The sequence below is a fragment of the Roseobacter sp. AzwK-3b genome, assembly GCF_000170875.1.
Classification (GTDB): domain Bacteria; phylum Pseudomonadota; class Alphaproteobacteria; order Rhodobacterales; family Rhodobacteraceae; genus Roseovarius; species Roseovarius litoreus.
In genome coordinates this window covers 230,687-286,585 of sequence record NZ_ABCR01000001.1, presented here as the reverse complement: position 1 = coordinate 286,585, position 55,899 = coordinate 230,687, and the positions used below count along the sequence as shown (strand labels likewise).

Sequence of the window (55,899 nt, the reverse complement as noted above, 5' to 3'; positions counted from 1 at the left end):
CCGAAGATCATGTCCTGACCCGCACCTTCTATCTCCTGCAGGATTTCCCTGGCCGCCATGCCGGTCGCCCCGTCTGGGTCGAGGCCGCTCCAGCCGATGCCGAACGGATCGAAGGCATGCCGTTCCGCAATCTCAATGACAACGTGACCCCGGTGGTGATCGGCGGCAATGACTGGGCGGCGGCCTGGGCGATGGACAATCGCGGCGCGCCGCTCTTTCCCGTCGGGCGCGGCTATGCCGGGGAGCGGCAGCGCGAACTGGCCTACCGCTTCGGTGTCAACCTCATCATGCATGTGCTGACCGGCAACTACAAATCCGATCAGGTGCATGTCCCCGCACTTCTGGACAGGCTGGGCCAATGACCTCGAGCATCGTTTTCGAACCGCTTTTGCCCGTCTGGCTGATTGCTGCGCTTGGCGCGATCATGGCCGCCGGCATTGCGCTGGCGCTCTGGAGGGGGCTGTCGGGCTGGCCCTTGCGGGCGCTGGCGGGGCTGGTGATCCTCGCCGCGCTCATGGGGCCGGTCTATCAACAGGAAGACCGCCAGCCCTTGAACGATATCGTGCTGATCGTCGAAGACCAAAGCGCCAGCCAGCGTCTTGCCGACCGCGCGGCGATGACCAGCTCGGCCGCCGATGATCTGGCAGCCCGGCTCGAGGCGCGCGACAACACCGAGGTGCGCCGCATCACCGTGCCCGACGGCGCCGACAACAGCGGCACCCAGGCCATGACCGCCCTTGCCGAAGCGCTGGCCGAAGAACCCCGAGGCCGCATCGCCGGGGCAATCCTGCTGTCCGATGGCCAATTGCATGACATCGACCGCGCCCCCGATCTGCCTGCGCCGCTGCACCTTCTGCATACGGGCCGCGCCGCCGATTGGGACCGCCGCCTCGAGATCCGCAACGCCCCGGCCTTCGCCATTCTGGGCGAGGAAGTGATCCTAACGCTGACGATCACCGATGACGGCGCCGCCCCCGAAGATGTCCGCAACGTGCCGCTCGACATTTCGGTCGATGGCGCCGAACCGCGGCGCTTCGAAGTTCCCCTTGGCCGCGAAGTCGACCTGCCGCTGACCCTGCCACATGGCGGGCGGAACGTTTTGCAATTCACCACCCCCTTCGTCGAGGGCGAGTTGACCGACCGCAACAATACCGCGCTGGTGCAGATCAACGGCGTGCGCGACCGTCTGTCGGTTCTTCTGGTCTCGGGCGAGCCTCATGCGGGCGGGCGCACCTGGCGCAATCTTCTGAAATCCGACAGCTCGGTCGATCTGGTGCATTTCACCATCCTGCGCCCCCCAGAGAAACAGGATGGCGTGCCGGTCCGCGAACTCTCGCTGATCGCCTTTCCCACCCGCGAGCTGTTCCTCGAAAAGATCGAGGATTTCGACCTCATCATCTTCGACCGCTACAAGCGGCGTGGCATCCTGCCGTCGATCTATCTGGACAATGTGCGCAACTATGTCGAACGGGGCGGCGCGGTGCTGATTGCGGCTGGCCCCGATTTCGCCTCGGCCGACAGCTTGTATCGCACGCCGCTTGAATCGATCGTCCCGGCCCGCCCGACGGCCCGTGTTCTGGAAGAACGCTATCGCCCTAAAGTGTCCGAACTGGGTCAGCGTCACCCTGTGACCGCCGGGCTGGAGCAGGAATATGACGGCGAATGGGGGCGCTGGATGCGTCAGATCGAGGTGGAGCAAGCCACCGGCGATGTGGTCATGACCGGCAAGGATGATCGCCCGCTTCTGGTGCTCGACCGCGTCGGCGAAGGGCGTGTGGCACTTCTGGCCTCGGACCATGCATGGCTGTGGAACCGGGGCTATGAGGGCGGCGGCCCACAACTGGAATTGCTGCGCCGCCTTGCCCATTGGATGATGAAGGAACCCGAGCTCGAGGAAGAGGCGCTGTGGGCCGAGGCAACGGGCCAGCAGATGCGTGTGATCCGACGCTCGCTCACCGATGATGTCGGCCCTGTCACGATCACCACACCGTCGGGTGACACGATTGAAAGGGACCTCGAAGAAGTCAGCCCCGGCCGCTTCGAGACGCTGTATGACGGCCCCGAGATTGGTCTCTACCGGCTGGAAAATGGCGAACAATCCGCCGTGATCGGGCTTGGCCCGGCAGCACCCGTGGAATTCGAACAGACCATCGCAAGCGCCTCGGCCCTGCAACCGGTGCTGGAGCGTACGGGCGGCGGCGCAAAGGCGTTGGAGGACGGGCTGCCGCGCATCCGCGAGGTCCGCGAGGGACGCCCGGCATCGGGTCGTGGCTGGATCGGCATCACACCGCGCGGCGCATTCGAAACCGCCTCGGTCACACAGACACCGCTTTTGCCCGCCTGGGCGGTGTTGCTGCTTATCTCCGGCCTCATTCTCGGAGGCTGGTTGCGCGAAGGCCGACGCTAAGCGATTCATTTCATGCTAAAACACCGGGTCCATGTGCCGTTCTCTTCGGTGAGACATGCACACAAAGGACCTCAACGTGACACTCGATATTTCATCCGCTGGACCCCTGAGCGAGGCCGACTCAGCACTGCTGGATATGGTCAATCGCACCCAGGCGGTCATTCATTTCACCGTCGATGGCACGATTATCGAGGCGAACAAGAATTTTCTCGCAGCGGTCGAATACCGCGCAGAAGATGTGACCGGAAACCATCACCGGATTTTCGTCGATCCCGAATACGCCCGCAGCAGCGATTATACCCGGTTTTGGGAACGTCTGCGCGAAGGGCACAGTTTTTCGGATCAATTTCCGCGTCGCACCCGCACGGGCCGCAGGCTCTGGATTCAGGCGACATACGCGCCCGTCTTCGACGAGTTTCGCAAGGTCGTCCGGGTCGTCAAGATCGCCACTGACATCACCGAACGCCGCGAGGCGATCGAGGATGTGGCCAAAGCCCTTGACCGTCTGCGCGATGGCGATCTGACCCATCGCGTTCAGGTCAGCAAACTTCCCGACATCGCGATTCTCGGCGACGCGTTCAACAACACGGTCGAAGGCTGGAATGCCCTTCTTGGTCGCGTCTCGTCCGTGACAGGCTCGGTTCGGACAATCAGCGATCAGGTGCAGCTGTCATCCGAAAACCTGTCCGAGCGCACATCGACACAATCCGCCGCGCTGAGCCAGACAGCCGCGGCCGTCGAGCAGCTCACCGAAACCATGCGCGTCGCCTCCGAAGAGGCGCAGCGCGCCAACGTGATCGCCAGCACCTCCAGCTCCAAGACCGAAGGCAGCAGCCGGCTTGTCGAAGATGTGATGGAGGCGATGACTCTCATTCAGAAATCCTCTGGCCGCATCTCGAACATCGTGACGGCGATCGATGCGATCTCGGTGCAAACCAACCTTCTGGCGCTCAACGCCGCGATCGAAGCCGCCCGTGCCGGTCCTGCCGGGCGTGGGTTCGCCGTTGTCGCCTCCGAGGTGCGCCAGCTTGCGCAGCGCAGTTCCGACTCAGCTCGCGAAATCGCCGAGCTGATTGCCGAAAGCGCGCGCCATGTCTCGGACGGGGTGGATCTGGTGAATCGCGCCGGGCAGGATCTGGGTGAAATCTTCGATGGTGTCGGCGGGCTTTCCGAAATCGTCGGACGTATCGCGCATGGCTTCAGTGACCAGTCCGCGACCCTGTCGCAGATCAACAGCGCCATCTGTCAGCTTGACCGCGTGACGCAGGAAAATGCCGAAATGGTGGTGCAAAGCACGTCAGCCTCGCGGCTGTTGTCGCAAGCATCGGCCAGCCTTGCCGGCGAGATCGATAGCTTCCATACCGACGCCACGGCCAAGGCCGGCGGTCCGCAGCCGCTCCGTTCGCAGAATGACACGCAGCGCAATGGCGCAGCCGCGTATCCGGGGTTCAACGGCAACGGGCTTGCGCATTGACGCAAGTCCAGCGCGCACCCTTCATAGAGGGTGGGCAGCGATAGGATTCGGGGCGGCGCGGTGATCCGTGCCGCCCCGTTCCGTCAGTCGGTTCCGCCGGAGTTTTCGGGTTCCATCAGAACGGTGCGCGAATGCGACGCGAATTCCCGGCGCAGCAGCACGAGGCAGGTCAGGCCCGCCGCTACGATCAGCGCCTCCGCCCCCAACAGCCAGACCGTCGCCGCCAGCGCGAAATACACCGACCGCAGCCCACGATTGAAGCTTTTGGCCGCGGTGATGTTGATCTCTCCTGCCTTTGCGGCGCGCTTCGCCGCCAGCGGATTGTCGGCCTCGTTCGGCACCGCCGCCATCAGCACGGCGCAATAGCCGAACAGCCGGTTTGACCAGACGAACTTGAGAAACCCGTTGGCGAGGAAAAGGATCAGCACCAGAACCTTGACCTCCCAGACGATCCTCGGGTCCGCGCCCAGTGTCAGGTCTTTGGCGACCCCGATGAATCTCTCCATGTTTCCGAAAAGCGCGAAGCACCCGCCGATCGCGATCATCGTGGCCGAGGCGAAAAAAGAGGTGCCCTGTCTGAGCGTCGCAAGGATCTGCGCATCGAATATGCGTGGATCCCGCGTGATCATCTGCACCAGCCATTCCCGCCGGTATTGCGCCATCAGAACCGACACTGAGGGATATTTTCGTGGTGGATTTTCAATTACATAACCGATAATGATCCACCCGCCGAACAGCACGGTGGCGGCGACATAATCCAATGTCGAAAACAAGCTCAGGCGATCCATCCAATTCATGCGGGCACGATACAGCCGACAAGAACAACTTGCCAGCCGCTGAAATTGGTTATATTTTATTACCAATAGGGAGGATCGCCGATGGAAATGCCACGTCCCAACCCGGACATCATTGCGCGCAAGGCCGAGCTGGTCTCGCGCCTGCTGGAGGTATTGCCCGTTGATGCGGTGATCTCCGATCCGTCCGAAACGCGGGCTTACGAATGCGACGCGCTGACGGCCTACAAGTGTCCGCCGCTGGCCGCGATCCTGCCCTCCTCCACGCAGCAGGTCTCGGATGCCCTGCGCATCTGCCACGCGATGGGCGTGCCGGTGGTGCCGCGCGGCTCGGGCACATCTCTGGCCGGTGGCGCGCTGCCCACCGCCGACAGCGTGATCCTCGGCGTGGCGCGTCTCAATGACGTGCTCGACACGGACTATGACAACCGGTTCATCAAGGTACAGACCGGCCGCACCAATCTATCCGTGACCGGCGCCGTCGAGGAGCATGGGTTCTTCTATGCCCCAGACCCCTCCAGCCAGCTGGCCTGCGCCATCGCCGGCAACATCGCCATGAATTCAGGCGGCGCACATTGCCTGAAATACGGCGTGACCACGAACAACCTCATGGGCGTCACCATGGTGTTGATGGATGGCACCATCATGGAACTTGGCGGCGCGCATCTCGATGCGCCGGGCTATGATCTCCTGGGCCTGATTTGCGGCTCCGAGGGGCAGCTTGGCGTCGTCACCGAAGCTACCCTTCGCATTCTTCACAAGCCCGAAGGCGCGCGCCCGGTCCTTATGGGCTTTGACAGCAACGAGGTGGCGGGCCAATGCGTCTCGGACATCATCAAGGCTGGTGTCCTGCCGGTCGCGATCGAATTCATGGACCGCCCCTGCATCCGCGCCTGCGAGGCGTTCGCCAAGGCCGGCTACCCCGATTGCGAGGCGCTTCTGATCGTCGAGGTCGAAGGCTCGGACGCCGAAATCGACGAGCAGCTTGAAACCATCATGGGCATCGCGCGCACCCACAATCCAGTGGAATTGCGTCAAAGCACCTCCGCCGAGGAAAGCGCCCGCATCTGGCTGGGCCGCAAATCCGCCTTCGGCGCCATGGGCCAGATCAACGATTACATGTGCCTCGACGGCACCATCCCGGTCAGTCAGCTGCCTTTCGTCCTCAAGCGGATCGGCGAGATGTCCAAGGAGTTCGGCCTCGATGTGGCCAATGTGTTCCATGCCGGTGACGGGAACATGCACCCGCTGATCCTGTTCGACGCCAACAAGCCCGGCGATCTGGAACTCTGCGAGGCGTTCGGCGCCGAGATCCTCAAGCTTTGTGTCGAGGTGGGCGGCTGCCTGACCGGCGAACACGGTGTCGGCATCGAAAAGCGCGATCTGATGGTCGATCAATACGCGCCTCAGGATCTGGAAATGCAGATGGCGGTCAAGGACGTGTTCGATCCGAAATGGTTGTTGAACCCGGCCAAGGTCTTCCCGCTACAATCCAGCGAATCCCACCGTATTGCTGCCGAATGACGGCGCCTTGCCGTCCATCCGCCTGCGACGCCTGCCTCGGAGTATCACCGCAATGACCATCCTCACCCCCGAGAGCGAGGCCGATCTTGCCGCCATCGTCGCCAGTGCCGACACGCCCTTTCACGTGCAGGGCGGCGGCACCCGTCCGATCGGCGGTCCAACCAACGGCATCCCGCTCAGCACGGCGGGATTGTCCGGCATCGAACTCTATGAGCCGGGGTCTCTGACCCTCGTGGTGCGTGCAGGCACCCCTGTGGCCGAAGTCGAAGCCGCCCTTGCCGCTGAAAATCAGCGCCTCGCCTTCGAGCCGATGGATCATCGTGGCCTTCTTGGTACCACGGGAGAGCCGACGATCGGCGGTGTGATCGGCGCGAATGTCTCCGGCCCGCGCCGTATTCAGGCAGGTGCCGCGCGCGATTTCCTTTTGGGCGTGCGCTTCGTCGATGGGTCAGGACAGGTGATCCGCAATGGCGGCCGCGTGATGAAGAACGTGACCGGCTATGATCTGGTCAAGCTGCTGGCCGGAAGCTACGGCACCCTTGGCATCCTGACCGAAGTGGCCCTCAAGGTGCTGCCCGATACCGTCACCACCGCCACCTTGTCGATCCTCGGGCTGGATGATGTGTCGGCGGTTGCGGCGCTGTCGCGCGCACTTGGCTCGCCCTTCGAGGTGACAGGCGCCGTGCATCTGCCACAGGCGCAGGGGGCCGCCCGCACCCTGATCCGGATCGAAGGCTCCGAAGCATCCGTCGCCTACCGCGCGGCTGAATTGCAAAAGCTGCTGGCCGGCTTCGGCGAGGTGCTTTTTGACCACGATACCGCCGCCAACCGCGCCCTCTGGCAAGAGCTGCGTGACGTGACGGTGTTTCACGACCGCCCGGGCGATGTCTGGCGGCTGTCGGTCAAACCCTCCGATGCGCCGGGGATCGTGGCGTCGGTGCCGGGTGCCGAGGCATTTTACGACTGGGGCGGGGGGCTGATCTGGCTTCTGGTCCCCCAAGGCACAGGCCCCGCCGTGATCCGCCAGCCCGTGGACGATGCGGGCGGCCATGCCACTCTGATCCGGGGCAATCGCAACGCGGGCGTGTTTCATCCGCTGCCCGCGCCGGTGGCCGCGCTGCAGGACGGGCTGCGCCGAAAATTCGATCCGAACGGGCTGTTCAATCCCGGGCTGATGGGACAGACCGCATGACACTGGCGCTGACCTTTCTTCTGATATTCGGCGTTGGTCCGGCGCTGTTCATTGGCTTGTGCCGCCTATCGCCCGATATGCGCGCCGTCGCATCCTTGTGGGTGCTCGCGGGGGGCTGTACCGGCTTGGCCTTCGCGGTGAAATCGGGTGCGGTCACGACCGGTCTTGGCGCAACCGCGCAAGCCCTTGTGCCGCTGGCGGCACTTTGGCTGGCGTGGATCGCTGTGCTGGCGCTGTGCATGTTGGCGATCCGCGCTCGGGTGCAGGACGCCGCCACCCTTCGGTGGGCGCATGCCATCGGCGCAATGGCCACGACACTGCCCTGGTTCGGGCTCTATACGGCACAAATGGTGAGCGAACGATGAAAACCGAATTCACGGCTGAACAACTGCAAGACCCCGCCATCGCGCGCTCCAATCAGATCCTGCGCGCCTGTGTGCATTGCGGCTTCTGCACCGCCACATGCCCGACCTATCAGGTGCTCGGCGACGAGCTCGACAGCCCCCGTGGCCGCATCTATCTCATCAAGGACATGCTGGAAAACGAGCGTGTGCCAGATGAAAAGACCGTCAAGCATATCGACCGCTGCCTGAGTTGCCTTGCCTGCATGACGACCTGTCCATCGGGCGTGCATTATATGCATCTCGTGGATCACGCCCGCGACTATATCGAAAAGCGCTACAAGCGCCCCTTCGGGGATCGCGCCCTGCGCTGGATCCTCGCGCGGATCCTGCCCTATCCGATGCGCTTCCGCGTGGCACTTCTGGGCGCCAAGATCGGCAGGCCCTTCGCGGCGCTGATGCCCGATGCCCGGCTCCGGGCGATGCTCGAAATGGCGCCCAAACAGGTGCCCCCCGTCAGCCGCAACGACGATCCGCAGACCTTTGCCGCCCATGGCGCCCCGCGCAAGCGTGTTGCGCTGATGACAGGTTGCGCGCAACGGGCGCTGAACACCGACATCAATGATGCCACCATCCGCTTGCTGACCCGGCTGGGCTGCGAGGTGGTCATCGCCGAAGGCGCGGGCTGTTGCGGGGCGTTGACGCATCACATGGGCAAGACCGACGAAAGCCACCGCACCGCCGCCCGCAACATCCGCGCCTGGACCCGCGAGATCGAGGGCAAGGGGCTGGATGCCGTCGTCATCAACACCTCGGGCTGCGGCACCACGGTCAAGGATTACGGCCATATGTTCCGCGATCACGCCCTGGCTGAGCAGGCCGCCACCGTGGCCGGTCTTGCCTGCGATATCAGCGAGCTTCTGATGCAGCTTGATCTGCCCGAGGGCGCTTCTCGCGAAATGACCGTCGCCTATCACGCCGCCTGTTCGCTCCAGCATGGCCAGCAGATCAAGACCTACCCCAAGGACCTGCTCAAGCGTGCGGGCTTCACCGTGGTCGAACCCGCCGACAGCCACCTGTGCTGCGGCAGCGCGGGCACCTACAACCTGATGCAGCCCGAGATCTCGCGCCAACTCAAAGCGCGCAAGGTCCGCACCCTCGAGGCCCGCAACCCCGATGTGATCGCGGCAGGCAATATCGGCTGCATGATGCAGATCGGCTCGGCCACCGGCATTCCCGTCGTCCATACCGTCGAACTGCTGGACTGGGCCACCGGTGGGCCGATGCCCCCCGCGATGCAAGCCGGTCACAGTGCCGAACCCCGAATACCGAACCTGCGCGGCGCGCCTTAATTTCGTCCCACAACCGGTCTAGCGTTTTGCCAATTCGACCGGAGGGACCATGCTGAAACGCCTGTGCATCACACTCGCCCTTTGCCTGACCGGCGCCGCCTCGGCGCAGGACAGCCGGCTCGAGCGGCTCGATACCGGCGATGATGGCCGGGGCTGGGAAGCCGTGGGGCGGCTGGATATCGGCGGTCACGGCTTTTGCACCGGTGCCCTGATCGCGCCCGGACTGGTGCTGACGGCGGCGCATTGCCTTTTCGACCGCGACACCGGCGCGCGGGTCGATCACGAACGCATCGAATTCCTCGCGGGCTGGCGCAATGGCCGCGCCTCGGCCTATCGTTGGGTGCGCCGTGCGGTGATCCACCCCTCCTATGATTACTCCGGCTCAATGATCGCCGACAGGGTGCGCCACGATGTGGCTTTGCTGGAATTGCACCACCCGATCCGCAACACGCAGGTGATCCCCTTCCAGACCGACAGCGACCCGGTCACAGGCCAGAAGATCGGCGTTGTCAGCTATGCGCGGGGCCGTTCGGATGCGCCCTCGCTGCAGCAGGTCTGCGATGTGATGGCCAGCCAGCAGGGCATGCTCGTCACCTCCTGCGATGTCGATTTCGGCGCGTCCGGCGCGCCCATCTTCTCGTTCCAGAACGGTCAGGCGCGGATCGTCTCGGTCGTCTCGGCGATGGCCGATCTCAAGGGCCAGAAGGTCTCTCTGGCCGCTCCGCTCGCTGGTCCCCTGCAAGAGCTGATGGCCCTGCTTGACGGCTCCGCCACCCCCGACGCGGCGCCCAAGCGTATGTTCACCACCGGCGCCGCCCGCGACACCGGCGCGAAATTCGCAAAGCCGTGACGCGTTTGCGGGCCATTCTCGGCGCAGTCCTGTGCTGTGGGCTTTGGGCCGCTCCGCTCATGGCCGACACCACGGGCCTCATGCGCCTGACCGACCGTGACGACCTCTTCGGCTGGGAGGCCGTGGGCCGTGTCGATCTGGGCCAGTCGAGTTATTGCACTGGCGTGCTCATCGCCCCCGACCTTGTGCTGACCGCCGCCCATTGCCTTTTTGACGCACAGCACCGGCCCCGCCCCGCCGACACCATCCGTTTTCGCGCAGGGCTTCGCGATGGCGCGGTGATCGCCGAACGTGGCGTCGCGCGCCATGCGGCGCCCAAGGCCTATGATCCCGCCGCGGGCATGACCGCCGACAATGTCCGCCTCGATGCCGCCCTCTTGCAACTGGCCACACCCATCGAAACCTCTCTGGCCGCGCCGTTCCTCCTGCATCAAGGCGGGCGCGACGGGCTGCGCGTCAGCGTCGTGTCTTATGGCCGCAACCGGGATGCGGCACCCTCGTGGCAGCGCGAATGCGGGCTGGACTGGCATCAGGACGGCATCATGGCCTTTGACTGCGACGTGACCTATGGCTCTTCGGGGGCGCCGGTCTTTGCCCGCGACGGGCATCGCGCGCGCATCCTGTCGGTTATCAGCGGCGGCGATCCGGGGGGTGACCGTCCTCTTGCCTATGGGATGGAGCTTGCGGCGCTGGTCGATGGGCTCAAGCGCGATCTGCGCGCGGCAACCCCCGCCCAACCCGTGAACACCGGCTTTCGCCGCGTGCAGGTGGGCGACACGCAGCGGGCCTCGGGCGCCAAGTTTTCACGTCCCTGAGACCGTGCCGCGCAGGTCTTGAAAGCCGCGCACCCTCTCCCCAGATTTATGGCGTCCCGGTGCCGCTGTGCGGGCCGGACATTTACCGCCTGTCCCTTCGGGAAGGCTTCACCACAGGTATCGCTCACAAGGAGGATGACCAATGCGTAACTTTGATCTTGCACCCCTTTACCGGGCCACGGTGGGCTTCGACCAGATCGCCGACATGATGGACCGCGTGTTGTCCAGTGACATGGCGCAACCCACCTATCCCCCCTACAATATCGAAAAAACGCCGATGACGCCTATCGCATCTCGATCGCCGTTGCCGGCTTCGCCGATAGCGACCTGAGCGTCGAGGTCCGTGACGGCGCGCTTCTCGTCTCCGCCCGCAAGGCCGAGGATGACAGTGCCCGCACCTTCCTGCATCGCGGCATCGCGACCCGCGCATTCGAACGCAGGTTCCAGCTGGCCGATCATGTCAAGGTGACCGGCGCAAGCCATGCCGACGGGATGCTGCATATCGACCTCGTCCGCGAGGTGCCCGAGGCGCTCAAACCCCGCCGGATCGAGATTGCCAGCACCCGCAGCGTCGGCCACGAAAAAGACGTGGTCGATGCCGAAACGGTCAACTGATCCCGAACCGTCTCGCCCCTCGCCGGAGCTGTCCGGCGGGGGCACACCCCTTGCCCTCTGATCCCCGCCTCAGAACCGCCGCGCCTTCAATAGCGGGGCATCCTCTGGCCCGCCAACCAGAAGCAAGGCACCCGTCTCATCCAGATCGAACCGCCGCACCTGCTCCAGCGCATCGAAAATCCGGCGCTCCTGCATCATCAGCGCATCGGGGCAGGCCATCATCGTTGCCCCCACAGGCCCGAAACTCAGCCCTTCGCCGGTCAGTTCATAGGTGCCGAAAAACCGGTTGCAGCCGCTGGTGCCCGCAAGCCGTCCAGCGCGGCTCAGGGTGATTTCGGCCTGTGCGTCGTCCACGACACCCATTCCGGCCACATCTTCGATCCGCCACTCTCCGGACAGAAGGCTTGCGGGATCACCGCCACAGCCGCGCAGCTTCCGATCATCCAGCGCCAGAACCGCAACATGCGGATAGGGCATGCCGGTGGCGTCGTCGCGGCAGATCCGGTCTTCCAGCGTCAGCCTCGCGTTGATACCCGGCATGTCGAAGACATAGGCGCCGGGCATCACTTCGACCTCGGGACGCGGGGCGCTTCGGGTCAACTCGCCGTAATCGGCGACGACTTCCACCTCTTCATCGCCAAGCGTCACGGTCCAGCCCGGCTCGTTGCCACGGGCGCGATACGTCTCGTCCGGCGCGCTCATGCGCTGGCAATCGGCAACCTTGGTGCCGTTGATGCTCAGCATCGCCTCGCCGCCCTTCTCCCAGAACTCGATCTCGTCCGTGCCCTCGCCCTCGCTGACGAAGCGGGCGCCGGATGCCGCCATGGCTTCTGTCATCACGATATCGCGCCCCCGCATCCGCAGTGCGATCCGGTCTCCGATGATCCCCAGCAAGACCGGCTGGCCGTCGCAATCGAATTCGGTGGCAAAGGCCAGCGGCGTGACCTGCGCAAGCCGCAGCTCGCCCAGATCGACAGGGTCTGACCCGGCCGATATCGGCACATCCTGCACGATCCAGCGCGGCTGCCCGCCCACCCGGATCACCGCGCTGACCTCTCCCGACAAATCGGGTGGAACCTCGAAGGCAAAGGGGATCGGGACCTGGCGGCCTTCGGTCGAAAACTGAACTTCCCCGAGAACCGTGTCGAACGCGCCGCGCGCCTCGACGGTGACTTGCGCATCCGGTGGCAGTGCGATCCTTGCAAGATAGCTCAGCTCGCCGGTGACGTCTCTGGTGCGATCCTGCGCGACAAGCGGTGTGGCCAAAAGGGCGCTGGTGATGAGTGCGGTGGCAAATGTCTTCATGCTGCAATCTCTATTCTGGTGGACTCTGTTCTGGTGGACAGGAACGCGGGAATAATAACCCGGATATCCCGCCTTCGACGAGCGCATCGTCCAAGCGGTCGCAAAAAACCGCGCGCCCTGTTAACGGGGCGCGCGGCTGTCCGTGATGCCGACGCGATACCGACGTTTTACCGACGTGATACCGAACCGGGTTTTCCCTTGTTAACCAGAGGCTTGCCCCTGATTCGGCGTCAGACGCTCATGCAGATGTATTTCATCTCCAGATAATCATCGATCCCGTGATGGCTGCCCTCGCGGCCAAGGCCCGATTGCTTGACCCCCCCGAACGGCGCCACCTCGGTCGAGATGATCCCGGTATTCACCCCGACGATCCCGTATTCCAGCGCCTCGGCCACCTTGTAGACCCGGCTGAGGTCCTTGGCGTAGAAATAGCTGGCCAGCCCGAAGATCGTGTCATTCGCCATGGCGATCACATCATCCTCGGTCTCGAACTTGAAAAGCGGCGCCAGCGGCCCGAAAGTCTCATCGGTGGCGAACTGCATGTCCTGCGTCGCACCCGTCACGATGGTCGGCGGCAGGAAGTATCCCGGCCCCTGCACAGGCTCGCCGCCTCCAAGGATCACCTGAGCGCCCTTGGCCGTGGCATCGGCCACATGTTCTTGAACCTTTTCAATGGCATCCGCGTTGATGAGCGGCCCAAGCATCACGCCATCCTCAAGCCCGTCACCCATCTTCAGCTTGGACACGGCCTCCTTCAGCTTGGCGGCGAAGGCGTCATAGACCCCGGCCTGAACATAGATCCGGTTGGCGCAGACGCAGGTCTGGCCGTTGTTGCGGAACTTGCACAGGATCGCGCCTTCGACAGCGGCATCCAGATCGGCGTCGTCGAACACGATGAAAGGCGCGTTCCCCCCGAGCTCCATCGAGCATTTCATGACCTGATCGGCGGCCTGCCGCAGCAGGATGCGCCCCACTTCCGTTGAACCGGTAAAGGTCAGTTTGCGCACGGCGGGGTTCTCGCAGAACTCCTTGCCGATCTCGCTGGACTTGGACGAGGTGACGATGCTGAACACGCCCTTCGGGATGCCCGCGCGCTCGGCCAGAACGCCCATGACCGTTGCGGACAAGGGTGTTTCCGTCGCCGGTCGCCCCACAAAGGCACAGCCCGCCGCCAGCGCCGGCGCGGCCTTACGCGTGATCATCGCGTTGGGAAAGTTCCATGGCGTAATCGACGCGGCAACCCCGATGGGCTGCTTGATGACCGTGATCCGCTTGTCGCGCTGATGGCCGGGGATCGTCTCGCCATAGATGCGCTTGGCTTCCTCGGCGAAGAACTCCACAAAGCTGGCGCCATAGGCGATCTCGCCCTTGGCCTCGGCCAGCGGCTTGCCCTGTTCGGCAGTCAGGATGATGCCCAGATCTTCCTGATTCTCCATCATCAGATCGAACCATTTACGCAGCACGGCAGCGCGTTCCTTGCCGGTCCAGCTTGCCCATTCCTTCTGGGCGGCCTCGGCATGGGCGATGGCCTTGGCCACCTGCGCCCGGCTCAGATCGGCGACATTTGCGATCACGTCACCGCGCGCGGGGTTGGTCACCTCGAACGTACCGTTGTCACCGTCCACCCAGTCACCGCCAACATAAGCCTGCTCGGCCAGCAGGCTGGGATCCTTGAGAAGCGATTTCAGATCGGTCTTTGTCATGGCTTGTCCCTTTTCGGATTGGTCTGGAAAAGGCAAATCATCTTGGGCTAGGCTTGTCCATACAAAGAGGCAGGATATTATGATGGAACTGGACGATGCCTATGCCAATGGGCCCTATATTCAAGGGGCCGAGGGCTATCCACCTCGCTGGACCGTGCAGGCCGCCGCCTTTCGCGAAGAGCTTGCCAATACCGGCCATGCCCGCCTTGATCGGTCCTATGGCGCGACACCGCGCCAGGCTTATGACCTGTTTTTGCCGAAGGGCCCGCCCGTCGGTTTATGCGTCTTCGTGCATGGCGGATATTGGCTGAAATTCGACAGGTCCTACTGGTCGCATCTCGCCGCCGGTCCGCTGGCGCATGGGTGGGCTGTGGCCATGCCCTCCTACGATCTTTGTCCCGCTGTGCAGATCGCCGATATCACCCGCCAGATCGCCCGCGCCACCGAGATGGCCGCAGACGAGATCCCGGGTCCGATCATACTGGCGGGGCATTCGGCGGGCGGGCATCTGGCAGCGCGCCTTTGCGTTCAGGGGGTCTTGGCCGATGCCACGGCCAAGCGACTCAAGCGCGCGGTCCCGATCTCGCCGGTGTCGGATCTGCGTCCGCTGCTCAGGACATCGATGAACGACCAGTTTCGTCTTGATTTGTCTTTGGCCGAGGCGGAAAGCCCCGTCTTGATGCGCCCCATGGACCATGTCGGCGTCACCGTCTGGGTCGGTGCAGACGAACGGCCGGTCTTTCTCGATCAGGCGCGCTGGCTGGCCGAGGCCTGGGGCTGCGGGCACCATGTGGCACAGGGTCGGCATCATTTCGATGTGATCGATGCACTGACCGATCCCGCAAGCCCGATGGTCGCCGCCCTTACCGGCTGAGCGAGGACCAGCAAGGCAGGGTATCGCCGATTGCGGGCGTCGCCGCATGGACGGCCCGGGCGATGGCGCGCGCCATGCAGATCGCCGCCGCATGGCCAAGCGCCAGCGTGTCGGCCGGCGGGTTTTCAACGCTCCGCGCGCCTGTTGCCGCAGCGAAGATCAGATCACCATCCATTGGCGTATGGGATGGCACCAATGCCCGCGCCAACCCGTCATGCGCCGCCGTGGCCAGCCGTGTGCACTGTGCCTTGCTCAGGATCGCATCGGTGGCGACGATCCCGATCGTGGTATTGGCATGTTGCGACAGCTTGGTGCGGGGAATGAGCGTGTCGGGGTAATGAGGGGCTGGCCCCAACCCGCCGAATTCGCCGCCCATTTCAAACGGTGCCGCCCAGAAATGCGGCCCATCGCCGACCGTTGCGGACCCAAGCGCATTCACCACCACCAGCGCGCCCACCATATGCCCCGACGGCAGCATGACCGACGCTGATCCCAGCCCCCCTTTGAGGGTCGCGGTCGTGGCGCCCACCCCTGCTCCGGCGGTGCCGATATCGAACATCGTGCCGACCTGCGCCAGCGCCTCCATCCCGAGCCGTTTGTAGGGGTTTTCGGGCCAATGCTTGTCACCACCATTCAGCAGGTCGAAAATGATCGCCGCGGGCACGATTGGCACGCGCTGATCCCCCACCGCAAAGCCCCGTCCGGCCGCCCGCAATGCATCCGCCACTCCCGACGCCGCATCCAGCCCAAAAGCAGACCCCCCAGACAGAACCAGCGCATCGACCTCGGTCACGGTCTTGTCGGGTGCCAGAAGGTCTGTTTCGCGGCTCCCGGGCGCACCGCCCATCACATGAACCCCGGCTGTAAAAGGCACTTCGCCCAAAAGGACGGTCGCGCCGGTCTTGATGTGGTCGTCGCTTGCATTGCCCACCAGAAGGCCCGGCAGATCGGTAATCAGGTTGGTCGGTCCCGGTGTGATGCTCATGGTCGCTATTTTCCCTTCGGCGTGTCGCAAACCATCTTGCCAGAATGCGCAGGATCGGCAAGGAAGGTGCACGGTCGGGGCGATGGCGTCGCCCCATAAGGCCGCATGCTCCAACAGTCCTGAACGCCGGGACCTTTCTTTCGAAGGAGGGTCGATATGACTGCACGTCCTGAAATGTATCGTTTCCACAACGGCGAAAAGGCGAAGCTGCCATTTGCTGAAATCGAGTATGAGGCGCGTCTCAAGGGTCTGCGCCAGATCATGGAAGATGCCGGCGCTCAGGCGGTCGTGCTGACATCCATGCACAACATCGCCTATTACAGCGGCTTTCTCTATTGCGCCTTTGGCCGGCCTTACGGGCTTGTCGTGACCGACGGCGACTGCGTCACGATCAGCGCGGGCATCGACGCAGGCCAGCCCTGGCGCCGCTGTCATGGCGACAACATCACCTATACCGATTGGCAGCGTGACAATTTCTGGCGTGCGATCCTGTCGGTGACGGGTGAAAACAAGGTGGTTGGCTATGAGGGCGATCACCTGACCCTGCAGCAGCGCGACAAGCTCGAGGATTTTCTCAAGCCGCTGACCATGGTCGATGTCGCCCCCGCCACGATGCGCCAGCGTCTGTGGAAATCCCCCGCCGAGATCGCGCTGATCCGCGAGGGTGCGCGGGTGGCGGATGTGGGCGGCTATGCGATCCGCGATGCGGTCAAGGTCGGCGCGCGCGAGATCGACGTGGCCATGGCCGGGCGCGATGCGATGGAGTTGGAAATCGCCAAAAGCTTTCCGAATGCCGAATACCGCGACACTTGGGTCTGGTTCCAGTCGGGCCTCAACACCGACGGCGCGCACAACCCTGTCACGGCCCGCAAGCTCGAGCGCGGCGATATCCTTAGCTTGAACACCTTTCCGATGATCTCGGGCTATTACACCGCCCTGGAACGCACCATGTTCGTGGGTGAGGTCGACGATGCCAGCCTGCGCATCTGGGAGGCCAATGTGGCGGCCCATGAATACGGCATGTCCCTGCTCAAGCCCGGCACCAGCTGCGCTGAGGTGACCCATGCGGTCAACGCCTTCTTCGAGGAACGCGATCTGCTGCAATACCGCACCTTCGGCTATGGCCATTCCTTCGGGGTGCTGTCGCATTACTACGGGCGCGAAGCAGAGCTGGAACTGCGCGAGGATATCGACACGATCCTGCAACCGGGCATGGTCATCAGCATGGAGCCGATGTTGACGATTGCCCAAGGTCAGCCCGGCGCGGGAGGCTACCGCGAGCATGACATCCTCGTGATCACCGAAGACGGCAACGAGAACATCACCGGCTATCCTTACGGCCCCGAGTTCAACGTGGTCGGCTAAGCCGGTTCATGATCCCTGACATGCAAGGGCGGTCCCATGGGCCGCCCTTTTGCCTTGGTCTGCGGCGATCACGTCATTGCACCGCGCTGGCACAGCCCGTATTCAGGGCGTGACAGGTGACCACACGTGGTACGGGGGTAAGCGGCATGGCGGCATTTGCACGGCTGGTATTTTTTGGCTTCCTTTTCCTGACGGCGATTTACGTGGCCATATCGATCTGGTCGCGATCCGTGCGTCGCGAAAAACTCGAGCGCGAATGGGACGAGCAGGGTAGGCCGGGCGACAAGGATGCCTATATCAAAGCCGGGATGACCGATTACGAGAATTCGCTCCGACGCAAGCTGATCTTGCTGGTCTATGTGATCCCGACCGTGGCGGTGGCGGTGATCATCTATGTGACGAACTTCATGTAAGGGGGCCGGAATGGTCTATGCGAAATGGGGATTCTGGGGGCTTTTCTGGCTCGTTGTCGTGGCGTTCTTCCACTACACACTGCCACAGCATGATGTCGTGCGGATCACCGATACCTACGAAAAGCGCGTCGATCCCGGCTCCAATGCCCTGTTCTGGTCCAATGCCGACACCGGATCTGACCCCACCACGCCAAGCCGTGATGTGTTCTTCATTCAGACGTTCCAGACCAATGACAAGCCGATGATCTATCGCAACGAGGATACCGGCTGGGGCTGGCCGCCCTATTTCAAGTTCGACACGTCCAATCTGCAGGCCGAAGCCTCGGATCTGCTGTCAAAGAAAAGCGACACCAATGCCCAATGGGTCGTGATCACGCATTACGGTTGGCGCAACGAGTTTTTCTCGATCTTTCCGAACGCGGTCGGGATCAAACCGGCGGATGGCCCTGATCAGACAACGATCCCTTGGTTCAACATCGTGTTCCTGACGGTGTTTGCGGCGTTTGCCTGGGGTATCCGGGTGCGTTGGAAACGCTTCCGTGCCAACAGGATCGACCCGGTGATCGAAGACTGGACCGAAGGCCGGGGCTGAACGCTCCCGGCCCCCTATGCCCATGCGCCCACGAGGCGCGCGAGCATGGGCGCGATGAGTGGCCTCAGCGCTTGCCGTAATACAGCCCGACGACATGCTCGGCCTCGGCAAAGAACAGCCAGCGTGATGCCGCAATGCCCGCCAGATGCGCAGCAACTGCAATCAGGGCAAGCACATGCCCGAAGGGCAGCAGCAAAAGAACGACCGGTGCCGCGTATCCCAGCACCAAGGCGATGCCGCGCAGTTTCAGTGCATGTTTGCGACCCACAACATGCACGAATTCCTTGAGCAGATAGTTGTTGCCGGTATGCGGTGCCTCGAACGCGCGCACGCGACCGATACCGCCAAGACCCGTCGCACTGGCCATATCGGTGCCGCTGGTTTTCAGTGCCGTGTCGCCGCGTACCCACCAGATCACCTGAACCACCGCCGCAATCGGCAGAAGGATCAGCGCGGCTGTCACCTGACCGGCCAGCAAAGCGCCCCCCGATATCGAAATCGCCAACAGAAGCGCCGGTGTCAGAGAACTTTTCCAACGTGGCACGGTCTTGAGCTGACCGTAAATCATCGCTGTCGAATAGACCGTGACCAGCGACAAGGCCGCTCCGATCCAGCCCAGAACGGTCCAGCGGGCATCGAAAAATACCAGTCCAAGTGCATAGAGTCCCATGAACACGAGCGCCGCGACCGAGGCCCATGCCTCGCGGCTCAACCAGCTTGTGCGCCACTGGCTGAATGCCTTGATGGCGCGTTCCGGATGACCAAGGTGAAAGGTCGAGGCCAAAAGCCCGCCCACCGCAAGCGCATAGGCGATGGCGAAAAAGGCAAAGGCCACCCACCCGGTCACGGCGGGCATGCCAAGGCCCAGCCAGAACAGCAGCCCGAATCCAAGACCCGACAAGGTGGTGAAGATGATGACGGAAGGAGCAGGATGCATGTCAGAGTTTCTCCAGGGCCTTGTCCAGCCAGCCGATAAAGCCCTTGGGCTCTTCGGCGACGGGCTTGAGGAACGGGGCCAGCACATCGATCTGGCCATCGGGCTTTGGGGCGGTGGCAGCGGGACGGTCCATTTGGTCCTTGGGCCGCGGAGGCAGATACTTGTTGACCGGCTTCGTGCCTTGCTCGGGCATCAGGTCCATGCCGCCACGCTCGGCCACGAGTTTCGAAACGTCGCTGTCCGGATCGCCCAGATCCCCGAAATGACGCGCCCCTGACGGACAGGTCCGCACGCAGGCGGGCACGCGATCCACTTCGGGCAGGTTTTCGTTATAGATGCGGTCCACGCAGAGCGTACATTTCTTCATGACGCCTTCAGCCGCATCCATCTCGCGCGCGCCATAAGGACAGGCCCAGGCACATAGGCCGCAACCGATGCAGTCGGTCTCGTTGACCAGCACGATCCCGTCCTCGACCCGCTTGTAGCTGGCGCCGGTGGGGCACACGGTCACGCACGGGGCATCCTCGCAATGCAGGCAGGATTTCGGAAAATGGATCAACTGCGCCGCACCCTGATTGGGCTGCACCTCGTAGGAGTGGATGCGGTTCAGGAACGTGCCCGAGGGGTCTGCGCCATAGGGGTCTTGGTCCGACAGCGGCGCGCCGTAATTCTCGGTGTTCCAGCCTTTGCAGGACACGACGCAGGCGTGACAGCCCACGCAGGTGTCCAGGTCGATCACCAGCCCCATCTTGCGCTGCGTGGTTTCGGGAAGCGACGTCATGTCAAGCGCTCCTCTGTTGCCGGGGCCGGGATGACCATTGTCACCGGCGCCTCTTTTTCCTTGTCCCATGTGGCGATGAACCAGATGAACGACCCAAGCGTCAGCGCCACGAATGCCATGATCGCCAGCAGTGTCAGGGTTTTGCCACTCATTGACCCACCTTCCATTCCAGATGGTCGGGGCCTTGACCCACCGGGGATTTGATTGCGTCAAATCCGGGCTGGCTTTCGGCCGGTGCTTCGGCCTTTTCGATCTTCACGCGCAGATCGAACCACGCGGCCTGCCCGGTCACCGGATCGGAATTCGCCCAACGCAGCCCGTCACCCTTGGGCGGAAGCAATTCGTGGATCAGGTGGTTCAGCAAGAACCCCTTGGTCGCCTCCGGTGCATCCTTGTCCAGCGCCCATGCGCCCTTGCGCTTTCCGATCGCGTTCCATGTCCAGACGGTGTTTTCGTTCAGAGCGGCCATATGCGCCACCGGCACCGTGATCTCGCCATGGGCCGATGTCACGCGCGCCCAGTCCCCATCGGAAAAGCCGTTCGCCTCCCACAATCTGGTGGGAAGATAGAGGGGGTTATGGCCGTGGATCTGGCGCAGCCACGCGTTCTGACTGCCCCAGCTGTGATACATGGCCATCGGTCTTTGGGTCAGCGCGTGAACCGGGAACTCATTCGTATCGACGCTGCCATCCTCAAACGGGGCATACCAGATCGGCAGCGGATCGAGGGTTTCTCGGATGCGCGCGCGCAGGTGATCCGGTGGCTGGCGGTCGCCATGTCCTTCGGCGGCCAGTTGGAAACGGCGCAGCGGCTCGGCGTAAAGATCGAAGATGTAATGCTGCGGGCTGTCATACAGCCCCAGCTCCACGGCCCAGTCTTGATAGCCGGTGTTCCACGGTTTGTAATAGGCCGCGGCATCGGGGATATGCTTGATGAAGAACCCGCCATTGTCGATGTAGTTCTGAAGCTGATCCTTGTTCGGTGCGCCGCGTCCATCGCTCTTGCCGTCCTCGCCACCGCGCCAGCCGGCAAGCGGGCCGATGCCGGGCTTGCGTTCATGATTGGTGATGTAATCGGCGTAATCGGCGTATTTCTGGCTGCCATCGGAATTCACGAAGCCCGGCAGGTTCAGTTTCGCGCCCAGTTCGCACAGCACCGACTGGAAGCCGCGCACGTCGCGATCCGGCTGCACCACAGGCCAGCGGATCGCATCTGCCGCCGCATCCGCCTCGCAGATCGGGCGATCCAGCAGGCTGATGCAATCATGCCGTTCCAGATAGGTCGTATCGGGCAGGATCAGGTCGGCATAGGCCACCATCTCCGAGCTGTAGGCATCCGAATAGATGATGCGCGGGATCACATACTCGCCGTTGTCATCCTTGTCGGTCAGCATCTCGATCACGCCGCGCGTATTCATCGACGAGTTCCACGACATGTTCGCCATGTACATGAACAGCGTATCGATCTTGTAGGGATCGCCCGCATGCGCGTTCGAGATCACCATATGCATCAGCCCATGCGCCGACATGGGATTTTCCCATGTATAGGCCTTGTCGATCCGGGCCGGGCTGCCATCGTCCTTCAGCGCCAGATCGTCCGGTCCCTGCACATAGCCCAGATGCGGGCCATCCAGCGGCTTGCCCGGTGTCACCTTGCAATGGGGCTTGGGATGGGCGCTGACCGGCTTGGGATAGGGCGGCTTGAACCGGAAGCCCCCCGGCACCTCGACCGTGCCCAGAAGGATCTGCAGCATATGCAGCGCGCGGCAGGTCTGGAACCCGTTGGAATGCGCCGAGATCCCGCGCATCGCGTGGAAGCTGACCGGGCGGCCCTTCATGACCTTGTGGGTCTCGCCGCGGAAATCGGTCCATTCGTGATCCAGCACGATTTCCTCTTCGAAAGCCACGCGCGCAAGTTCGGTGGCAATGGTGCGGATCTTGTCGGCGGTGACGCCACAGCGGTCGGCCACGGCCTCGGGCGCGTATTGCGGATCAAGATAGCGTTCGGCGATCAGATGCATGACCGGCTTGTGCGTGACACCGCCATGCCGATGGGTCGCCGACAGATCGGGCTGCACACCCTTTTGATCGAACGGCGTCAGCTTGCCTGTCTTGCGATCGATCACCAAAGTCTTGCCGTCCTCGTCGCGCATCAAAAGCCCATGCTCGGCCGAGTCCGGGTCCATGTTCACCAGAACGGGCGCATTCGTGTAGCGCGCCAGGTAATCCAGATCGATCTTTCCTGACCGCAACAGCTCGTGCACCAGCGCCAGGATGAACAGCCCGTCGGTGCCCGGTGTGATGCCGACCCATTCGTCAGCCACCGCGTTATAGCCCGAGCGGATCGGGTTGACCCCGATCACCTTCGCGCCGCGTGCCTTGATCCGTCCGATCCCCATCTTGATGGGATTGCTGTCATGGTCCTCGGCCACGCCGAAGATCATGAAAAGCTTGGTATGGTCCCAGTCGGGCTGACCGAATTCCCAGAATGCGCCGCCCATCGTATAGATGCCCGCCGCCGCCATGTTCACCGAGCAGAACCCGCCATGGGCCGCATAATTCGGCGTGCCGAAATTCTGCGCCCAGAAACTGGTGAAGCTTTGGGACTGGTCGCGGCCCGTGAAGAACGCCAGCTTTTCGGGGTTCTCGGCCCGGAGCGGTGCGAGCCAGCCTGTCGCGATCTCAAGCGCCTCGTCCCACGAGATTTCCTTGAATTCGCCCGATCCGCGCGGTCCGACCCGTTTCATCGGCGCGCGCAGTCGTGACGGTGCGTTGTGCTGCATGATGCCGGCACTGCCCTTGGCGCACAGAACGCCTCGATTGACGGGATGATCCCGATTGCCCTCGATATAGGCGACCTTGCCATCCTTCATATGGACATTGATGCCACACCGGCAGGCACACATGTAACAGGTGGTCTTGCGAACCTCATCCGACACTTTCGGCGAGGTATCGAGTTTTGGCTGATGATGCGTCATCCGGCTTCCCCTGCTGTTCAACGCCTGCTTATGGCAGTTTGAACCGCCCGGCGATATTGTTTTCGACTTTTTCGCGTTATCCGCATGTCTGTTCCGCGAAATCCGATGATGTCAGGCAATCGTCCCTGTCATGACCGGTCCAGCGCCTGAAGAACCGTCACGGCGATCATCTGCGTCACGTCCTCGGCCACGCAGCCTCGCGACAGATCGTTGGCCGGTTTGACCAGCCCCTGAAGCACCGGGCCGATCGCTGAATATCCCCCCAGCCTCTGGGTCATCTTGTAGCCGATATTGCCTGCATCGAGATCGGGGAAGATCATCACGTTGGCCTGTCCCGCGATGGTCGAGCCCGGCGCTTTGGTCGCGGCCACGGATGGGACGAAAGCTGCATCGAACTGCAATTCCCCGTCGGCGTCCAGATCCGGATGCTTTGTACGCAGATGATCGAGAGCCTCGGTCACCTTGCTCACACGCGGGTGCCTGGCACTGCCCTTTGTGGAAAACGACAACATCGCCACTTTCGGATCCTCGCGCAGCAAGGTCCGGCAAGAGCGCGCCGACGCCGCCGCGATCGAGGCAAGCTCGATGGGGTTCGGATCGATCACAAGCCCGCTGTCGGAATAGACCATCGCGCGGGCATGGGGCGTCGCATTGCTTGGCGGGTACATCAGAAAGAAACTGGACACGAGAGCCGCATCCGGCGCCTTGCCGATGACCTGCAGCGCCGCTCGGACCACATCCGAGGTCGTCGCGACCGCGCCGCCCACCGTACCGTCGGCGTGACCTTCGCGCACCAACATGGCGGCAAAGACAAGCGGGGACAAAACCGCCTTGCGCGCAGCCTCGGCATCAATGCCCTTGTGGCGGCGCAAGTCTTCGAACACAGCGACAAACCCGTTCGTCAGGGGAGAGGTCGCAGGATCTTCGACCGAGACGCCATCGCCCTCCTTGGCACCCTGGGCCTCCAATTCCTTCCGCACGGCCGCCGCATCCCCGACAAGGATGACATCGGCAAGACCCTGTCTTTGCGCGGCCAGCGCCCCCGCGACGATGCGGGGGTCACTGCCTTCGCTCAAAGCGATCTTGCAACGGGTCGCAAGCGCCTGTGACAGCAACAACTCAGAAGGTGTTCGTGTCATGCGCTTGCCCCTGTCTTTTGCGTTACGCGACCTTCTGGGGACGCATATCGTCCGGGCTGATTCCTGCGACGGCGACGGGTTTTTTCATGGCGTCGCGGCGGAAGGGTTCGCCGAGTTCCTGGTTGATCATGGCTTCGATGAGGGTTGTGGTGCCGTTCTCCATCTGGTCCTTGATCGCCTGGTTCAGCGCGTCGGTGAGCTCGTCCATGGTGCGCGCGACGACGCCCTTGAGGCCGCAGGCCTTGGCGATGCCGGCGTAGCTCACGTCGTCGTCAAGCTCGGTGCCCACGAAATTGTCGTCGAACCACAGGGTCGAGTTGCGCTTTTCCGCGCCCCACTGGTAGTTGCGGAACACGATCTGGGTGATGCCGGGCCATTCGCTGCGCCCGATCGCCGTCAGTTCGTTGACCGCGATGCCGAAGGCGCCGTCGCCGGCAAAGCCCACCACCGGCACGTCGGGGCGGCCGATCTTGGCGCCGACGATCGCCGGAAGGCCATAGCCGCAGGGACCAAAGAGGCCCGGTGCGAGGTATTTGCGGCCCTCTTCGAAGGACGGATAAGCGTTGCCGATGGCGCAGTTGTTGCCGATATCCGAGCTGATGATCGCCTCGCGCGGCAGGGCGGACTGGATCGCGCGCCAGGCCATGCGCGGGCTCATCCAGTCGGGCTTGGCCTCACGGGCGCGCTCGTTCCAGCTGGTGCCGGGATCGTCGTCCTCGTGGTCCATGCTGCTGAGCTGCTGCGCCCATTTGCTCTTGGTTTCGGCGATCCGGGCGCGGCGTGCGTCACGGCCCTCGTCCCCGGCGCTGTCCGACAGCTGCCCCAGAATGCCGCGGGCCACCTTGGCGGCGTCGCCGATGATGCCGACGCTGACCTTCTTGGTCAGACCGATCCGGTCGGGGTTGATGTCGACCTGGATGATCTTGGCGTCCTTGGGCCAGTAATCCATGCCATAGCCCGGCAGGGTCGAGAACGGGTTGAGGCGCGTGCCGAGGCAGAGCACCACATCGGCGTCCTTGATCAGCTCCATCGCCGCCTTCGAGCCGTTATAGCCAAGCGGGCCGGCAAAGAGCGGATGCGAGCCGGGGAAGGCGTCATTGTGCTGGTAGCCGACGCAGACCGGCGCATCGAGCCGCTCGGCCAGCGCCTGGGAGGCGGCGATGCCGCCCTCCGAGAGCACCACGCCGGCGCCGTTGAGGATGACGGGGTTGCGCGCCTCGGAGATCAGGCGCGCGGCCTCGGCCACCGAGTTCTCGCCGCCCGGCGAGCGCTCGAACTCGATCGGGTCGGGCAGCTCGATATCGATCACCTGGGTCCAGTAGTCGCGCGGGATGTTGATCTGCGCGGGCCCCGAGAGGTTCTTGGCCTTCGAGATGACGCGGGCCAGCACTTCGGCCATGCGCGAGGGATCGCGGACCTCTTCCTGGTAGGCGACCATGTCCTCGAACAGCTTCATCTGCTCGACTTCCTGGAAGCCGCCCTGACCGATGGTCTTGTTGGCGGCCTGCGGTGTGACCAGCAGGAGCGGCGTGTGGTTCCAATAGGCGGTCTTGACGGCGGTGACGAAGTTGGTGATGCCCGGGCCGTTCTGGGCGATCATCATGCTCATCTTGCCGGTGGCGCGGGTGTAGCCATCCGACATCATCCCGGCGCTGCCTTCATGGGCGCAATCCCAGAACGTGATCCCGGCCTGCGGAAACAGATCCGATATCGGCATCATCGCCGACCCGATGATCCCGAACGCATGCTCGATCCCGTGGCGTTGAAGGGTTTTGACAAAGGCCTCTTCGGTCGTCATCTTCATCGGTATTTCTCCTGCACATGAGACGGGGCCGGGGGTCCGGCGTGGGCGGAAATTAGGCCGGGGGGGGATTTGGCAGTAGGGCCAGAATTGGCGGTGCGATAATGCCAGTCACCGAAGATGCGCCAACTCCTCGGCCAGAATGGCGATCCCTTCGGGAATCCGCTCGGACGGGATCGAGGAATAGGCCAGCCGGTAGTAATCCTGAGGGGCGTTCGGGCCACGAAAAAAAGGCCGTCCAGGCTCGATCAGGACGGAGCGGGCCCGCAGGCGGGCGTCCAGCTCTTCGGTGTTCACACCTTCGGGCGCGCGCATCCAGATCGACGAGCCGCCGAAGACGCCACGCCCCTCGACATCGAGGCCGTGCTGGCCAAGCGCCTCTTCCATGACCTTGCGGCGACGGGCGAAGACCTGCCCCATGCGCCGGATCAGGCTGTCATAATGCCCGAGGCTGAGAAAATAGGCCGCCGTGCGCTGAATATGGCCGGGGGGATGGCGCAGCACGCTGGCGCGCAGCGCCCGGCATTCGCGGATGAACTGGCGCGAGCCGACCAGATAGCCAAGCCGAAGCCCGGGAAAGATCGACTTGGAAAAACTGCCGACATAGATCACCCGACCATCGGTATCGAGGGATTTGAGCGCCGGAAGCGGCGAGCGCAGGAACGAGATTTCGAACTCGTAATCGTCTTCGACGATCAGGGCGTCCATCTCGCGGGCCTTGTCCAGAAGGGCGCGCCGCCGGTCCATCGGCATGGTCGCATTGGTGGGCGCCTGATGGCTGGGCGTGGTGAAGATCACATCGGCATGGGCGGGCAGATCGGCGGGCGGCAACCCGTCACGATCCACATCGACCGAGGCCAGATAACAGCGCGACTGGGTCAGGATATCGCGCAGCGCATGATAGCAGGGCTCTTCGATGGCGGCGGTGCGCCGCTGCGTCAGCAGAACCTGCGCGGTGAGCCAGAGCGCGTTCTGCGCCCCCATGGTCACAAGCACCTCGTCGGGCTGGGCAAGGATGCCGCGCCGGGGCAGGGTATGGCGCAGGATGAATTCGATCAGCTTGGGGTCGTCCTGATCGTAATAGTCGGTGGTCAGCGCCTGAAAGTCCTTTTGTCCAAGGGCTTGCAGCGCACAATGCCGCCAGTTCGCATGATCGAACAGCGTCGGATCGGTCTGACCGTAGATGAAGGGATAGCGGTAGCGCGACCAGTCCTGCGGCTTTTCTGGCGTGCTGCCGCCGGTGTAGCGCCGGCCAAGGGCGCGCGACCAGTCGATTGTATCGCCACCGACATGACGGGCATCGAATTGTGGCGGCTCGGGTGCGTTGTCGGACACGAAATAGCCGGAGCGGTCGCGCGATTCGAGATACTCGCTGGCCTGCAGTTCGGTATAGGCGAGGGTCACGGTGATCCGGCTGACACCGAGATGCCTGGCCAGTTTGCGGGAGCTTGGCAGCTTTTCACCCTTGCGGAATCGGCCCGAGAGGATGCCCTCGGCGATCATCTGCTGAATCTGCGCCTGAAGCGTGCCTTCGGCGTTGGGATTGAGGAAAAAGGTTTCGACCGAGATTGCCATGCTGCCAGACTATACTGGACTTATCGCGCTGGCAATCTGGTCTGATCACGGGCGCGTGGCACGGATGCAGGCCGCGAATCGGTGATATCGATTTGATTAACAACGAAAAACCCGCTTCGGTATAACGTCGGTATAACGTCGGTATCGCGTCGGTATCGGCACCGCAAAAGGCCAAGGTTAACAGGACGAACGCAAGGGTCCGTCCTGTTTGACCGCTGTTTGGTACGAAACTTTCCCCGGATCGCGCCCGGATCTGGCGGATCAGCCCAAGGCGATGACGGCGCCTGCAAGGCTGGTCATGCCGCCAAGGACGCGGACCAACAGCCCGGACCCGTTTTGCAGGGCGCGGGCAAAAAGAAGGGCGATCACCAGCCCGACCGCGTGCAGACCTGCGGTGGCCAGTGCGAACCCTGCGCCGAACTGCATCGCCGCCGCGCTGCCCAGTTCGCCACCATGGGCGTGCCCGTGAAACAGCGCCAAGACGGCGACAGCCGCCATGGCCCAGCCTGTTGCTGGGCGCAGCGCCAGCGCAACCACCACGCCCAGCAGGATAATCGACGCAAGGATCATCGGTTCCACGAAGGGCAAAGGCAGACCGGTAAGGGCCAGTCCGAACCCGATCAGCATGGCGCTTACGAAGGCCGAGGGCACCTGCCAGATGGCGCGCCCGCCGATCTGTGCGGCCCAAAGGCCGACGGCGATCATGGCGAGCACATGATCGAGGCCGAAAAGCGGATGGGTCACGCCGGCGAGGAATGAGCCGTATTCCCCCGGTGGCAGATGTGCTGCAGCGGGTGTGGCGGTCAAGAGCGTGGCCATGACTGTGGCCAAGAGCGGGGCGGAAAGCAGGATACGCGGGGACATGTGGCTCCTTGATGGGTCAGCCGGCGCCTCGGGATGAGTCGCGCCTAGACTAAGGACAGCACCTGCCCGGTGAGAATGCAAGGCGCGAGGCACATGCCCAAGGGGCAAGGCCCCGCACAAAAAAGCCCCGGCGGTGTAACGCGCCGGGGAGTAGGGAAGAGGTGGCGTGAACCCGTGTTCCGTTCAGCCGAAGACTTTGGTCAGTGCCTTGTCGGTTGCCTCGACGATCTGGTCGATATCGCTTTTGGTGGCGATCAGGGCGGGCGAGTAGCACAGGGTGTTGTTGAAGCCCGGGATCGAGCGGTTGGTCACGCCGATCACCACGCCTTGCGCCATGCAGTCGGCGACGACGGCCTGAGCCTGCTTTTCGGGCACCGGTTCCTTGGTGCTGCGGTCGGCGACCAGTTCGGCGCCGAGGAACAGCCCCTTGCCGCGCACCTGACCGATCACGGCATGCTTGTCCTGAAGCGCGCGCAGCTGGTCGATCATGTAGTCGCCCATGGCCACGGTGTTGTCCAACAGCTCTTCTTCTTCGATGATGGCCATGTTTTCGAGCGCCGCTGCCGGGCCTGCGGTGCAGCCCCCGAAGGTCGAGATGTCGCGGAAGTAATCGAGCGGGTCGGTCATGTCCTCCTTGAACATGTCGAACACCTTTTCGTTGGTCACGCAGCAGGCGATCGCGGCATAGCCCGAGGCGACGCCCTTGGCCATGGTCACGAAATCGGGCTCGACGCCGTAATGCTGGTAGCCGAACCATGTGCCGGTGCGCCCGATGCCGCAGACGACCTCGTCGATATGCAGCAGGATGTCGTATTTGCGGCAGATCTCCTGCACGCGGGGCCAGTAGCCGGGCGGAGGCGTGATGACGCCGCCACCTGCGGTGACCGACTCGAGGCAGAGGGCGCCGACGGTATCGGGGCCTTCGGCGAGGATCACCTCTTCGATGGCGTCGGCGGCGCGGATGCCGTAATCCTCGCCCGAAAGATCCCATTGCGCGCGGTATTCAAGGCAGTGCGGGACGCGCACGAAGCCGGGGGCGAAGGGGCCATACTGGGCGTTGCGCTCGTCCTGACCGCCGCAGGACATCGTGCCCAGGGTGGAGCCGTGGTAATCGCGGTCGCGGTAGAGGATCTTGTATTTCTTGCCGCCATAGCGCTTGTGGGCGATCTGGCGGACCATCTTGAAGGCTTTCTCGTTCGCCTCGGAGCCGGAATTGGTGTAGTAGACGCGGCTCATGCCGGGCATCTTCGAGATCAGCTTTTCCGAGAACAGAGCGCCGGGGATCGAGCCTGCGGAGCCGGCGAAATAGTTCAGCTTGATGAGCTGATCCCGCACGGCATTGGCGATGCGCTCGCGGCCATAGCCGACATTGACGGTCCAGACGCCGCCCGAGACGCCGTCGATATGTTCCTTGCCGTGCTGGTCCCAGACGCGCATGCCGCGGCCCTCGACGATGATGCGCGGCTCGCCGGTCTCGAAGGTCTTGTGCTGCATCAGGTGATGCCAGACATGGGCGCGGTCGGCCTCGACGATTTTGGCGATGTCGTTCGGCAGTGTTCCGTCCATCATGGGGTTCTCCATCGGGTTGGGTCCGGCGTATCGTAAAAGGCACGATGCCGGGGCCAGTCGTGTTCATGGCAATCACTACAGCCCCGAATCCCGGATTACGGATAGGGCCAGTTCGAGCCTTTGATTATTGCCAAAAACGGCGTTTGATGAAAGTGCATGTGATTCAATATGAGAATTTTCGCTGAATTTCCGTCCAACTTGGCGGGATGACAGTTTCCGAAAACCTGAAATAGCGCTTTTGGCTGCATAAAACCGTTGAACGGAATCCCATTATCGGGTCGGATCGGGATGCACTGCGATATACTGGTCCGGCGTCTGTGACACGGATCATGGTCGCATGGCCGCCGTCAGGTGGCACGGCGGAAAGAAAAGAAAAGCGAAAACCAACGGGAGATGACGAAACATGACACTCAAGACCAGACTGATGGCAGCGGTGGCCGGCTCGGCGATGCTGGCTGGAGCGACAGCTGCGAGCGCCGAAGAGATCACGGTTGGCTACTTCCTCGAATGGCCGATGCCGTTCCAGTATGCCAAGGTGATGGGCACCTATGACGAGGCGCTGGGCATGACCGTCAACTGGCGCGCCTTCGACACCGGCACCGCGATGAGTGCTGCAATGGCCTCGGGCGATGTGCAGCTGTCGGTGAGCCAGGGCGTGCCGCCCTTCGTGGTGGCCACGAGCGCGGGTCAGGATCTTCAGATCGTCGACGTGGCCGTGTCCTATTCGGACAACGACAACTGCGTGGTGGCCGAGGCGCTCGAGATCGACAAGACCAATGCCGCCGAACTGGCGGGCAAGAAGGTCGCCGTGCCGCTGGGCACCGCGGCGCATTACGGTTTCCTCAAGCAGATGAACCATTTCGGCGTTGATGTCGGATCGCTCGACGTGGTCAACATGGCGCCGCCCGAGGGGGCCGCCGCGATCGCGCAGGGTGCGGTCGACATGTTCTGCGGCTGGGGCGGAAGCCTGCGCCGCGCCAAGGAGCACGGCAATGTGCTGCTGACCGGCGCCGAGAAGGAAGAGCTGGGCATTCTGGTGTTCGACGTGACCAGCGGACCGTCGGCCTTTGTCGCGGAAAATCCCGATGTCGTCGCGGCCTTCCTCAAGGTGACGGGCGATGCCAACGCGATGTGGGCGGACCCGGCCAATCGCGACGAGATGCTGCCCGTGATCGCCAAGGACAGCGGTATGGACCTTGAGGCTACTGCGGCCACGATCGACACCTTCGTGTTCCCGTCGGTCGACGAGCAGATGACGGCCAAGTGGCTGGGTGGCGGCGCGCAGGAGTTCATGAAGGGCGTCGCGGACGTCTTCGTGGAAGCCGGCAGCATCGATGCGGCGCTGGAAACCTATGAAAGCAACGTGAACACAGGCCCGCTTCAGCAAGCGCAGGGCATGTAATCACGCAGGTTGCAAAGCGGGCCCGGGCGGTTGTCGTCCGGGCCCGCAGTCTTTCACAATTTCAAAGAACGGGGGCGGAATGTCGACGCTATCCATCGAAAACATTTCGATGCGTTTCGATCTGCCGAACGGGAGCCATGTGCAGGCTCTCAAGGACGTGACGCTTGAATTGCAGAGCGGCGAATTGATGAGCGTTCTTGGCCCGTCGGGCTGTGGCAAGACCACGCTGCTCAACATTCTGGCCGGATTTTTGGCGCCGACCGAGGGGCGCATCATGCTGGACGATCATCAGGTCAAGGGGCCGGATGCGGAACGCGGCATGGTCTTTCAGCAGGGCGCGCTGTTCGAGTGGATGAGCGTGCGCGACAATGTGAGCTTCGGGCCGCGCATGGCCGGTCGCTCGAAATCGGATTACATGGGCAATGTCGATCACCTGCTGGAAGTGGTCGGACTGAAGGATTTCAAGGACAAGGCGGTTTACGAGCTGTCGGGGGGCATGCAGCAGCGGGTCGCGCTGGCGCGGTGCCTTGCCAATGACCCGGACGTGATCTTGATGGACGAGCCGCTTGGCGCGCTGGACGCGCTGACGCGGGAAAAGATGCAAGGGCTGGTCCTCAAGCTGTGGAAAGAGACCGGCAAGACGATCATCCTGATCACCCACTCGGTCGAAGAGGCCCTTTTGCTGGGTGAGCGGCTGTTGGTCATGGCGCCGCGTCCGGGCCGTATCCATCGCGAATACCGCCTGCCGTTCGCCGATGACGGCGTCGGGCGCGATCTGCGCGAGGTCAAGAAGAACCCCGAGTTCGCCCAGAAACGCGAAGAAATCCTGTCGATGATCTGGGACATGGAAGAAGAGATCATGGGCCGCACCGAGGAGACTGCCGGATGATCCTGCTCATCATATATGTCGCGGTTTTCGCCCTGTCGTTCTTTGTGGTGCGCAAGGTGCTGCGCGGGGCGATGACGCGAAGCGATTTCACCTCGCTCAAGACGGTGACATTCGGTGACGAGAGCGCCGTGCGCCCGGACCGCTGGGCCAGTGTCATTTCGGTCGTGACGATATTCCTTTTGTGGGGGGCGTTCACGGGAAGCAAATGGGTGCCGATCCACGCGCCCGGCCCCTTTGTGGGCGAGACGCAGTTCACCTATACGCTGGAAGCGCCCGATGGCACGCGCGATGACGCGACGGTCTATGCGCAGGTGTTCAAGGTCGGCGAAGAGGTCTCGGCGCCCGAGGTCGATCCGGGTGACGGCATTGCCAAGAACGACTCGATCGTTGTGGGAGCATGGCGGTCGGAACTGTTGCTGATGGACCGCAACGACGAGGTGAGCCGCAGCGACGGCGCGCGCGTCGTCGCGATCGACGGCCAGCCCGTCAGCGAAGGCGGGTCGGTCAAGGTGGCCGATGGCACCGTTGTCGTCACCTCGAAAGGCGCGTTGAATTTCAGCCCGGCCAAGGGGATGCAGATGGAGCCGATCTGGCTGCCCGCGCCCGAGGCGGTGGTGAAACGTGTCGGCGAGATCGCAAGCGAGGGCTATCAGAACTTCACCCTGTGGGAGCATCTTTACTGGTCGCTTGTGCGGGTGATCGTGGGCTTCTTCTTTGGCGCGCTGGTGGGCATTCCGCTGGGCTATGCCATGGGGCTGAGCGACTGGTTCCGGGGCTGGTTCGATCCGATCGTGGAATTCATGCGCCCGGTGCCGCCGCTGGCCCTGATCCCGCTGGTCATCATCTGGGCGGGGATCGGCGAGACCGGCAAGATCATCCTGCTGTTCCTTGCGGCCTTGTGGATCATGACCATCGCGGCCCGCGCGGGCGTGTCGGGCGTGGCGATTTCCAAGGTGCACGCGGCCTATTCTCTGGGGGCGAGCAAGTGGCAGTTGATGCGGTATGTCATCATGCCCAACAGCCTGCCCGAGATCTTCACCGGCGCACGCGTCGCGATGGGGGTCTGCTGGGGCACGGTTGTGGCCGCCGAACTGGTGGCCGCCGAAAAGGGCGCGGGCATGATGATTATGGTCGCCTCGCGGTTCCAGCTCACCGATATCGTGCTGATGGGGATCATCCTGATCGGGGTGATCGGCTATGGCATCGATATCCTGATGCGCAAGGCCGAGAAATGGCTTGTGCCGTGGAAAGGCCGCGTCTGATGCGGGATGCGGAGGCATGTGCGCGTCAGGCGTGACCGCCTGTCTTGCAGGGCGGCGCGCATGGCCGAGGCGCAAGAGCGCTGTTGCGGCCCATGAGCCATGCGGCGTAAGGGTGCGCAATGTCGCTTGAATTGCTCACCGCACTTGTCGCCTTTGCCTTTGTCACGGTCATCACACCGGGGCCAAACAACCTCATGCTGATGGCGTCGGGGGCCAATTTCGGGTTTCGCCGCTCGGTGCCGCATATGCTGGGCGTCGGTCTGGGCTTTCCGTCGATGGTGTTCCTTGTGGGCATCGGCGTCATGCAGCTCTTTGATCTGTGGCCGCCGAGTTACCTGATCCTCAAGGTGCTGAGCGTGGCGTATCTGCTGTATCTGGCGTGGAAGATCGCCAATGCCGCGCCGCCGAAAGAGGCGAGGTCCGAGGGGCGCCCGCTGACCTTCGTGCAATCGGCGGCGTTTCAATGGGTCAATCCCAAGGCGTGGTCCATGGCGTTGTCGGCGATCACGCTCTACGCGACGAGCCGGGATCTGACGGCGGTTCTGTGGGTCGCGGGCAGCTATGTGGCGGTGTCGGCGGTCAGCACGACAAGCTGGACGGTGCTGGGCCAGCAAATGCGCCGCCTGCTGAACAGCCCGGCACGGCTGCGGCTGTTCAACCGGGTGATGGCGGGGCTGCTGGTGGCGACGCTGATTCCCGTGCTATGGCCCGGACAAGGGTGATTTCGGATCAAGGGAGAAGGGGCCATGACGCTGACGCTGCTGCACACGGCGGAGATCCACCAGCGGGCGTTCGATGCGCTGCGCGACAGGATTGCGCCGGGAGAGACGCTGCGGCATGTGGTGCGCCCGGATTGGCTGGCACGCTCGCAGGCGGGGGTGCCCGAGGACGTGGCCGAAGAGATCGCGCAGGCCGTGGCGGGCGCGACAGGCGCGGTGCTGTGCACATGCACGACCATCGGACCGGCCGCCGAGGCGGCGGGGGCGCTGCGCGTGGACTGGCCGATGATGCAGGACGCGGCCCGGTCGGGGGGCGATGTTCTCATGGTCTACACGCTCGAGAGCACGCTGGAGCCAAGCCTTGCGCTGCTTGAGCGCGCGCTGGGCGAGGCGGGGCAGGGGGCCGACGTGCACCTGCTGGCGCTGACGCAGTTCTGGCCGCTGTTCGAGGCCGGGGAGCGAGAGGCGTTCGAGGCGGCGATCGCCGGGGGCGTGCGCGATGCGGTGCGCGACATTCCGGGTCTGGGCGCCGTGGTGCTGGCGCAAGGTTCGATGGCGGGGGCGGCGGGGCTTCTGGCGGATCTGGGGATCCCGGTTCTGGCCTCGCCGGAATTGGCATTGGCCTGCGCGCTGGCGGCGAGGTGATTGCAAATCCTCGCGCGGAGGGTCATATAACGCCACGGCAATCCAGGAGTGAGCGATGACCAATTACCTCGACTTCGAAAAGCCTCTGGCCGAGATCGAAGGCAAGGCGGAAGAGCTGCGCGCGATGGCGCGTGCCAACGAGGATATGGATGTCGAGGATGAGGCCGGCGCGCTGGACCGCAAGGCCGAGGCGATGCTGCGCGATCTTTACAAGGATCTGACGCCCTGGCGGAAATGCCAGGTCGCGCGCCACCCCGACCGCCCGCATTGCCGCGATTACATCGAGGCGCTGTTCACCGAATACACGCCGCTGGCGGGGGACCGGAATTTCGCCGACGATCACGCCGTGATGGGCGGGCTGGCGCGACTGAATGATCGCCCGGTCATGGTGATCGGCCATGAGAAGGGCAATGACACGAAAAGCCGGATCGAGCGCAATTTCGGCATGGCGCGGCCCGAAGGCTATCGCAAGGCGATCCGGCTGATGGAAATGGCCGACAAGTTCGGCCTGCCGGTGGTCACGCTGGTCGACACGCCTGGCGCCTATCCCGGCAAGGGCGCCGAGGAACGCGGCCAGTCCGAGGCGATCGCGCGCGCCACGGAAAAATGCCTGCAGATCGGGGTGCCGCTGGTCAGCGTCATTATCGGCGAGGGCGGATCGGGCGGGGCCGTGGCCTTTGCCACGGCGAACCGTCTGGCGATGCTGCAGCATTCGATCTATTCGGTGATCAGCCCGGAGGGCTGCGCCTCGATCCTGTGGAAGGACGCCGAGAAGATGCGCGAGGCCGCCGAGGCGCTGCGCCTGACCGCGCAGGATCTGATGAAGCTGGGTGTGGCTGACCGGGTGATCGACGAGCCGCTGGGCGGCGCGCATCGGGGCCGCGAGGCGACGATCGCGGCGGTCGGCAAGGCGATTGCGGGGATGCTGGCCGATCTGGACGGCAAGGACCGTGAGGCGCTGATCAGGCACCGCCGCGACAAATTCCTGAACATCGGCAGCAAGGGTCTGGCCGCGTAAGCGCGATATCTTGCGGTCCAAGGGTGGCATAGGGCGCAGGGGGCCAGCCCCCGCCATTGAAATCCTTGGAGGATTTCAACGACTCCCCCGGGATATTTTCAGCCAGAAGAAACGCGCAGCCTTGGGCGGCCTCAGCGGGAAGCTTGCGCCTTGCGGATGGCGATCAGGGTGGCGACCGGGCCGATCAGTTCGAAGATGACCGTTGTGGCGATGGTCAGGCCGAGGATCATGTCGGCCCATTGCGGAAATTCGCGCCCGGCCACCAGCGCCATGCCGACGGCGACACCCGCCTGCGGCAGTAGCGCCGCGCCATACCAGGGACGAAGGGCGCGCGGAGCCCCGGCGAGGCTGGCCCCGAGCCAGCCGCCGAAGAGGCGTGCCGCGATGCGCAGGATCACGTAGGCCAGCCCGATCAGCCCGGCTTCGGCCAGTTGGTCGGGCTTGAGGGAAGCGCCGGCCAGCAGGAAGAACAGGATCATGAACGGCCATTGGATATGTTCGATCTCGTGGAAGGCGCGCCCATGGTGGCGGGCCGTGTTGGCGATCACGCAGCCTGTGGTGATGCCAGCCAGAAGAAAGGACACCTCGGCCCAGATCGACAGCCCGGCGACCAGAAAGACGATCCCGAGCGCCTCGGTCAGCATCGGCTCGCCCTTGCGGAGCCGTCCGGTGAGATAGGCCGAGGGCAGGCCGATCGCGGCCCCGATGGCGAGCGCGCCGCCGATCTCCCATGCGGCATCGCCCAGCATGTGCAGGCTCATCGTGCCGGTCAGCCCGAGCGCCAAAACGACGGCCAGTGAAAAGGCGATGAGACCCCAGGCGTCGTCGATGGCGACGATACCCTTGAGCTCGTCCACGAAGGGGCCGCGCGCGCCGCTTTGGCGGATCGCGTCCTGCGTGGCGGCGGGATCGGTGGCGGTGGCGATCGCCGCCAGAAGAAGGGCCGCGGCGAGTGGCAGCCCGGCGAGCCAGAGGCCCAGTGTCACCACCCCCACGGTGCCGAGTACGGTCATCAGGGAAATCCACAGGATCGGGCGCCCATGCTTGGCCAGAGCCTTGCGGGTGAGTGAACTGCCGAGCACGAAGGCCACCATGGTCAGGGCTGTGACGGACAGAAACTCGTAAAGCGCCTGAATTTCCGAAGGGATGAGATCGAACCCGGCGCTGCCGACGGCAACGCCGCAGGCCAGAAGCACGGTGACCCGAGGCAAACGGGTGCGGCGCCCGAAGGCATCCGCGGCAAGCCCCGTCAGAAAGAGCGCCCCGAGCGAGATGAGCAGGACGGGCAGATCCATCGGATCAGGCCACCAGCATCCTGAGGCCCTGGGTCACGTCCGAGCGCACCGCGAGGCGCAGCCCCGGTTCGTCCCCGGCCTTGAGCGCGCTGATGATGAGCCGGTGGTAATGCGGCGGGTCCTTGCGGCTGAGCCGGCCATAAAGCGCACGCATGGTCGGCCCAAGCTGTAGCCAGACGGTTTCGGCCATGGCCAGCATGGCGGGCGCCTGAGCGCGCAGATAGAGCGTGCGGTGAAACTCGAGATTGCGGCGGATATAGCCAACCGCGTCCTGCCGGGCGATATCGTCGGCAATGCGGGAGTTGATGCTTTGCAGCCGCTCGATCAGGGCGATATGGGCGCGCGGCAGCGCGCGGCTGGCCAGCTCCACCTCGAGCAGGGCACGCAGGGCGGCCAGTTCCTCGATCCGTTCGTTGCTGAGTTCGGGGGTGGTGACCCGGCCCGAGCTGGAGATGGTCAGCGCGCCTTCGGCCGAGAGGCGGCGCACGGCCTCGCGCGCAGGGGTCATCGAGACGTCGAATTCCGCGCCGATGCCACGCAGCGTCAGCGAAAGGCCGGGGGCCAGTTCGCCATGCATGATGCGGCTGCGCAGGCCGCGATAGACGCGGTCATGGGCGGATGGGGCGGGATCTGGGCGCGGGTTGAGCAACATGCCCTATTTGTGATCACAAGCGGCGCCCAGGTCAATCGCTGAAACGCTCAGCCATCGAAACGGTAGCGGTGCAGATCGGTGCCATGCTGGCGCAACCACTGGCGCGGCGCATGGTATCCGGGGCAGAGCCGCGCCACCACGGCCCAGAAGGCGGGCGAGTGGTTCATCTCGGCGAGATGCGCCACCTCGTGGGCGGCGACGTAATCGAGCACCACGGGCGGGGCCATCACCAGCCGCCAAGAATACATCAGTCCCCCCGCAGAGGTGCAAGACCCCCACCGGGAGCGCGTTTCACGCAGGCTGAGCCGCGCATAGGGCCGGCCCAGGGCCTGCGCGTGGCGGTCCGACGCCTGCGCCAGACGCTCGCGCGCAAGCGTCTTGAGCCAGGCCTGAAGGCGGGTGGGCATATGCTCGGGCGGGCCGGGCACTGTGATGCTTTGGGCGTCGAGGACGATTCGCTTGCCCGCGCCGCGCAGGATCAGCCGGGGCTGGCCTTCGACGGGCAGGCGCACGCCTTCGGAGACGGAGATGCTGTCGGGTTGTGTGGCCAGTTGCGCGCGCAGCCAGCTTTCCTTGGTGCGGGCGAAATCCAGCGCCTCGCCCTCGCGCACGCCACGCGGCAGGGTCAGTGTCACCCGCCCGTCAAGCCGCGACACGCGCAGAGAAATCCGCCGCGCCCGAGGGGACCGGCGCAGGATCAGTTCCACAGGGGGGTTGCCCGGCAGGATGTGGTGGCCCATATGCCCTCGTGGTCGGCGCGATGCGCGGGTTTGCTTAAAGGCTTTGACACCTCCCCCGCGTTATGGCAGGTGGCGCAGACCGTCGACAAGACAGAAAGATTTGAAGGGGATTGCCCATGCCCAAGGAAGAATGGGGCGTCAAGCGACTTTGCCCGACAACCGGCAAGCGGTTCTATGACCTGAACAAGAACCCCATTGTCAGCCCGTATACGGGCGAGGTCGTCGAGATCCATTCCGGCAAGAGCCGGTCGATCACGGCAGATGACGAAGACGCCGAAACGAAGAAGCTGAAGGCCACGGATGTCGATGACGATTCATCCGTGCTGGATGATGAGGATGTCGATGTCGATCTTGGCGACGACGTTCTGGATGATGACGACGATGACGACAATGTGTCGTTGGACGACATCGCCGATGTGTCGAGTGACGACACCGACAACTGATTGCGAAAGGGCGGGATTTTCCACTTGATCCCGCCTGCCGCTTTGCCTAGATAGCGGCGACGACGGGCCGGGAACGGCTTGTTTCTATGGGGCCTTAGCTCAGCTGGGAGAGCGCTTGCATGGCATGCAAGAGGTCAGGGGTTCGATCCCCCTAGGCTCCACCAAATCCCCCTTTTCGACAGACACGGCCCGAAGCTCCGCGAAGCCCGCGGGCGTTCACGCGTCTGCGCGGCACAGGTGGCGCTTGGCATGCGGATGACCCCGGAAATCTGCCGGGACACACAATTTGTGTCCATAAAATGGACCACAACCACTAAATCGTGGGATTTTCTTGCCGCTTTTGGTTGACGAAACCTCGGGATCAGGTAGCCTGTTCTCGCTGCTTTGATTTTATACGAGTGATAGTGGGGGTGTGTGAAATGGCCCAAGTGCAGAGGTCTGCGGAGGCCCGCAAGCCACTGACAGTCAACAAATCCGCCATAGTGCGAAAACGGGTTGTGGCCGGAAACCTGCCGGGCGCGGATATCCCGTTTGTGGACCGCTCGGCGGTCATGGCGCATGAGGAGGGCAAGGCGCCTGACCCCTCAACGCCCCTTTTCCCAAGCCGGTCGGAGGCGGTGGACGCGTCGGTTGCGCGGACAGAAATGGACATTCCAACACGCGCGGACACGTCCAAGGGTCGGGTCGATCTGCGGATGGGCCAGCGGTTTGCATCTCTTCTGTCGCTTGTGCCCGAGCCGGATCTGCAGCGCAGGCTGATGCTGGGCGCGGCTGCGGCGCTTCTGCTGGTGGTCAGCGGTGTATTGGCTCTGACCGTGATCGGTGATCGCAACACGGCGCAACTGGCCACGGCCTCTGTGCCTGAGGCCTCCCCGGCGCCGATGCCCACGCAAAATCCGGTTGCCGCGAGCGCGCAGACGCCCCCCGAGGAGGCGTTGGCCCGCCCCGCGCCCGAGAGTGCGCCAAGCGTCGCCCCGGTTATTCCCGCCGAGAATGATGTCGTCGGCCAGTTCGCACAGACCGCCCTTGCCGCTTTGCGCAGTCCGGGCGCATCCAGCGTGCAACCCGCAGCCCCGGATGCCGCCGCCAGGATGGCCGAGAACAACCCGCTTTACCGCATGGTGGCAGAGGCGATCTCACAGGGCCAATCGGATGCGTATATCGACCGGCTGCTCAATCTGGCGCATCAGCGCGGCGAGATCACGGTGCCACCCGGCCTGATAAAGCCGGATGGTGCGGTCGATACGAAAACCGTCATCGCGCTTTTTGCGGGCGGCTGAGCGGCGCTGGTCTTTGGCCCGTGCTGTCCGTCCGCCCGTTCACCTCTCACCCCGAAGGCGCTGCTATTGCGCGAATAGTCGAGTAAGCCCATGAAATATGTTCTGTCTCTTTTCCTTTTCGCTTTCATCCTGTCGGCCGGGGGGCGTGCCGATGCGCAAACCTGTGGCGGCACATATACCGTGCAACCCGGTGACAGCCTGTCGGTGATCGCCGACCGGCTTTACAAGAATGCCGGGATGTGGAGTGTGATCCATCGCGACAATATCGCTGCGATCGGCCAAAGCCCGAATGCGATTGCCGTGGGGATGCGGTTGAACCTGACCTGTATCGACGGGTTGCCCGTCGGGCTCGAGGGCGGACGAGAGGTGGCGGCGGTGGATACCAGCGTGGTCACCCCGGTGACGGTCCAGCCGGGCACGGCGGCGGTCAGAAACCGGATCAACCTGCTGACGGGGGGGGATTATGCCCCCTTCACCGACAAGGACTGGCACAATGGGGGGCTGATTACCGATATCGTGGATCAAGCCCTGCGCAAGGCAAATCCCAGCCAGGGCTTTGCGATCCATTGGGTGAATGACTGGGGGTCGCATTTCGATCCGCTTTTGTCGAACGCGCTGCTGGATATGGGCTTTCCTTGGTATCTGCCGGATTGCAACCTGACGCCTGATATCATGCGCTGCCGCGATTTCCTTGCATCCGAGTCGATGTTCGAGACGCTGATGCTGGTCTTTGCCAACAAGGCCAATCCGATCCGCTTCGACTCGGACGAGGATATCATCGGCAAGACGATCTGCCGGCCTGTCGGCTTTCTGACCTTCGATCTGGACGGCGAGGGACGGCGCTGGATTCTGGATGACAAGGTCAAGCTGGTGACGCCCCAGACCGTTGCGGACTGTTTCCGCATGGTGGCCGAGGGCGAGGCGGATTTTCTGTCGCTGTCCGAATTCATCGGGCGCGCGGCGATGAAGGATCTGGGCTACGAGGACCGGATCACCGTTTTGCCGCGTCCCCTGTCGATCGTCGGAATTCACGTCTTTGTCCACAAGACCCATCCGCAGGCCGAAGAGCTGCTTGACCTGATCAACACCGGTCTGCGCGGCATCCGCGAGGACGGGCTTTATCAGACGATCGTGGAAGACCACATGACGCGCATCTGGGCGAACCTCTGATAGCGCGCGTCGTCACCGTGACAGGAGGGGACATGATCCACGCAATACCGATCTACTGGCCAAGGCGGCTGTTGGCCCCCTTTGTGGCGCTATGCCTGAGCGCGCAGATGGCCGCCGCCCTGTGCGATGTCGAGTACAAGGCGCAGCCCGGCGATACGCTCTTCAGCATTGCCGAGTTTCACTATGGCGACCGGTCGCATTGGGCCACGCTCTATGAGGCGAATACCGCGCAGCTTGCCGGGGCGACGGTGATCCCCGGCAGGACGCTCTATGTCCCCTGTCCCGAGGCCACCGCTGCGGGCAAGCCTGTGGAAGAGGCGCCTCTGCAACGTCAGAACGCCGATATCAACGTTCTGGCGATCGGTGATCTTGCGCCTTTCGTGGGGCGCAACCTGCCGCAGATGGGGCTCTTTCCCGAGCTGGTGACCACCGCGCTGGACCAGTCCCCGTCGCCTGTCAGTCATGCGGTGTCGATCAGCACGGACCGCGCGGAGCAGATCGACCTGTTGGCCAAAGTGACGTTCGATATGGGCGTTCCCTATGCACGGCCCGATTGCGAGGCCATGCCCGAGAACCGGCTGTGCCGGGGGTTTCATTTTTCCGATCCGCTGATGGATGTGCCGATGATGCTGTTCGTGCGCGCGGACCGTCAGTTTGCCTTCGAGATCGATGCCGATCTGCATGGCAAGTCGCTCTGTCGGCCCGAGGGGGTGTTCACCCATGACCTTGACGAAGTGGGCCGTCGCTGGATCGCCGATGGCAAGATCACCCTTGTGACCGCGCCCGATGTGACGGGCTGTTTCGACAAGGTGCTGGCGGGTGAGGTCGATGCGGTTTCCGTCGATCTGTTTGTCGGCGGCAGCGCGCTGCTGGAAAATGGGTGGCGCGAACAGATCGTGCCGCTGGAACGGCCCGTGTCGCTGGTCGGGTTGCATGTGATCATCTCGAAAAGCCACTGGCGGGGGACCACGCATCTTTACCGGCTGAACGCGGGGATCGCGCGCCTCAAGCAGGAGGGCCGCTACGAAGAGATCGTCTCGCGGCATCTGGCGTTGCTGACATCGCAGTTCTGAAGGGATCGCCTCAGAGGTGGGGCTTGCGCGGTCGGGCCGGTCTCAGGTCGTTTTCCACGTCGGGTGGAACAGACCGCCGGGAGACAGGGTGAAGATCTCGCAGCCATCCGCCGTCACGCCGACCGAATGCTCGAACTGTGCCGAGAGCGATTTGTCACGTGTCACCGCGGTCCAGTCATCGGCCAGCACCTTGGTTTCCGGACGGCCCAGATTGACCATCGGCTCGATGGTGAAAAACATGCCTTCCTCCAGCATCGGGCCGGTGCCGGGACGCCCGTAATGCAGCACGTTGGGCGGCGCATGGAACACGCGACCCAGGCCGTGACCGCAGAAATCCCGCACCACCGACATCCGGTGACCTTCGACGAAACTCTGGATCGCATAGCCGATATCGCCGAACGTGTTGCCGGGCTTGACCGCCTCGATGCCGATCATGAGCGAATCGTGGGTGACCTGGAGCAGCCGCTCGGTCTTGCGCGACAGGGTGCCCGCGACGAACATCCGGCTGGTATCGCCATACCAGCCATCGACGATCACGGTGACGTCGATATTCAGGATGTCCCCATCCTTGAGCTTCTTGTCGCCGGGAATGCCGTGGCAGACCACGTGATTGACGCTGATGCAGCTGGCGTGCTGATACCCCTTGTAACCGATCGTCGCCGAAGTCGCGCCCGCGTCGGTCACCTTCTGTTCGATCATCTTGTCGATCTCGCCCGTGGTCTGGCCGGGATAGACGTGATCTGCCACCTCGTCGAGAATGCGCGCGGCCAGCGCGCCCGCCTTGTGCATCCCCGCGAAATCCGCCGCTTCATGCAGGCGTATTCCATCGCGGGTCAGCCTTCCGTTGTGCTTGTCCTTCACGACGCTCTTCCAGAAATTCACCATAATGACGGATATGTATGGTTTTTTTATCCAAAGGGCCAGAGGGGCGGCGACAAACTGTGATGTAGGCCGCCATGTCACGCCCCGCCGGTGCGGCGCCCGGCTTTCATGACTGCCGCAGGAGCGCGCCAAGGTGCGCATGGCTTACAAAAGCGCGCCCGGTTTATCGAAGGATAACAAGTGGAAACTTCTTACAGCAGGACGGCCCGAACAGTTCTTGCTACCTAAGGTGGCAGAGTGACCGACCCCTGGCACTTCGATTGTACGGATCCGGACAACCCCTGCATTTGGATTGTTCGGAACACAGGCAAAAGGCCCGCTTTTCCCCTCCAGAAGGCGGGTCTTTTTGTCGCTGGACCGGTGCGGTGGAACAAAGGGGGCGCTCAGGTGAAGTCCGACCCGAACCGAGGTATGATGATGCAGTCGAACTCAGGAGATACATCTGCCGAATGGGCCGCTCTGACGGCTTTGTGTGGCGTTCTGGCGATTGCAGCCGCCTCGACTGTCGGGGGCGAAGTTCTGGCCATGGCGGACCTTCTTGGCACCGTTCTGGCCGATGCCGCGTCCCAAAGCGGCGGCTGAACCGGGCGTTTTCGCGGGTGCGGGTCTTCAGGACCGGGCGAAACTCTGACCGGCGATCCAGCCCACCAGCCAGCCGCCCAGATGTGCCTCCCAGGCCAATCCACCGCCCAAGATCACGAAAAATACCACATTGGCGACGATCAGCGCCAGAATGGTGGTCAGGACAGGCTTGAGCGGCTGTCCCATCCGCTTGCGCATCCGGTAATCCCACGCCTGCCACAGGCCCAGAAGCCCAAAGACAGCACCCGATGCGCCGATCATCGGCACGCCGCCTGTCGAGAGCAGGCCAAAGACCACGGCGCCGCCCACGGCCGATAGCGCCAGAACGGCGAGCGTGCGTTTCATGCCGATCCGAACCGTGGCCAGCTTGCCAAGCGCCAGAAGCACGACGCTGTTCAACGCGAGATGCGCCAGACCGCCATGCAGGAAGGCATAGCTGAGAAACATCACCACGGTTTGTCCGGGGTAAATCGGCGCGACCTGCCCCGAAAGCAGCGGCTGCCAGAAGGCGCCGAGCGCAAAGGCCGACCAGCGTAACCCCTCGGGCAGCAGGTACCCGGCATCCGACAGACCGAGCAGCGCCTCGATCACCGCCATCACGCCGACCAGCACCCAGAGATAACCTGGGGCACCGGGGCCCATTCCGGGGGCGCGTCGCTGCGGGTGTTCTGTGAAGGGAGTGTTCATCGGCCCTGTCATAGTGCCTTTGGGCGTCGGGTGAAACGGATTTTGCGCCGGATCAGACGCAGGCCGCCATCAGGCGATAGACGATTTGCGCCGCGGTGAAATCCCAGGCCGCGTTGCCGTCCGGTGCCAGCTCGACCACGTCGAAGCCCACGCATGTCCGGCCCTGCAGCGCGCTTTCGGCCAGATGGAGCGACTGGTAATAGTCCAATCCACCGGGAACGGGCGTGCCGGTCGCAGGCATCTGCGACGGGTCCAGTCCATCGACATCGAACGACACATAGACGAGATCGGGGAAGTCATCGGGCAGGGTGATCCGGTGGATACGCTCGGTCACCAACTCTTCGGCATCGCGGAAAAACACGCCGTTCCGTGCCCGGCTTTCCTCTTCCTGTCGGCAAAGCGCGCGCACGCCGAATTGCGCCAGCCGCACGCCTTTTTCGGACAGCAGATGCATGACCGACGCGTGCGAATGCGGCTCGCCCTCATAAGCTATGCGCAGATCGGCATGGGCGTCGATCTGCACGATCCCGACCGGACGATCCAGCGCGCGCATGACGCCGATCACTGCACCATACGTCAGCGAATGTTCACCCCCAAGGGTCACCGGGATCTGTCCGGCGTGCACCGCCGCTTCGGTGCGCTGCGCCAGCCTCTCCATCACCTCGGGCAATGAACCTTGGCACTCCAGCGGGGCTTCGGTCACGATACCGGCGCCGCAAGGTTCCTGCCCGGCGCAGATCCGTTCCAGTTCGTTCGAGGCGGCGATGATCGCTTCGGGACCGCCTGCCGTGCCTGAACCGTACGACACCGTACGCTCAAGCGGCACGGGGATCACGCGAAAGCGCGCATCATCGCCACGTTCGGCTTCGGTCAGTTCGCTGTCCAGAAAAACGCTCATGACAGGCGCTCCTTGAAGTCCTGATATCCGAAGTCCCGCACAATGCGCAGATCGTCGGTTCGGCTGTTCCAGAGGGCGATGGCGGGCAGGGGGACACCGTTGAAGGTGTTGGTCTTGACCATCGAGTAATGCGCCTGATCGAGAAACGCGAAACGCTGCCCGATCTCGAGCGGCGCGGCCCATGTGTAATCGCCGATGATATCCCCCGCGAGGCAAGACGGCCCGCCCAGCCTGTAGGTGTGTCCGGCATCCGCCTCGTCCAGAAGGGCGGGACGGTACGGCGCTTCGATGACATCCGGCATATGGCAAGTTGCGGAAATATCGGTGATCGCGATGGGCATGGTATTGTGGAACGTATCAAGGATTTCGCCCACAAGGATGCCCGCATCAAGCGCCACGGCCTCGCCCGGTTCCAGATAGACCTCGACCCCATGACGCGTGCGCAGATCGCGAATGAACGCGATCAGAGCCTCGCGGTCGTAATCGTCTCGGGTGATGTGATGCCCGCCGCCAAGGTTGATCCATTTCAGCTGACCCAGATAGGGCGCGATCAGCGGCTCGACCGCGGCCCATGTGCGCGCCAGAGGCTCGAACCCCTGTTCGCACAGGGTATGCATGTGCAGCCCCTCGACACCCTCAAGGGTCGTGGCATCGAGTTGCGTCACCGGAAAGCCAAGCCGCGAACAAGGCTGGCATGGATCGTATTTCGGCACCTCGCCTTCGGAATGCTGGGGGTTGATCCGCAGACCCACCGACACGCCCGCCGCCGCCGCGCGCGGCCCGAACCTGTCTTTCTGGGCGGGGCTGTTGAAGACCAGATGATCGCTCAGCTGGATGATCTCGTCGATTTCTGAGGGCTTGTAGCCGGTGGAAAAGGTCGTGACCTCGCCGCCATATTCCTCGCGCCCCAGCCGTGCCTCAAAAAGCCCGCTGGCACAGGTGCCCGACAGATAGGTGCGCACCAGCGGCGCCAGCGAGAACATGGAAAACGCCTTGAGCGCACTCAGCATCCGTGCACCCGACCGCTCGCCCACATCGGCCAGCGCCTTGAGATTGGCCTCGATCGCGACCTCGTCGACCACGAAACAGGGCGACGGCACCCGCATCAGATCGAACTGGCGGAACGCGCCAGCGTCGCCCGCCTGTGTCTGCATCATCTGCGTCATGCCGTCTGCCCCTTTTGACTGCCTGCTCAGAACGAGACCGGACCATCCAGCTCGTGCACCTGCCACGGCAGGCCATGGGCGTTCAGCATGTCCATGAAGTCATCCGGGTCCAGCTGCTCCATGTTCCAGACGCCGGGTTCGTTCCAATTGCCCTTGAGCACCTGCGCCGCGCCGATCATGGCTGGCACACCGGTGGTATAGGACACCGCCTGACTGCCCACCTCGGCAAAGCATTCCTCGTGGTCGCAGATATTGTAGATGTAATATGTCTTCTCGCCCGAGCCGTCCTTGGCCTGCCCGGTCGCGATATCGCCGATGCAGGCCTTGCCCTTGGTCTGCTCGCCCAGATCGCCGGGATCGGGCAACAGCGTCTTGAGGAACTGGATCGGGATGATCTCGACCCCGTTATGCATCACCGGGTCGATCCGGGTCATGCCGACATTCTGCAGCACCTTGGCATGGGTGATATAGGCATCCCCGAAGGTCATCCAGAAGCGCGCGCGCTCGATCTCGGGGAAATGGGTGCTCAGGCTTTCCAGCTCCTCGTGATACATCAGGTACATGTTCTTCGGCCCGATGCCGGGGAAATCGAACTCGACCTTGTGGGACATGGCGGGCGTCACCTTCCAGTCGCCGCCTTCCCAATGCTTGGCGTCCTGCAGCACCTCGCGCAGGTTGATCTCGGGGTTGAAGTTGGTCGCGAAGGCCTGATCGTTGGTGCCGCCATTGGCATCCAGAACGTCGATCTGGCGGATCGTGTCCAGCTTGTGTGTCTTCAGCCATTTCGCAAAGACGCTGGTCACGCCCGGATCAAAGCCCGAGCCGAGGATCGCCACAAGCCCCGCCTCGCGGAACTTGTCGTGATAGGCCCATTGCCAGTGATATTCGAACTTGGCCACATCCTCGGGCTCGTAATTGGCGGTGTCGAGATAATGCACCCCGGCTTCAAGACAGGCATCCATCAGCTTGAGGTCCTGATAAGGCAGCGCCAGGTTCACAAGGATCTCGGCCCCTGTCTTGCGGATCAGATCGACCGTCGCCGCCACGTCCATCGCATCGAGCGCATAGGTGTCGATATCCACGCCCACGCGCTCTTTCACCGATGCGGCGATCGCGTCGCATTTGGATTTGGTGCGGCTGGCCAGGCTGATATGCGTGAAGATGTCCGAGTTCATCGCCATCTTGTGGACGGCGGCATGGCTGACGCCTCCGGCGCCGATAACGAGTGTCTTGCCCATGACTTCTGTCTCCCCAGTCTGTTGAGCGCTATTCGTAATAGGTATAGCCGTTGATGCTGTCGCGATAGGCCTGCATCAAGGGGCGGCGTTCCTCGACGCTGATCGTTCCGGCCGAGATCGCCCCATCCACCAGCTTGCGGAAGGCCGCGACACAGTCGCTCGGATCGTATTCCACATAGGACAGGACTTCGGCGATGGTATCGCCTTCCTGCTCATGCAACAGATCGAACCCGCCATCGGTCCGCAGGTCGATGGTCACCACATTGGTGTCGCCGAAAAGGTTATGCAGATCGCCAAGCGTTTCCTGATAGGCGCCGACAAAGAACACCCCCATGTGATAGGGACTGTCTTCGGGCAGATCATGCACCGGCAAGGAGGGCGACGTGCCTTCGCTCAGGATGAACTTGTCGATCTTGCCATCGCTGTCGCAGGTGATGTCCGACAACACCGCGCGCCGCGTCGGCGCCTGATCGAGCATCTGCAACGGCATCAGCGGATGCAGCTGATCGATGGCCCAGACATCCGGCAGGGACTGGAACAGCGAGAAATTGCAGTGATAGATATCCGCGAGCTTGTGCAGCTCGTCCTCGATATCGGCGCCGCGTTCATCGGAGGCGGCCAGCGCCTTGATCCGCGCCATCAGGTGTCGATAGATCTTTTCGGTGCGGGCCATCTGCCGGATCCCGATCTGGCCACGGCGGAACAGCGCGCGCATCTCGTTGCGATAGAAGCTGGCGTCGTTGAGACATTCGCGCAGCCGGTCGCCCGACAGGTAGCCGCCCACCGCGATCAGATCGCTCACAAGGTGGTGATCGCCCGGCTCGGCATCGGGGGCTTCGCTTGCGTCAAACAGCGTCGCCTCGAGCACGTTGAAAATCAGCATGGACGAACTTGCCGCCACGGCCCGGCCGCTTTCGGTGACCAGCGTGGGATGATCGATCCCCGCCTCGTCCATCGCGTAGCCCACCGTCTCGACGATATTGGCGCAATATTCCTCGATGCTGTAATTGATCGAATTGGCCGACGCCTTCTTTTCGCCGGTGTAATCGAACCCCAGACCGCCGCCGAGATCCAGATGGGTCAAAGGCGCCCCCTCGGCCTTCATCTCGCTGAAATAGCGGCAAGCCTCGCCCACCGAGCGGCGCACGTCGTTCACGTCCGGCACCTGACTGCCCAGATGCGAATGCTGCAGCATCAGGCAATGCAGCAGCCCCGCATCGCGCAGCTTGTCGATCACCTCCACCAGTTGCGCGGTGTTCATCCCGAAGGTCGAGCGATCCCCGGAACTCGCCGCCCAATTGCCGCCGATCTGGTTGGTCAACTTCACCCGAACGCCCAGCATCGGCTCGGTGCCAAGCGCGCGGCTGGTCTCGATCACGGTGTCCACTTCCATCACGCTTTCCAGCACGATCACCGTGTTGAAGCCCAGCTTGCAGGACTGGATCGCCAGCCCGACGAATTCGGCATCCTTGACCCCGTTGCACACGATCAGCGCATCGCGCGCCAGCTTGTGGGCAAGCGCGATCACCAGCTCGGGTTTCGATCCTGCCTCAAGCCCGAAATCATGCGAGCGGCCGAAATCCACGATCCGGTCCACAACCTGCGCCTGCTGATTGACCTTGATCGGAAAAACACCCCGATAGGTGCCGCGATAGCCCGAGCGCTCGATCGCGTCGCGAAATCCGTGATTGATCTGCTGGATGGCATGTTCCAGATAGGATGTGACCCGCAGCACCATGGGCGTCTGGATGCCGCGCTTTTCCAGATCGCGGATGATGCCGGGCAGGCTGACGGCGGGCGCATCGGGCGCCATGGGGTTTTTCAGCGCGACCTCGCCATTGTCGAGAACCTCGAAAAACCCGTGTCCCCAACGGTTCAGACCGTAAAGCTCTCCGTGAGTGGCGCTCGTCGTCATGGCTTCGCTCCCGCGGCGTTGATATGAACCCTCGCCCCCGCAAAGGCGTCTGCATATGGCTACACGATTCGGCACGAGGGTGCCCCCAACCGGCGCGTAGCGATGCGCCAAGCATTAGTCCAGATACCAACGTGATGAAAGAGTCAGGGTCAAGGATTGTGCATGATCCACCCATGCCCGCGGCGGAACGTCGCCCGTCTCGGGACACGGGGTTTGCGGGTGCGATTTTTGCCCCAAAGCCTGCTTCAGGATCAGAGAAAGCCGGTCCCGCTACAGGCCGAACAGCGCATGGATTTGCAGCCGAAACAGCCCTGACAGGACGCCATCTTGACCTGCCCGTGAATATCCCTGCCGGTGGCTATCTGCCCCCGGCCCATGCAGATCGGGCAAGGCGCGCGCCCGCTGCCGCGACATCGGTGGCAGCGCCTTGGAATATGCGGCGTCCGGGAGGCGTTGGTCGGTCCTTGTTTGAATGTCATGGCAAAAGTCACTCTTGATAAAAACACGACCGTACCCCGGCTCGCGGGTATTTCCGTGACCTGAATCTGGCGCGATCATGGCGGTGGACGGCACGCAGGGCATCGGCACGTCGCGGGACTATCCCCGGGCCGCGTTTCCCTCAGGCCGCGTCTTGTGATTAGTCTTGTCCGAAGGCCTGTTCCGGATTATGTCAGATGAAAATCCATAGGGGAGCCTCGCCACAGAGGCTGAGAAACCGATAGGTCTCTGGACGATGAACCAGTGCCGGTGCGGTGACCCTTTTAACCTGATCCGGATCATGCCGGCGGAGGAAATGGGATATGCTTGAGGTGGCACTCGCATTTGACGCCTGCACCGGTTTCCGAGAGGAAACGGCCCATGACGCGTGATGATATCGTCGATGATCTGCTCAACTTCATCGCGGCTGATGATCCATCCGAGGATGCGTTCAACGCGCTGGCTTTGAAAGTCCATGATTTCCAGTTTCAGCACAACGCGCCTTACGCGAAATTCGCGCGCTCGCGCGGCAAGACGCCGCGCACCGTCAAGCACTGGTCCGACATTCCGCCGGTGCCGATAAACGCGTTCAAGACGCTCGATCTGACATGCTGCCGACCGGAAGACGCCGTGGCCGTGTTCATGACCAGCGGCACCACCCAAGCCGGGCGGCGCGGCAAAAGCTATCACGCGGGCCTCGATGTCTATGACGCCTCGATGCGCCGCAACTTTGCGCAGCGCTTCATGCGCGGCGACACGGGCATAAAAATGGGCATCCTGTTTCCGACGACCCGGATGATGCCGAACTCGTCGCTTGCGCATTATCTTGACCTTGCGATCACCGGTTTCGGCACGCCGGACAGTGACTGGCTGATCGGAGCGGACGGGATCGATCTTGCCCGGCTGATCCATGCCCTCGAACAGGCCGAGGCGACCGGACAAAGCTATGCGCTGCTTGGGGCAAGCTTCAGCCTCGTGCATGCCATGGATGCGTTGCAGGCCGAGGGGCGCCGTTTCCATCTGCCGCCGGGCAGCCGCATTCTCGATACCGGAGGGTTCAAGGGCCAGTCCCGGGAGCTGGAGCTTGACGCCTTTTACGACGCGCTCAGTGAAACCTTCGGTGTGGCCCGCGACGACTGCATCGGCATGTATGGAATGACCGAGCTTTCGTCGCAATTCTATGATGACGGAAACGCGATATGCCCCTCGGTCAAGTCCGGGCCGCATTGGGTGCGCAGCCGTGTGGTCAATCCGTTGACGGGCATGGCAGTGCCCAAGGGCGAAACCGGGGTTCTGGCCCATACCGACCTTGCCCATTACAACATCGTCACCACGATCCTGACCGAAGATGCCGCCATCGAGGTCGATGATGGGTTCCAGCTTCTTGGGCGCGTTTCCGGCGCCGAGGCGGTTGGCTGTTCCTTGGCGGTTGACGCCTTTCTCAAGGCGGCGGAGGCGGGCTGATCTGCGATGGTGGAGCGGGCGTGTTATCTTCCCGGCCTTGATCCTCAGGCCCTGCATTGGAAAACCCTGACATTCGGGCAGGGCGGCGCGCCGGGGTATGAGGTTGCGGTTCCCGTGCTCGAACCGCAGGACATGACCCGTCTTGCCGCCCATGTGCGCCATCATGCGGCCCAGCATCTGCGGCCAATGCCCGTGTCGCGCATCGTCGAGGTGATCGACAGGGTGATCGCCCGGCTGCTTGACCGGCAGGACCCGTATCGCCAGCGTATGGAACGGGCGCTGCCGGTCGTGACCGGCTATGACGCCGAGATGGTGCGCGTGGGATTGACCCGCTATCTCAAGACGTTTCGCAAACCCGAGCTTCTGCGCTTTCTGGCAGAGGATTTTCCCAATCCCGCGATCCTTGATGAGTTTCAACCCTTGCCAAAGGGCGGCTATGGGCGCGCCTTCGGTCCCGGTGTGTTGGGGCATATCTGGGCCGGGAACGTCCCCGCCTTGCCGCTCTGGAGCCTTGTTTGCGGCCTGCTGGTGAAGTCGGGCACGATCGGCAAGGTCTCCAGCGCCGAGCCGCTCTTCGCCACATGGTTTGCCGAAATTCTGGCCGAGGTCGCGCCCGAGCTTTCCGACTGTCTTGCCGTCGTGTGGTGGCAGGGTGGCGAGGACGCACCCGAGCGCGCCCTGCTGCAGTCAGCCGATATGGCCCTTGCTTATGGCAGTGCCGAGGCTCTGGCCGATATCCAAAGCCGTATGCCAAGCGGGAAACGCTTGCTGCAATTCGGCCACAAGGTCAGTTTCGCGATGATTGCAGCCGAGGCGCTCGATCCGGCCAAGGCCGCCGAGACCGCGCGCCGTGCCGCCGAGGACATTGCCCGCTACGACCAGCAAGGATGCTTCGCCCCGCATGTGGTGTTCGTTGAAAAGGGCGGCCATGTCTCGCCGCGTGTCTTTGCGCGCTATCTGGCGGGGGCCTTGTCCGCGTTCGGGCAACGCTACCCGCGTCGCGCCCTGAGCATGGCCGAGGCCAACAGCCTTGCCGCATGGCGCCAACAAGAGGAATTCGCCCATGGCGCCGAAGTGATCGGCGATGCGCTGGGCGACTGGAGCGTGTCTTTTCACGAGGGCGGTCAGGGGTTTGGCCCCTCTTGCCTCAACCGCGCGATACGAGTGGTGGCTGTCGATGCGCTGACCGATGTGCCCAGTCAGGTCGCCCCCTACCGGGCCGTGCTCCAGACCGTGGGCATCGCCGCGCCGCCTGATGCCCTGTTCAGGCTTGCGGGCCTGCTGGGCGAGGCCGGTGTCACGCGGATCGCTGCCCTTGGGGACATGACCACACCCGAAGCGGGCTGGCATCACGATGGCCGGTTCAACCTGTCCGATCTCGTGCAGATCACCGAGATGGACGCCCGCGCCCCACCGGCGGCGGACAGGCTGGCCTCTTACGATGACTGACCGCGCGCGCGCCCTGACCCTGCAGCAGGTCGATTTCGCCTATCCCGGCGAAGCCCCGATCCTGCAGGACGCCAGCCTGTCGCTGGCGCCGGGCGACTTTCATTGTCTCGTCGGGCGCAGCGGCTGTGGAAAGACCACCTTGTTGAAAATCGCGGCGGGTCTGCTGCGGCCGACAGCGGGATGCGTTCGTATCGGCGACACGATCCTCGATGGCCCGTCCCGGCAGATCGGCTTCGTCTTCCAGACCCCAAGCCTGCTGGATTGGCGCAGCGTGCTCGACAACGTGCTTTTGCCCATTTCCCTGCACCGCAGCGTGACCGCGACCGACCGCGCGCGCGCCATGGACCTGCTGACCCTCGTGGGTATCGACGCGCATGCGCAGCGTTACCCGTGTCAGATGTCCGGGGGGCAGCAAAGCCGGGTCTCGCTGGCCCGTGCCCTTGTGACAGAGCCGCCTTTTCTGTTGATGGACGAACCCTTTGCCGCCGTCGATGCGATCACGCGTGAGGATTTGCAGAATGATCTGCTGCGCCTGACCCTCGCGCAGGGCACGACGGTTCTGTTCGTCACCCATGACATTGCCGAGGCCGTTTATCTGGCAAGCCATGTCTCGGTCATGCAATCGGGTCGCATCACTCGAAGCCTTGCCATCGATGTGCCGGATCGTGCCTCCGGCGACAGCCGGTATCACCCGCAAGCCATCCGGCAGTGCGAAGAAATCAAGGCGGCCCTTGCGCCCGCCTTGGGGACCGTGACGCCATGACCGGTGTGCGCCTTGCCTCGATCGGTCTGTTTCTCGGCCTCGGCCTGATCTGGGAGATCTGGGTGACGATATCGGGCGTCTCGAGCCTTCTGGTGCCCGCGCCATCGGCGGTTCTTGCGGTGCTGTGGCAGGGACTGACCGATGGCTTTCTATGGCCACATATCCGGGTCACCTTTGCCGAAACGCTTCTGGGCTTTGCCCTTGGCAGCGTCATCGGCTTCGCCTTCGGCGTGCTCCTGAGCGAGGTGGACGTGCTGCGCCGCGTGCTCTGGCCCTATATCCTGGCCAGCCAGGTGGTGCCGAAATTGGCGCTTGGGCCGATCTTTATCGTATGGTTCGGGTTCGGACTGACCTCGATCGTCATCATCACCGCGCTGATCTGCTTTTTCCCGCTGCTCGAGACCACGGTGACGGGCCTTCGCTCGGCGCCCGCCGATCAACGCGATCTCTTCCGTATGCTGGGGGCGAGCCGTCTGCAGACGCTGTTGCGGCTGAAAATCCCCGCAGGGTTGCCGGTCATCCTCGCGGGGGTTCGGGTATCGGTCGTGCTCGCTCTTGTGGGCGCCGTGGTGGGAGAGTTCATCTCGGGCGGGCAGGGGCTTGGCGCCAGCATCATCGCGGCGCAGGGGATGATGGACACCACTCTGATGTTCGCGCTTTTCATCGTCATCACGGTGATGGGCATGCTGTTTTATCAACTGACCATATTGGCAGAACGCTGGTTGCTTCGCCGCCGGCAGACGGGAGACGAGATATGATGTTACGTGCACTAGCCGCCCTTGCGGCCCTTGTCCTGAGCTTGTCTCAGGTGTCCGCGCAAGACCTCGACAAGGTGACAATCGCTGGCTGGAGCAAGCCGATCAGCGAAATCACCAACATCCTGGCCGAACCGGACAAGGGGTTCTTCAAGGCGCATGGGATCGAGCTTGGATATGTTCCGGGCACCGGTGGCGGCTCGGCGATCACCAACATGCTGTCCGGGGCTGCGGATGTCGCCTTTACCGATCCCGCCTCGCTGTATCAGGCGCTCGATCAGGGCGAGGATTTGGTGGCGATCTACAACATCTACCCGCAGAACGTGTTCAACGTCGTCGCCCCCTTGGGGCGCGGGATCGCAACCGCAGCCGATCTCAAGGGCAAGACCATCGGGGTTTACAGTCTGAACAGCGGAACGCGCCAGAACCTTCTGTTCCTGCTCCATCAGGTGGGCCTGACCGAGGATGACGTGACCATTCAGGTCACTGGCCTTTTGAACTTCGGGCCGGTGATTCAGGGGCAGGTGGATGCCACCGCCGCCACCGATACCGGCCTCTATATCGGCCGCCTCAATGGGCTGGGAGAGGTCAATGTCATCAACGTCGCCGACAGCCTGAACGTGCCCACGGATGTTTTCGTGGTCACACGGGCCTATTACGAGGCCAACAAGCCGATCCTGCGCCGCTTTCTGCAGGCCTATCGCGACAGTGCCCAGTGGATGATCGACAACCCGCAAGAGGCCGCGAAGATCGCCGTGACCCGGTCGATCAACGGTCGTGACGAGGCGGTC

52 protein-coding genes, 1 tRNA gene, 1 pseudogene and 1 riboswitch (2 of these 55 only partly in view) are annotated in these 55,899 nt (G+C 63.3%); of the genes and pseudogenes, 31 read left to right on the top strand and 23 right to left on the bottom strand.

Going from position 1 to position 55,899, the window contains the following annotated elements; translation table 11 throughout:
- From RAZWK3B_RS01210 to RAZWK3B_RS01200, 3 genes are all read left to right on the top strand, one after another.
- A protein-coding gene (locus RAZWK3B_RS01210; RefSeq protein ID WP_007811447.1) for a DUF4159 domain-containing protein crosses the window boundary here: on the top strand, positions 1–362 show its 3' end. It extends 2,422 nt beyond the left edge of the window; only the last 362 of its 2,784 coding nucleotides appear in the window; its start codon lies beyond the left edge, outside the window; the stop codon is at positions 360–362.
- Positions 359–2,407 carry a hypothetical protein gene (locus tag RAZWK3B_RS01205; RefSeq protein WP_007811445.1) on the top strand — a complete coding sequence of 683 codons (2,049 nt, stop codon included), beginning with the start codon at positions 359–361 and terminating at the stop codon, positions 2,405–2,407. The genes RAZWK3B_RS01210 and RAZWK3B_RS01205 overlap by 4 nt, the downstream gene beginning before the upstream one ends.
- A 76-nt stretch (positions 2,408–2,483) precedes the next feature.
- Positions 2,484–3,881 (top strand): methyl-accepting chemotaxis protein, encoded by a 1,398-nt coding sequence (locus tag RAZWK3B_RS01200; protein ID WP_198133228.1) that lies wholly within the window; start codon positions 2,484–2,486, stop codon positions 3,879–3,881.
- 83 nt (positions 3,882–3,964) lie between these two features.
- Here the strand turns inward: RAZWK3B_RS01200 and RAZWK3B_RS01195 are convergent, their stop codons facing one another.
- Positions 3,965–4,678, bottom strand: a complete 714-nt coding sequence (locus tag RAZWK3B_RS01195; RefSeq protein ID WP_037294771.1) for a DUF599 domain-containing protein — start codon at positions 4,676–4,678, stop codon at positions 3,965–3,967.
- 81 nt (positions 4,679–4,759) lie between these two features.
- Between RAZWK3B_RS01195 and RAZWK3B_RS01190 the strand changes: the two genes are divergently transcribed.
- From RAZWK3B_RS01190 to RAZWK3B_RS01160, 7 genes and pseudogenes are all read left to right on the top strand, one after another.
- Positions 4,760–6,199 (top strand): FAD-linked oxidase C-terminal domain-containing protein, encoded by a 1,440-nt coding sequence (locus RAZWK3B_RS01190; RefSeq protein WP_007811440.1) that lies wholly within the window; start codon positions 4,760–4,762, stop codon positions 6,197–6,199.
- Between the two features lie 52 nt (positions 6,200–6,251).
- On the top strand, positions 6,252–7,391 hold the full coding sequence (gene glcE / locus RAZWK3B_RS01185) for a glycolate oxidase subunit GlcE (protein WP_007811439.1): 1,140 nt from the start codon (positions 6,252–6,254) through the stop codon (positions 7,389–7,391).
- The gene (locus tag RAZWK3B_RS01180) at positions 7,388–7,756 is read left to right on the top strand and encodes a hypothetical protein (RefSeq protein WP_007811438.1); all 369 of its coding nucleotides are present in this window, start codon (positions 7,388–7,390) and stop codon (positions 7,754–7,756) included. The genes glcE and RAZWK3B_RS01180 overlap by 4 nt, the downstream gene beginning before the upstream one ends.
- Positions 7,753–9,084: a glycolate oxidase subunit GlcF gene (gene glcF, locus RAZWK3B_RS01175; protein ID WP_007811437.1), complete on the top strand. Its 1,332-nt coding sequence runs from the start codon at positions 7,753–7,755 to the stop codon at positions 9,082–9,084. Before RAZWK3B_RS01180 ends, glcF begins: the two co-directional genes overlap by 4 nt.
- 49 nt (positions 9,085–9,133) lie before the next feature.
- Positions 9,134–9,934 (top strand): trypsin-like serine peptidase, encoded by an 801-nt coding sequence (locus tag RAZWK3B_RS01170; protein ID WP_007811436.1) that lies wholly within the window; start codon positions 9,134–9,136, stop codon positions 9,932–9,934.
- 59 nt (positions 9,935–9,993) lie between these two features.
- Positions 9,994–10,749 (top strand): trypsin-like serine peptidase, encoded by a 756-nt coding sequence (locus RAZWK3B_RS01165; RefSeq protein WP_007811435.1) that lies wholly within the window; start codon positions 9,994–9,996, stop codon positions 10,747–10,749.
- Between the two features lie 142 nt (positions 10,750–10,891).
- Positions 10,892–11,364, top strand: a pseudogene (locus RAZWK3B_RS01160) (Hsp20 family protein).
- A 69-nt stretch (positions 11,365–11,433) separates the two neighbouring features.
- Here the strand turns inward: RAZWK3B_RS01160 and RAZWK3B_RS01155 are convergent.
- A complete protein-coding gene (locus RAZWK3B_RS01155; RefSeq protein WP_007811432.1) occupies positions 11,434–12,669 on the bottom strand; it encodes an META domain-containing protein in 1,236 nt (411 codons plus the stop codon).
- A gap of 230 nt (positions 12,670–12,899) precedes the next feature.
- Positions 12,900–14,372: an NAD-dependent succinate-semialdehyde dehydrogenase gene (locus tag RAZWK3B_RS01150; protein WP_007811431.1), complete on the bottom strand. Its 1,473-nt coding sequence runs from the start codon at positions 14,370–14,372 to the stop codon at positions 12,900–12,902.
- A gap of 82 nt (positions 14,373–14,454) precedes the next feature.
- Here RAZWK3B_RS01150 and RAZWK3B_RS01145 point away from each other — a divergent pair, with 82 nt between their 5' ends.
- Positions 14,455–15,246, top strand: coding sequence for a hormone-sensitive lipase (locus RAZWK3B_RS01145; RefSeq protein WP_007811430.1), 792 nt, complete (start codon positions 14,455–14,457; stop codon positions 15,244–15,246).
- Here RAZWK3B_RS01145 and RAZWK3B_RS01140 read toward each other — a convergent pair.
- Positions 15,236–16,231, bottom strand: a complete 996-nt coding sequence (locus RAZWK3B_RS01140; RefSeq protein WP_007811429.1) for a P1 family peptidase — start codon at positions 16,229–16,231, stop codon at positions 15,236–15,238. The two genes, RAZWK3B_RS01145 and RAZWK3B_RS01140, sit on opposite strands and share 11 nt — an antisense overlap.
- A 156-nt stretch (positions 16,232–16,387) precedes the next feature.
- Between RAZWK3B_RS01140 and RAZWK3B_RS01135 the strand changes: the two genes are divergently transcribed.
- From RAZWK3B_RS01135 to RAZWK3B_RS01125, 3 genes are all read left to right on the top strand, one after another.
- Positions 16,388–17,596: an aminopeptidase P family protein gene (locus RAZWK3B_RS01135; protein WP_007811427.1), complete on the top strand. Its 1,209-nt coding sequence runs from the start codon at positions 16,388–16,390 to the stop codon at positions 17,594–17,596.
- Positions 17,597–17,742: 146 nt separating this feature from the next.
- A complete protein-coding gene (locus tag RAZWK3B_RS01130; protein ID WP_007811424.1) occupies positions 17,743–18,009 on the top strand; it encodes a hypothetical protein in 267 nt (88 codons plus the stop codon).
- A 10-nt stretch (positions 18,010–18,019) separates the two neighbouring features.
- Entirely contained in the window at positions 18,020–18,601 is a 582-nt protein-coding gene (locus tag RAZWK3B_RS01125; protein WP_007811422.1) for a DUF1523 family protein, read from the top strand.
- A gap of 64 nt (positions 18,602–18,665) precedes the next feature.
- Here the strand turns inward: RAZWK3B_RS01125 and RAZWK3B_RS01120 are convergent, their stop codons facing one another.
- From RAZWK3B_RS01120 to RAZWK3B_RS01085, 9 genes are all read right to left on the bottom strand, one after another.
- Positions 18,666–19,538: a dimethyl sulfoxide reductase anchor subunit family protein gene (locus tag RAZWK3B_RS01120; RefSeq protein ID WP_007811420.1), complete on the bottom strand. Its 873-nt coding sequence runs from the start codon at positions 19,536–19,538 to the stop codon at positions 18,666–18,668.
- 1 nt (position 19,539) lies between these two features.
- Positions 19,540–20,319, bottom strand: coding sequence for a 4Fe-4S dicluster domain-containing protein (locus tag RAZWK3B_RS01115; RefSeq protein WP_007811418.1), 780 nt, complete (start codon positions 20,317–20,319; stop codon positions 19,540–19,542).
- Positions 20,316–20,471, bottom strand: a complete 156-nt coding sequence (locus RAZWK3B_RS21380) for a hypothetical protein (RefSeq protein WP_007811416.1) — start codon at positions 20,469–20,471, stop codon at positions 20,316–20,318. The genes RAZWK3B_RS01115 and RAZWK3B_RS21380 overlap by 4 nt, the downstream gene beginning before the upstream one ends.
- Complete coding sequence (locus RAZWK3B_RS01110) at positions 20,468–23,296, bottom strand: molybdopterin oxidoreductase family protein (protein ID WP_007811414.1); 2,829 nt, start codon at positions 23,294–23,296, stop codon at positions 20,468–20,470. Before RAZWK3B_RS01110 ends, RAZWK3B_RS21380 begins: the two co-directional genes overlap by 4 nt.
- A 128-nt stretch (positions 23,297–23,424) precedes the next feature.
- Positions 23,425–24,435 carry a phosphate acetyltransferase gene (gene pta, locus RAZWK3B_RS01105; RefSeq protein WP_050774149.1) on the bottom strand — a complete coding sequence of 337 codons (1,011 nt, stop codon included), beginning with the start codon at positions 24,433–24,435 and terminating at the stop codon, positions 23,425–23,427.
- Positions 24,436–24,457: 22 nt separating this feature from the next.
- Complete coding sequence (gene xsc, locus RAZWK3B_RS01100; RefSeq protein WP_007811410.1) at positions 24,458–26,239, bottom strand: sulfoacetaldehyde acetyltransferase; 1,782 nt, start codon at positions 26,237–26,239, stop codon at positions 24,458–24,460.
- Between the two features lie 108 nt (positions 26,240–26,347).
- Complete coding sequence (gene pdxR, locus RAZWK3B_RS01095) at positions 26,348–27,811, bottom strand: MocR-like pyridoxine biosynthesis transcription factor PdxR (protein WP_007811409.1); 1,464 nt, start codon at positions 27,809–27,811, stop codon at positions 26,348–26,350.
- A 261-nt stretch (positions 27,812–28,072) separates the two neighbouring features.
- Positions 28,073–28,675, bottom strand: a complete 603-nt coding sequence (locus RAZWK3B_RS01090) for a HupE/UreJ family protein (protein ID WP_007811407.1) — start codon at positions 28,673–28,675, stop codon at positions 28,073–28,075.
- Positions 28,676–28,858: 183 nt separating this feature from the next.
- Entirely contained in the window at positions 28,859–30,241 is a 1,383-nt protein-coding gene (locus tag RAZWK3B_RS01085; protein ID WP_037294926.1) for an aminotransferase family protein, read from the bottom strand.
- A gap of 406 nt (positions 30,242–30,647) precedes the next feature.
- Between RAZWK3B_RS01085 and RAZWK3B_RS01080 the strand changes: the two genes are divergently transcribed.
- The 6 genes from RAZWK3B_RS01080 (at position 30,648) to RAZWK3B_RS01055 (ending at position 36,179) form a co-directional block, all read left to right on the top strand.
- Positions 30,648–31,646: a taurine ABC transporter substrate-binding protein gene (locus RAZWK3B_RS01080; RefSeq protein ID WP_007811403.1), complete on the top strand. Its 999-nt coding sequence runs from the start codon at positions 30,648–30,650 to the stop codon at positions 31,644–31,646.
- Positions 31,647–31,725: 79 nt separating this feature from the next.
- On the top strand, positions 31,726–32,535 hold the full coding sequence (locus RAZWK3B_RS01075; RefSeq protein WP_007811401.1) for a taurine ABC transporter ATP-binding protein: 810 nt from the start codon (positions 31,726–31,728) through the stop codon (positions 32,533–32,535).
- Positions 32,532–33,797, top strand: coding sequence for an ABC transporter permease (locus RAZWK3B_RS01070; protein WP_007811399.1), 1,266 nt, complete (start codon positions 32,532–32,534; stop codon positions 33,795–33,797). The genes RAZWK3B_RS01075 and RAZWK3B_RS01070 overlap by 4 nt, the downstream gene beginning before the upstream one ends.
- Positions 33,798–33,916: 119 nt before the next feature.
- The gene (locus RAZWK3B_RS01065) at positions 33,917–34,519 is read left to right on the top strand and encodes a LysE family translocator (RefSeq protein WP_007811397.1); all 603 of its coding nucleotides are present in this window, start codon (positions 33,917–33,919) and stop codon (positions 34,517–34,519) included.
- 24 nt (positions 34,520–34,543) lie between these two features.
- Positions 34,544–35,161, top strand: a complete 618-nt coding sequence (locus RAZWK3B_RS01060; protein WP_007811395.1) for a hypothetical protein — start codon at positions 34,544–34,546, stop codon at positions 35,159–35,161.
- 55 nt (positions 35,162–35,216) lie between these two features.
- Positions 35,217–36,179, top strand: a complete 963-nt coding sequence (locus RAZWK3B_RS01055; RefSeq protein ID WP_007811394.1) for an acetyl-CoA carboxylase carboxyltransferase subunit alpha — start codon at positions 35,217–35,219, stop codon at positions 36,177–36,179.
- A 131-nt stretch (positions 36,180–36,310) separates the two neighbouring features.
- Here the strand turns inward: RAZWK3B_RS01055 and RAZWK3B_RS01050 are convergent, their stop codons facing one another.
- The 3 genes from RAZWK3B_RS01050 to RAZWK3B_RS01040 are packed head-to-tail and all read right to left on the bottom strand — an operon-like array spanning position 36,311 to position 38,866.
- Complete coding sequence (locus RAZWK3B_RS01050) at positions 36,311–37,474, bottom strand: cation:proton antiporter (protein ID WP_007811392.1); 1,164 nt, start codon at positions 37,472–37,474, stop codon at positions 36,311–36,313.
- A gap of 4 nt (positions 37,475–37,478) precedes the next feature.
- A complete protein-coding gene (locus RAZWK3B_RS01045) occupies positions 37,479–38,126 on the bottom strand; it encodes a GntR family transcriptional regulator (protein ID WP_007811390.1) in 648 nt (215 codons plus the stop codon).
- Between the two features lie 47 nt (positions 38,127–38,173).
- Complete coding sequence (locus tag RAZWK3B_RS01040; RefSeq protein WP_007811388.1) at positions 38,174–38,866, bottom strand: M48 family metallopeptidase; 693 nt, start codon at positions 38,864–38,866, stop codon at positions 38,174–38,176.
- Positions 38,867–38,982: 116 nt separating this feature from the next.
- Between RAZWK3B_RS01040 and RAZWK3B_RS01035 the strand changes: the two genes are divergently transcribed.
- From RAZWK3B_RS01035 to RAZWK3B_RS01015, 5 genes are all read left to right on the top strand, one after another.
- Complete coding sequence (locus RAZWK3B_RS01035) at positions 38,983–39,309, top strand: TIGR02300 family protein (protein ID WP_007811386.1); 327 nt, start codon at positions 38,983–38,985, stop codon at positions 39,307–39,309.
- A gap of 88 nt (positions 39,310–39,397) precedes the next feature.
- Positions 39,398–39,473: transfer RNA gene (locus RAZWK3B_RS01030), tRNA-Ala, on the top strand.
- Between the two features lie 255 nt (positions 39,474–39,728).
- Positions 39,729–40,589 carry a hypothetical protein gene (locus RAZWK3B_RS20060; RefSeq protein ID WP_050774148.1) on the top strand — a complete coding sequence of 287 codons (861 nt, stop codon included), beginning with the start codon at positions 39,729–39,731 and terminating at the stop codon, positions 40,587–40,589.
- 90 nt (positions 40,590–40,679) lie between these two features.
- Positions 40,680–41,759 carry a transporter substrate-binding domain-containing protein gene (locus tag RAZWK3B_RS01020; RefSeq protein ID WP_007811383.1) on the top strand — a complete coding sequence of 360 codons (1,080 nt, stop codon included), beginning with the start codon at positions 40,680–40,682 and terminating at the stop codon, positions 41,757–41,759.
- Positions 41,760–41,791: 32 nt separating this feature from the next.
- Positions 41,792–42,832 carry a LysM peptidoglycan-binding domain-containing protein gene (locus tag RAZWK3B_RS01015; protein ID WP_007811382.1) on the top strand — a complete coding sequence of 347 codons (1,041 nt, stop codon included), beginning with the start codon at positions 41,792–41,794 and terminating at the stop codon, positions 42,830–42,832.
- A gap of 42 nt (positions 42,833–42,874) precedes the next feature.
- Here the strand turns inward: RAZWK3B_RS01015 and map are convergent, their stop codons facing one another.
- A complete protein-coding gene (map, locus tag RAZWK3B_RS01010; protein ID WP_007811381.1) occupies positions 42,875–43,717 on the bottom strand; it encodes a type I methionyl aminopeptidase in 843 nt (280 codons plus the stop codon).
- Between the two features lie 384 nt (positions 43,718–44,101).
- On the opposite strand from map, the gene RAZWK3B_RS20955 reads away from it, so the two are divergent.
- Positions 44,102–44,296: a hypothetical protein gene (locus RAZWK3B_RS20955; protein WP_157132100.1), complete on the top strand. Its 195-nt coding sequence runs from the start codon at positions 44,102–44,104 to the stop codon at positions 44,294–44,296.
- A gap of 27 nt (positions 44,297–44,323) precedes the next feature.
- On the opposite strand, the gene RAZWK3B_RS01005 is transcribed toward RAZWK3B_RS20955, so the two are convergent.
- From RAZWK3B_RS01005 to RAZWK3B_RS20950, 6 genes are all read right to left on the bottom strand, one after another.
- Positions 44,324–44,983, bottom strand: coding sequence for a rhomboid family intramembrane serine protease (locus tag RAZWK3B_RS01005; RefSeq protein WP_007811379.1), 660 nt, complete (start codon positions 44,981–44,983; stop codon positions 44,324–44,326).
- A 52-nt stretch (positions 44,984–45,035) separates the two neighbouring features.
- Positions 45,036–45,881 carry an agmatinase gene (gene speB, locus RAZWK3B_RS01000; protein WP_007811378.1) on the bottom strand — a complete coding sequence of 282 codons (846 nt, stop codon included), beginning with the start codon at positions 45,879–45,881 and terminating at the stop codon, positions 45,036–45,038.
- The gene (nspC, locus tag RAZWK3B_RS00995; RefSeq protein WP_007811377.1) at positions 45,878–47,047 is read right to left on the bottom strand and encodes a carboxynorspermidine decarboxylase; all 1,170 of its coding nucleotides are present in this window, start codon (positions 47,045–47,047) and stop codon (positions 45,878–45,880) included. Before nspC ends, speB begins: the two co-directional genes overlap by 4 nt.
- A gap of 26 nt (positions 47,048–47,073) precedes the next feature.
- Complete coding sequence (locus RAZWK3B_RS00990; RefSeq protein ID WP_007811376.1) at positions 47,074–48,285, bottom strand: saccharopine dehydrogenase family protein; 1,212 nt, start codon at positions 48,283–48,285, stop codon at positions 47,074–47,076.
- A gap of 28 nt (positions 48,286–48,313) precedes the next feature.
- Positions 48,314–50,200, bottom strand: a complete 1,887-nt coding sequence (gene speA / locus RAZWK3B_RS00985) for a biosynthetic arginine decarboxylase (protein ID WP_007811375.1) — start codon at positions 50,198–50,200, stop codon at positions 48,314–48,316.
- A gap of 270 nt (positions 50,201–50,470) precedes the next feature.
- Complete coding sequence (locus RAZWK3B_RS20950) at positions 50,471–50,614, bottom strand: hypothetical protein (RefSeq protein WP_007811374.1); 144 nt, start codon at positions 50,612–50,614, stop codon at positions 50,471–50,473.
- Positions 50,615–50,876: 262 nt separating this feature from the next.
- A riboswitch (TPP riboswitch) is annotated at positions 50,877–51,010 on the top strand.
- A gap of 48 nt (positions 51,011–51,058) precedes the next feature.
- Here RAZWK3B_RS20950 and RAZWK3B_RS00980 point away from each other — a divergent pair.
- The 5 genes in view from RAZWK3B_RS00980 to RAZWK3B_RS00960 are tightly spaced (at most 6 nt apart) and all read left to right on the top strand, a layout consistent with a single transcriptional unit that may run on beyond the window.
- Positions 51,059–52,141, top strand: coding sequence for a LuxE/PaaK family acyltransferase (locus RAZWK3B_RS00980; protein WP_007811370.1), 1,083 nt, complete (start codon positions 51,059–51,061; stop codon positions 52,139–52,141).
- Positions 52,142–52,147: 6 nt separating this feature from the next.
- Entirely contained in the window at positions 52,148–53,590 is a 1,443-nt protein-coding gene (locus tag RAZWK3B_RS00975) for an acyl-CoA reductase (protein WP_007811368.1), read from the top strand.
- Positions 53,583–54,353: an ABC transporter ATP-binding protein gene (locus tag RAZWK3B_RS00970; protein WP_007811367.1), complete on the top strand. Its 771-nt coding sequence runs from the start codon at positions 53,583–53,585 to the stop codon at positions 54,351–54,353. The genes RAZWK3B_RS00975 and RAZWK3B_RS00970 overlap by 8 nt, the downstream gene beginning before the upstream one ends.
- Complete coding sequence (locus tag RAZWK3B_RS00965; protein ID WP_007811365.1) at positions 54,350–55,111, top strand: ABC transporter permease; 762 nt, start codon at positions 54,350–54,352, stop codon at positions 55,109–55,111. Before RAZWK3B_RS00970 ends, RAZWK3B_RS00965 begins: the two co-directional genes overlap by 4 nt.
- Positions 55,108–55,899, top strand: partial view of an ABC transporter substrate-binding protein gene (locus tag RAZWK3B_RS00960; protein WP_007811363.1) — the 5' portion only. The gene runs 183 nt beyond the window's last position; the window shows 792 of its 975 coding nt (coding positions 1–792); it begins with the start codon at positions 55,108–55,110; its stop codon lies off the right edge, out of view. The genes RAZWK3B_RS00965 and RAZWK3B_RS00960 overlap by 4 nt, the downstream gene beginning before the upstream one ends.

Coding starts and splice junctions, on each gene's coding strand:
- RAZWK3B_RS01065 (WP_007811397.1), top strand. CDS start 33,917: ATGTCGCTTGAATTGCTCACCGCACTTGTCGCCTTTGCCTTTGTCACG.
- RAZWK3B_RS00970 (WP_007811367.1), top strand. CDS start 53,583: ATGACTGACCGCGCGCGCGCCCTGACCCTGCAGCAGGTCGATTTCGCC.
- RAZWK3B_RS01085 (WP_037294926.1), bottom strand. CDS start 30,241: ATGGACGGAACACTGCCGAACGACATCGCCAAAATCGTCGAGGCCGAC.
- RAZWK3B_RS01120 (WP_007811420.1), bottom strand. CDS start 19,538: ATGCATCCTGCTCCTTCCGTCATCATCTTCACCACCTTGTCGGGTCTT.
- RAZWK3B_RS01060 (WP_007811395.1), top strand. CDS start 34,544: ATGACGCTGACGCTGCTGCACACGGCGGAGATCCACCAGCGGGCGTTC.
- glcF (WP_007811437.1), top strand. CDS start 7,753: ATGAAAACCGAATTCACGGCTGAACAACTGCAAGACCCCGCCATCGCG.
- RAZWK3B_RS01080 (WP_007811403.1), top strand. CDS start 30,648: ATGACACTCAAGACCAGACTGATGGCAGCGGTGGCCGGCTCGGCGATG.
- RAZWK3B_RS00990 (WP_007811376.1), bottom strand. CDS start 48,285: ATGGGCAAGACACTCGTTATCGGCGCCGGAGGCGTCAGCCATGCCGCC.
- RAZWK3B_RS01020 (WP_007811383.1), top strand. CDS start 40,680: ATGAAATATGTTCTGTCTCTTTTCCTTTTCGCTTTCATCCTGTCGGCC.
- RAZWK3B_RS01145 (WP_007811430.1), top strand. CDS start 14,455: ATGGAACTGGACGATGCCTATGCCAATGGGCCCTATATTCAAGGGGCC.
- RAZWK3B_RS01140 (WP_007811429.1), bottom strand. CDS start 16,231: ATGAGCATCACACCGGGACCGACCAACCTGATTACCGATCTGCCGGGC.
- RAZWK3B_RS01035 (WP_007811386.1), top strand. CDS start 38,983: ATGCCCAAGGAAGAATGGGGCGTCAAGCGACTTTGCCCGACAACCGGC.
- RAZWK3B_RS01135 (WP_007811427.1), top strand. CDS start 16,388: ATGACTGCACGTCCTGAAATGTATCGTTTCCACAACGGCGAAAAGGCG.
- RAZWK3B_RS01195 (WP_037294771.1), bottom strand. CDS start 4,678: ATGAATTGGATGGATCGCCTGAGCTTGTTTTCGACATTGGATTATGTC.
- RAZWK3B_RS01110 (WP_007811414.1), bottom strand. CDS start 23,296: ATGACGCATCATCAGCCAAAACTCGATACCTCGCCGAAAGTGTCGGAT.
- RAZWK3B_RS01075 (WP_007811401.1), top strand. CDS start 31,726: ATGTCGACGCTATCCATCGAAAACATTTCGATGCGTTTCGATCTGCCG.
- map (WP_007811381.1), bottom strand. CDS start 43,717: ATGGTGAATTTCTGGAAGAGCGTCGTGAAGGACAAGCACAACGGAAGG.
- RAZWK3B_RS01090 (WP_007811407.1), bottom strand. CDS start 28,675: ATGTCCCCGCGTATCCTGCTTTCCGCCCCGCTCTTGGCCACAGTCATG.
- RAZWK3B_RS01040 (WP_007811388.1), bottom strand. CDS start 38,866: ATGGGCCACCACATCCTGCCGGGCAACCCCCCTGTGGAACTGATCCTG.
- glcE (WP_007811439.1), top strand. CDS start 6,252: ATGACCATCCTCACCCCCGAGAGCGAGGCCGATCTTGCCGCCATCGTC.
- RAZWK3B_RS01070 (WP_007811399.1), top strand. CDS start 32,532: ATGATCCTGCTCATCATATATGTCGCGGTTTTCGCCCTGTCGTTCTTT.
- RAZWK3B_RS21380 (WP_007811416.1), bottom strand. CDS start 20,471: ATGAGTGGCAAAACCCTGACACTGCTGGCGATCATGGCATTCGTGGCG.
- RAZWK3B_RS01125 (WP_007811422.1), top strand. CDS start 18,020: ATGGTCTATGCGAAATGGGGATTCTGGGGGCTTTTCTGGCTCGTTGTC.
- RAZWK3B_RS01155 (WP_007811432.1), bottom strand. CDS start 12,669: ATGAAGACATTTGCCACCGCACTCATCACCAGCGCCCTTTTGGCCACA.
- RAZWK3B_RS01015 (WP_007811382.1), top strand. CDS start 41,792: ATGATCCACGCAATACCGATCTACTGGCCAAGGCGGCTGTTGGCCCCC.
- RAZWK3B_RS01205 (WP_007811445.1), top strand. CDS start 359: ATGACCTCGAGCATCGTTTTCGAACCGCTTTTGCCCGTCTGGCTGATT.
- RAZWK3B_RS01050 (WP_007811392.1), bottom strand. CDS start 37,474: ATGGATCTGCCCGTCCTGCTCATCTCGCTCGGGGCGCTCTTTCTGACG.
- xsc (WP_007811410.1), bottom strand. CDS start 26,239: ATGAAGATGACGACCGAAGAGGCCTTTGTCAAAACCCTTCAACGCCAC.
- RAZWK3B_RS01190 (WP_007811440.1), top strand. CDS start 4,760: ATGGAAATGCCACGTCCCAACCCGGACATCATTGCGCGCAAGGCCGAG.
- RAZWK3B_RS01005 (WP_007811379.1), bottom strand. CDS start 44,983: ATGAACACTCCCTTCACAGAACACCCGCAGCGACGCGCCCCCGGAATG.
- RAZWK3B_RS01180 (WP_007811438.1), top strand. CDS start 7,388: ATGACACTGGCGCTGACCTTTCTTCTGATATTCGGCGTTGGTCCGGCG.
- pta (WP_050774149.1), bottom strand. CDS start 24,435: ATGACACGAACACCTTCTGAGTTGTTGCTGTCACAGGCGCTTGCGACC.
- RAZWK3B_RS00975 (WP_007811368.1), top strand. CDS start 52,148: ATGGTGGAGCGGGCGTGTTATCTTCCCGGCCTTGATCCTCAGGCCCTG.
- pdxR (WP_007811409.1), bottom strand. CDS start 27,811: ATGGCAATCTCGGTCGAAACCTTTTTCCTCAATCCCAACGCCGAAGGC.
- RAZWK3B_RS01150 (WP_007811431.1), bottom strand. CDS start 14,372: ATGACAAAGACCGATCTGAAATCGCTTCTCAAGGATCCCAGCCTGCTG.
- nspC (WP_007811377.1), bottom strand. CDS start 47,047: ATGACGCAGATGATGCAGACACAGGCGGGCGACGCTGGCGCGTTCCGC.
- speB (WP_007811378.1), bottom strand. CDS start 45,881: ATGAGCGTTTTTCTGGACAGCGAACTGACCGAAGCCGAACGTGGCGAT.
- RAZWK3B_RS01055 (WP_007811394.1), top strand. CDS start 35,217: ATGACCAATTACCTCGACTTCGAAAAGCCTCTGGCCGAGATCGAAGGC.
- speA (WP_007811375.1), bottom strand. CDS start 50,200: ATGACGACGAGCGCCACTCACGGAGAGCTTTACGGTCTGAACCGTTGG.
- RAZWK3B_RS20060 (WP_050774148.1), top strand. CDS start 39,729: ATGGCCCAAGTGCAGAGGTCTGCGGAGGCCCGCAAGCCACTGACAGTC.
- RAZWK3B_RS01130 (WP_007811424.1), top strand. CDS start 17,743: ATGGCGGCATTTGCACGGCTGGTATTTTTTGGCTTCCTTTTCCTGACG.
- RAZWK3B_RS00965 (WP_007811365.1), top strand. CDS start 54,350: ATGACCGGTGTGCGCCTTGCCTCGATCGGTCTGTTTCTCGGCCTCGGC.
- RAZWK3B_RS01165 (WP_007811435.1), top strand. CDS start 9,994: ATGGCCGACACCACGGGCCTCATGCGCCTGACCGACCGTGACGACCTC.
- RAZWK3B_RS01170 (WP_007811436.1), top strand. CDS start 9,134: ATGCTGAAACGCCTGTGCATCACACTCGCCCTTTGCCTGACCGGCGCC.
- RAZWK3B_RS20950 (WP_007811374.1), bottom strand. CDS start 50,614: ATGTCGCGGCAGCGGGCGCGCGCCTTGCCCGATCTGCATGGGCCGGGG.
- RAZWK3B_RS01045 (WP_007811390.1), bottom strand. CDS start 38,126: ATGTTGCTCAACCCGCGCCCAGATCCCGCCCCATCCGCCCATGACCGC.
- RAZWK3B_RS00980 (WP_007811370.1), top strand. CDS start 51,059: ATGACGCGTGATGATATCGTCGATGATCTGCTCAACTTCATCGCGGCT.
- RAZWK3B_RS01115 (WP_007811418.1), bottom strand. CDS start 20,319: ATGACGTCGCTTCCCGAAACCACGCAGCGCAAGATGGGGCTGGTGATC.